This window comes from Actinoplanes flavus, from assembly GCF_017592555.1.
In the GTDB taxonomy this organism is placed as follows: domain Bacteria; phylum Actinomycetota; class Actinomycetes; order Mycobacteriales; family Micromonosporaceae; genus Actinoplanes; species Actinoplanes flavus.
The window spans coordinates 1-57,671 of sequence record NZ_JAGFNS010000002.1; the positions used below are offsets into that span (position 1 = coordinate 1).

Annotated in this window: 44 protein-coding genes, 2 tRNA genes and 1 pseudogene (1 of these 47 running past the window's edge); 24 read left to right on the forward strand and 23 right to left on the reverse strand. The window is 70.8% G+C overall.

Annotated features, from left to right (window positions below; translation table 11 throughout):
* Positions 1–186: 186 nt before the first annotated feature.
* Positions 187–3,402, reverse strand: a complete 3,216-nt coding sequence (locus J5X75_RS03060) for a DUF4132 domain-containing protein (protein WP_208465713.1) — start codon at positions 3,400–3,402, stop codon at positions 187–189.
* A gap of 129 nt (positions 3,403–3,531) precedes the next feature.
* On the opposite strand from J5X75_RS03060, the gene J5X75_RS03065 reads away from it, so the two are divergent.
* Together J5X75_RS03065 and J5X75_RS03070 are read left to right on the forward strand one after the other, a co-directional pair.
* Positions 3,532–3,660, forward strand: a tRNA-OTHER gene (locus J5X75_RS03065).
* Between the two features lie 84 nt (positions 3,661–3,744).
* Positions 3,745–5,904 carry a TerD family protein gene (locus tag J5X75_RS03070; protein ID WP_208465714.1) on the forward strand — a complete coding sequence of 720 codons (2,160 nt, stop codon included), beginning with the start codon at positions 3,745–3,747 and terminating at the stop codon, positions 5,902–5,904.
* Positions 5,905–6,150: 246 nt separating this feature from the next.
* Here J5X75_RS03070 and J5X75_RS03075 read toward each other — a convergent pair whose 3' ends face one another.
* On the reverse strand, positions 6,151–7,539 hold the full coding sequence (locus tag J5X75_RS03075; protein WP_208465715.1) for an MFS transporter: 1,389 nt from the start codon (positions 7,537–7,539) through the stop codon (positions 6,151–6,153).
* A gap of 133 nt (positions 7,540–7,672) precedes the next feature.
* A complete protein-coding gene (locus tag J5X75_RS03080) occupies positions 7,673–8,761 on the reverse strand; it encodes a hypothetical protein (RefSeq protein WP_208465717.1) in 1,089 nt (362 codons plus the stop codon).
* 135 nt (positions 8,762–8,896) lie between these two features.
* Between J5X75_RS03080 and J5X75_RS03085 the strand changes: the two genes are divergently transcribed.
* Positions 8,897–9,202, forward strand: coding sequence for a hypothetical protein (locus J5X75_RS03085; protein WP_183218201.1), 306 nt, complete (start codon positions 8,897–8,899; stop codon positions 9,200–9,202).
* A gap of 39 nt (positions 9,203–9,241) precedes the next feature.
* Here J5X75_RS03085 and J5X75_RS03090 read toward each other — a convergent pair whose 3' ends face one another.
* The gene (locus J5X75_RS03090) at positions 9,242–10,354 is read right to left on the reverse strand and encodes a glycoside hydrolase family 12 protein (protein ID WP_208465718.1); all 1,113 of its coding nucleotides are present in this window, start codon (positions 10,352–10,354) and stop codon (positions 9,242–9,244) included.
* A 173-nt stretch (positions 10,355–10,527) separates the two neighbouring features.
* Here J5X75_RS03090 and J5X75_RS03095 point away from each other — a divergent pair, with 173 nt between their 5' ends.
* Both J5X75_RS03095 and J5X75_RS03100 read left to right on the forward strand, forming a co-directional pair.
* Positions 10,528–12,852: a glycoside hydrolase family 9 protein gene (locus J5X75_RS03095; RefSeq protein WP_208465719.1), complete on the forward strand. Its 2,325-nt coding sequence runs from the start codon at positions 10,528–10,530 to the stop codon at positions 12,850–12,852.
* Between the two features lie 161 nt (positions 12,853–13,013).
* A complete protein-coding gene (locus J5X75_RS03100) occupies positions 13,014–14,231 on the forward strand; it encodes a pectate lyase (RefSeq protein WP_208465720.1) in 1,218 nt (405 codons plus the stop codon).
* Between the two features lie 42 nt (positions 14,232–14,273).
* Here the strand turns inward: J5X75_RS03100 and J5X75_RS03105 are convergent, their stop codons facing one another.
* Positions 14,274–15,794 (reverse strand): alpha-N-arabinofuranosidase, encoded by a 1,521-nt coding sequence (locus J5X75_RS03105; RefSeq protein ID WP_208465721.1) that lies wholly within the window; start codon positions 15,792–15,794, stop codon positions 14,274–14,276.
* 240 nt (positions 15,795–16,034) lie between these two features.
* Between J5X75_RS03105 and J5X75_RS03110 the strand changes: the two genes are divergently transcribed.
* From J5X75_RS03110 to J5X75_RS03130, 5 genes are all read left to right on the forward strand, one after another.
* Positions 16,035–17,324, forward strand: coding sequence for an ABC transporter substrate-binding protein (locus J5X75_RS03110; protein WP_208465722.1), 1,290 nt, complete (start codon positions 16,035–16,037; stop codon positions 17,322–17,324).
* 98 nt (positions 17,325–17,422) lie between these two features.
* Positions 17,423–18,310: a carbohydrate ABC transporter permease gene (locus tag J5X75_RS03115; RefSeq protein WP_238487278.1), complete on the forward strand. Its 888-nt coding sequence runs from the start codon at positions 17,423–17,425 to the stop codon at positions 18,308–18,310.
* A gap of 2 nt (positions 18,311–18,312) precedes the next feature.
* Positions 18,313–19,137, forward strand: coding sequence for a carbohydrate ABC transporter permease (locus tag J5X75_RS03120; RefSeq protein WP_208465725.1), 825 nt, complete (start codon positions 18,313–18,315; stop codon positions 19,135–19,137).
* Positions 19,138–19,174: 37 nt separating this feature from the next.
* Positions 19,175–21,139, forward strand: coding sequence for a right-handed parallel beta-helix repeat-containing protein (locus J5X75_RS03125; protein ID WP_208465726.1), 1,965 nt, complete (start codon positions 19,175–19,177; stop codon positions 21,137–21,139).
* Positions 21,140–21,730: 591 nt separating this feature from the next.
* Positions 21,731–23,218 carry a non-reducing end alpha-L-arabinofuranosidase family hydrolase gene (locus J5X75_RS03130; RefSeq protein WP_208465727.1) on the forward strand — a complete coding sequence of 496 codons (1,488 nt, stop codon included), beginning with the start codon at positions 21,731–21,733 and terminating at the stop codon, positions 23,216–23,218.
* A 61-nt stretch (positions 23,219–23,279) separates the two neighbouring features.
* Here J5X75_RS03130 and J5X75_RS03135 read toward each other — a convergent pair whose 3' ends face one another.
* Positions 23,280–24,698 carry a sigma-70 family RNA polymerase sigma factor gene (locus J5X75_RS03135; RefSeq protein ID WP_208465728.1) on the reverse strand — a complete coding sequence of 473 codons (1,419 nt, stop codon included), beginning with the start codon at positions 24,696–24,698 and terminating at the stop codon, positions 23,280–23,282.
* A 410-nt stretch (positions 24,699–25,108) separates the two neighbouring features.
* Here J5X75_RS03135 and J5X75_RS03140 point away from each other — a divergent pair, with 410 nt between their 5' ends.
* The gene (locus tag J5X75_RS03140; protein ID WP_208465729.1) at positions 25,109–26,800 is read left to right on the forward strand and encodes a cellulose binding domain-containing protein; all 1,692 of its coding nucleotides are present in this window, start codon (positions 25,109–25,111) and stop codon (positions 26,798–26,800) included.
* A 24-nt stretch (positions 26,801–26,824) separates the two neighbouring features.
* On the opposite strand, the gene J5X75_RS03145 is transcribed toward J5X75_RS03140, so the two are convergent.
* Positions 26,825–28,249 (reverse strand): WGR domain-containing protein, encoded by a 1,425-nt coding sequence (locus tag J5X75_RS03145; protein WP_208465730.1) that lies wholly within the window; start codon positions 28,247–28,249, stop codon positions 26,825–26,827.
* Positions 28,250–28,338: 89 nt separating this feature from the next.
* On the opposite strand from J5X75_RS03145, the gene J5X75_RS03150 reads away from it, so the two are divergent.
* The gene (locus J5X75_RS03150; RefSeq protein WP_208465731.1) at positions 28,339–28,941 is read left to right on the forward strand and encodes a PH domain-containing protein; all 603 of its coding nucleotides are present in this window, start codon (positions 28,339–28,341) and stop codon (positions 28,939–28,941) included.
* Positions 28,942–29,015: 74 nt separating this feature from the next.
* On the opposite strand, the gene J5X75_RS03155 is transcribed toward J5X75_RS03150, so the two are convergent.
* Entirely contained in the window at positions 29,016–30,647 is a 1,632-nt protein-coding gene (locus tag J5X75_RS03155) for a methyl-accepting chemotaxis protein (protein ID WP_238487279.1), read from the reverse strand.
* A 958-nt stretch (positions 30,648–31,605) separates the two neighbouring features.
* On the opposite strand from J5X75_RS03155, the pseudogene J5X75_RS43880 reads away from it, so the two are divergent.
* Positions 31,606–32,718 (forward strand): annotated as a pseudogene (locus J5X75_RS43880) (two-component system sensor histidine kinase NtrB); the annotation flags it as partial.
* A gap of 1 nt (position 32,719) precedes the next feature.
* Here the strand turns inward: J5X75_RS43880 and J5X75_RS03160 are convergent.
* The 8 genes from J5X75_RS03160 to J5X75_RS03195 all read right to left on the reverse strand — a co-directional run bounded on the left by J5X75_RS03160 (position 32,720) and on the right by J5X75_RS03195 (position 43,871).
* Entirely contained in the window at positions 32,720–35,746 is a 3,027-nt protein-coding gene (locus J5X75_RS03160; protein WP_208465732.1) for a hypothetical protein, read from the reverse strand.
* Positions 35,747–35,783: 37 nt separating this feature from the next.
* Complete coding sequence (locus tag J5X75_RS03165; protein ID WP_208465733.1) at positions 35,784–36,437, reverse strand: response regulator; 654 nt, start codon at positions 36,435–36,437, stop codon at positions 35,784–35,786.
* Entirely contained in the window at positions 36,434–37,519 is a 1,086-nt protein-coding gene (locus J5X75_RS03170; RefSeq protein WP_208465734.1) for a sensor histidine kinase, read from the reverse strand. The genes J5X75_RS03165 and J5X75_RS03170 overlap by 4 nt, the downstream gene beginning before the upstream one ends.
* Before the next feature lie 12 nt (positions 37,520–37,531).
* A complete protein-coding gene (locus J5X75_RS03175; RefSeq protein ID WP_208465735.1) occupies positions 37,532–38,278 on the reverse strand; it encodes a hypothetical protein in 747 nt (248 codons plus the stop codon).
* Between the two features lie 76 nt (positions 38,279–38,354).
* The gene (locus J5X75_RS03180; protein ID WP_208465736.1) at positions 38,355–40,850 is read right to left on the reverse strand and encodes a glycoside hydrolase family 5 protein; all 2,496 of its coding nucleotides are present in this window, start codon (positions 40,848–40,850) and stop codon (positions 38,355–38,357) included.
* A gap of 55 nt (positions 40,851–40,905) precedes the next feature.
* Positions 40,906–42,201, reverse strand: a complete 1,296-nt coding sequence (locus J5X75_RS03185) for a type I glutamate--ammonia ligase (protein WP_208465737.1) — start codon at positions 42,199–42,201, stop codon at positions 40,906–40,908.
* Positions 42,202–42,214: 13 nt separating this feature from the next.
* Positions 42,215–43,297: an amidohydrolase family protein gene (locus J5X75_RS03190; protein ID WP_307797902.1), complete on the reverse strand. Its 1,083-nt coding sequence runs from the start codon at positions 43,295–43,297 to the stop codon at positions 42,215–42,217.
* Between the two features lie 40 nt (positions 43,298–43,337).
* A complete protein-coding gene (locus J5X75_RS03195; RefSeq protein WP_208465738.1) occupies positions 43,338–43,871 on the reverse strand; it encodes a hypothetical protein in 534 nt (177 codons plus the stop codon).
* A 216-nt stretch (positions 43,872–44,087) separates the two neighbouring features.
* Between J5X75_RS03195 and J5X75_RS03200 the strand changes: the two genes are divergently transcribed.
* The 11 genes from J5X75_RS03200 (at position 44,088) to J5X75_RS03250 (ending at position 53,078) form a co-directional block, all read left to right on the forward strand.
* Positions 44,088–45,140, forward strand: coding sequence for an ATP-binding protein (locus J5X75_RS03200; protein WP_208465739.1), 1,053 nt, complete (start codon positions 44,088–44,090; stop codon positions 45,138–45,140).
* The gene (locus J5X75_RS03205; RefSeq protein WP_208465741.1) at positions 45,133–45,612 is read left to right on the forward strand and encodes a roadblock/LC7 domain-containing protein; all 480 of its coding nucleotides are present in this window, start codon (positions 45,133–45,135) and stop codon (positions 45,610–45,612) included. Before J5X75_RS03200 ends, J5X75_RS03205 begins: the two co-directional genes overlap by 8 nt.
* Positions 45,613–45,666: 54 nt before the next feature.
* On the forward strand, positions 45,667–45,975 hold the full coding sequence (locus J5X75_RS03210; protein WP_208465742.1) for a DUF742 domain-containing protein: 309 nt from the start codon (positions 45,667–45,669) through the stop codon (positions 45,973–45,975).
* On the forward strand, positions 45,950–46,567 hold the full coding sequence (locus J5X75_RS03215; RefSeq protein ID WP_307797903.1) for a GTP-binding protein: 618 nt from the start codon (positions 45,950–45,952) through the stop codon (positions 46,565–46,567). Before J5X75_RS03210 ends, J5X75_RS03215 begins: the two co-directional genes overlap by 26 nt.
* Positions 46,552–47,802 carry a styrene monooxygenase/indole monooxygenase family protein gene (locus J5X75_RS03220; protein ID WP_208465743.1) on the forward strand — a complete coding sequence of 417 codons (1,251 nt, stop codon included), beginning with the start codon at positions 46,552–46,554 and terminating at the stop codon, positions 47,800–47,802. Before J5X75_RS03215 ends, J5X75_RS03220 begins: the two co-directional genes overlap by 16 nt.
* A gap of 103 nt (positions 47,803–47,905) precedes the next feature.
* Positions 47,906–48,001, forward strand: a tRNA-Sec gene (locus J5X75_RS03225).
* A gap of 27 nt (positions 48,002–48,028) precedes the next feature.
* Entirely contained in the window at positions 48,029–49,042 is a 1,014-nt protein-coding gene (gene selD / locus J5X75_RS03230; protein ID WP_208465744.1) for a selenide, water dikinase SelD, read from the forward strand.
* Positions 49,039–50,334 (forward strand): L-seryl-tRNA(Sec) selenium transferase, encoded by a 1,296-nt coding sequence (selA, locus tag J5X75_RS03235; RefSeq protein WP_208465745.1) that lies wholly within the window; start codon positions 49,039–49,041, stop codon positions 50,332–50,334. Before selD ends, selA begins: the two co-directional genes overlap by 4 nt.
* Entirely contained in the window at positions 50,325–52,106 is a 1,782-nt protein-coding gene (gene selB / locus J5X75_RS03240; protein WP_208465746.1) for a selenocysteine-specific translation elongation factor, read from the forward strand. The genes selA and selB overlap by 10 nt, the downstream gene beginning before the upstream one ends.
* Complete coding sequence (locus J5X75_RS03245) at positions 52,103–52,516, forward strand: rhodanese-like domain-containing protein (RefSeq protein WP_208465747.1); 414 nt, start codon at positions 52,103–52,105, stop codon at positions 52,514–52,516. The genes selB and J5X75_RS03245 overlap by 4 nt, the downstream gene beginning before the upstream one ends.
* 25 nt (positions 52,517–52,541) lie before the next feature.
* On the forward strand, positions 52,542–53,078 hold the full coding sequence (locus J5X75_RS03250; RefSeq protein ID WP_208465748.1) for a MauE/DoxX family redox-associated membrane protein: 537 nt from the start codon (positions 52,542–52,544) through the stop codon (positions 53,076–53,078).
* 1 nt (position 53,079) lies between these two features.
* On the opposite strand, the gene J5X75_RS03255 is transcribed toward J5X75_RS03250, so the two are convergent.
* From J5X75_RS03255 to J5X75_RS03285, 7 genes are all read right to left on the reverse strand, one after another.
* The gene (locus J5X75_RS03255; protein WP_208465749.1) at positions 53,080–53,775 is read right to left on the reverse strand and encodes a hypothetical protein; all 696 of its coding nucleotides are present in this window, start codon (positions 53,773–53,775) and stop codon (positions 53,080–53,082) included.
* Positions 53,772–54,290 (reverse strand): SigE family RNA polymerase sigma factor, encoded by a 519-nt coding sequence (locus J5X75_RS03260; RefSeq protein ID WP_208465750.1) that lies wholly within the window; start codon positions 54,288–54,290, stop codon positions 53,772–53,774. The genes J5X75_RS03255 and J5X75_RS03260 overlap by 4 nt, the downstream gene beginning before the upstream one ends.
* A gap of 70 nt (positions 54,291–54,360) precedes the next feature.
* A complete protein-coding gene (locus J5X75_RS03265) occupies positions 54,361–54,903 on the reverse strand; it encodes a hypothetical protein (protein WP_208465752.1) in 543 nt (180 codons plus the stop codon).
* A 291-nt stretch (positions 54,904–55,194) separates the two neighbouring features.
* Positions 55,195–55,755, reverse strand: coding sequence for a hypothetical protein (locus J5X75_RS03270; protein WP_208465753.1), 561 nt, complete (start codon positions 55,753–55,755; stop codon positions 55,195–55,197).
* The gene (locus tag J5X75_RS03275) at positions 55,745–56,263 is read right to left on the reverse strand and encodes a hypothetical protein (protein ID WP_208465754.1); all 519 of its coding nucleotides are present in this window, start codon (positions 56,261–56,263) and stop codon (positions 55,745–55,747) included. Before J5X75_RS03275 ends, J5X75_RS03270 begins: the two co-directional genes overlap by 11 nt.
* A gap of 4 nt (positions 56,264–56,267) precedes the next feature.
* Positions 56,268–56,966, reverse strand: a complete 699-nt coding sequence (locus tag J5X75_RS03280; protein WP_238487280.1) for a hypothetical protein — start codon at positions 56,964–56,966, stop codon at positions 56,268–56,270.
* A gap of 585 nt (positions 56,967–57,551) precedes the next feature.
* On the reverse strand, positions 57,552–57,671 hold the 3' end of the coding sequence (locus tag J5X75_RS03285) for a cysteine desulfurase family protein (RefSeq protein ID WP_238487281.1). It continues 1,101 nt past the right edge of the window; 120 of the gene's 1,221 nt are visible here — the last part of the coding sequence; its start codon lies beyond the right edge, outside the window — the gene reads right to left on this strand; its stop codon occupies positions 57,552–57,554.

The following is a 57,671-nucleotide window of genomic DNA, read 5'->3' on the forward strand; positions in this document are numbered from 1 at the left end:
CGCCCCGGCTCCCGCCGGGGCGCGGCCGCTTCGATGCCTCCCGCCTTGCGTCGACGGCCCAGCGCGTGCCGGCGTGCAGCCGTCGTACCCGTTGCCGGTCACCGGACCGACCAGCGTCGGCCCGGTCAGCGCGTCGCGTTGCTGCCGCGGCCGGCCGATCGGCTCCCTGCCGGGTTCGAAGGGATCTCAGGTCAGGAGTGTGTGGACGTCACGCACCACCTCCGAGACGCCGACCGGATCGAGAGCGGTCAGGTCGCCGCTGACGGCGGTCAGGCTCTGTGGCAGGTCCGGCTCCTGCCAGTGGTAGCCCGGCCCGAACACCAGCTCGACCGTGACGTCGCCTGGCCAGTCACGCAGCAGCGAGCCGTGGCCGTCGCCGAACCGCCAGCCGCGGGCGGTCAGCGCGTAGATCCGGCGGCTCTCGACCGTGCTGCCGACGGCGGCGTCCACATCGAGGTCGCCGAGCCTGAACAACTCCCGGCCGACCTGCGGAAACGGCTGGATGATCGCGTAGTCGGCGAAGACCTCCGCCCAGCCCGCCCCGTCGGCGCCGAAGTGCCACGGATGCGCCACCCCGACGGTCGCCGCCGGATCGAGGGTCCACGTCTTGTCATCGATGTCGGCGAAGGTGCGGTCCTCGGCCGCACGGAAGGTGGCCGCCACCCGGCCCTGCCCGTCGAAGGCCACCCACAGCAGGCGGCGGGTGAGCTGCCAGTGCAGCGGATGGTCGACGAAGAGCCGGCGGAAGTCGGCGCCGGTCCAGCGACGGCCCATCGCCATCGCCTCCTCGAGGGCACGGGCGCGCTCGCCGGCGATGGTTCTCACGTCCTTCCGCAGCTCGGTGAACCGCCGCTGGGCGACGGCGGCGAGTGCCGCATCGTCGGTGGCCGCCGGTCGTGGCAGCCGGGTCAGCCGCCTGCCCTGGGCGTCGGTGACCGACGGCTGGAACTGCTCGTCGAAGCTGACGGTGAACCGGCGCGGCCCGTAGTCGAGGACGGCGCGGCCGTCCGCGTCGAGACCCAGGCCCGGCACGATCCGGTCGGCCAACTCCTCGGGCCGCAGCCCACGGGCAGCGGCCACCTCGTCGAGGTGCTCCGCGGCGAACTTGCGGAAACCCTTGCTCTTCGCCTTGCGCGCCAGCCGGCCGAGGTGGGTGAGTGCCGTGTCGGTGCCGATCGCGGCGATCACCGCCATGCCGGTGCGGACCCGCATGGTGGCGCCCGTCCACTCCGCGAAGTGCGCCACCAGCGGCGCCACGATGTCGTCGTCGCCGAGCACGGCGAGCGCCACCATCGCCATGGCGCTCCGTGACGGGTAGTGCGCGGCCTTCCACTGCTCGAAGATCGCCCACGCGAACGCCGCCAGGGTGGCGCGTTCGCACGCCAAGCGGACCTCGGCGATCCCCGGATGCGCCGCGGCGATCTTCGACGCGGTGAGCAGCCCGCACAGATTGCGCACCGCCTCGGGGGAGAGCGCCCCACCACCGTCGCGCAGCGCAACGATGGGCAGGGTCGGCAGAACCAGCCACTCCGGAAGGCTCGGCACCCGCATCGGCCTGCCGTCAGCGCGGCGCGGCGGCCCCACCAGCACGTGCGGTGTGGCGGTCGACCCCGCTCCCAGCGCCGCGCTGCTCGATGCTGGTCCGCCCGGCGCTGGGCCGTTCGATGCCGCTCGGCCGGTCGACGCCGGGTTGCTCGACGTCGCCGGGCCGTTTGAGGAGGCTGGACCGCCTGCCGCCGGGCCGGTCGCGGGGGTGATCGTGGCGGCCGCCGGCAGCCCTACCGGGCCGGAGATCGCCTCCACCCGGGCGCGGGCCTCGTCGTCGAGGCCGGGAAGTGCCTCCGCGACCGCCTCCGGATAGGCGAGCACATGGTTGAGCAGCAGTTCGGCGACGGTCTCGTCGGCTGCCTTGGCCGCCAGCACCCGCAGCGCCAACCGCGGATCCCGCTTGGCGGCGGTGAGCAGCGCCGGCCGGAAGTGTCTCCGCTCGACGCGATCCACGATCCGGCCCAGGGCCTCTTCGGTCGGGATCGTGGCCAGCGTGCTGATGGTCTTCTTCAGCTCGTCGGAGCTGTCGAGGCTGGGCCGGTCCCACCGCTCGTGGTCGTCGAGCACCTCCGCCCAGGCCGCTCCGATGCCCGCGCCGCCGGTGGCCACGATCTCTTCGGCGCGGGCCCGTGCCGTGGCCGGAAGGGAACCGGCGACGGCCGGCAGCAACCGCGGCTCGGTGAGCAGGTGGAACCCGAGGATGCCGGTGAACACCGGGTGGGTGGCCTCCCCGGCCTCCAACTCGGCGAGGACCCGCAGCGACCGGACGGGGAATCGGGTCAGCACCCTGGTCTTCAGCGCCAGGCCCGGACGTAGCTTCATGGTCACGGCTTCCCGGAAGACCATGCGGATCGCCTCATCGGACGGCACCTCGGCGAGCAGCCGGACCGCGTCCGGGTGGAGCCGCTCCCGATTGATCCACCCGTCGTCGTGGAGACGCAGCAGTTTGCGATAGAACGGATCGCCGAGCAGGACGACGGCGGCGGCGGGCCCGACCGCTTCCAGCACCGTGCCGACCACACCGTGGTCGTTGTAGCCGTGGAAGCGGCCGGGCAGGGCGCCGCTGAGCAGGACCAGCTGGTCGAGGGTGCCGACGGCCAGGAGCAGGAGGTCGGACAGGTACCGATGATCGCCCCAGCTGAACTCCTCGCCGCGGTCCGGTGCGCCGGGCCAGCCCGCGGCGGTCGCCGCGCAGTCCTCCTCCACCCAGGCCGTCTGCGTGGGCACCAGGTAGGACGCCACGATCCGCCCGACCGGAGTGGTGCGGAACCCGGAGAGGAGGCGGCAGGCCTCCTCGTAGTCGCTGTCGGGCGCGGTCGCCAGCTGCGCCCGCAGGACACGTGCCACCCGTGCGAGGTCATGCAGATCGTCGCCGCGCCACAGCCGCTCGTAGTTCTTCTCCGGGGCCGGGTCGATCGTCCACAGCGCGCCGTCGGCGACCAGCCGTGTCATCTCCCCGACGGCCCGAACCGCGAACCCGAGCCCGAACCGGGACGCCCACGCGTGCACGAGCCGCTCGCCCATCTCGTAGATGGTCGGGCGAGTGAGCAGGGCGGCCGCCGCGGCCGCGCGGGGGTCCGGCTCGCCACCGGGACCGCCTGAGGCGCGCCAGCCGTCCAGATGTGCCTCGCCCGCCGCGAGCAGCTCCGGATCGTAGATCACCGTCCGGTCCCGGACCCGGCGCATCGCCTGCACCACGTCGGGGCTGGTCAGCGAGGCGCCCAACCGCTCGACCGCGTCGCCGGGAATCTCGTGACCGGGAACGGCCAGCCCGCCCCGGCGCGGGCGCAGCTCCCGGCGCCACGCCTCGGGCAGCACCCAGGCGTCCTCATCGGGCAGTACGAACCTACGCATCGCGAATCCTCCCCAGATCCGTCTCCGGTGCCGCGAAGATTAGCCACCCGGTACGACAGAAATCGGCGTTGTCCACAGGCGGCAAAACGGTTGGCCGCGGCGACTCGGGCCGTGCAATGATCGGCGCCTGGGTCGCTAGCTCAACGGGCTAGAGCATTCGGCTTTGTAGCATGCCGGCTTTCCGCTCTGTGCGGTCATGGGCACGCTTCCTTCTCTTTCGGGACCGAAGGGTTCGGGGTTCGAGTCCCCGGCGACCCACTGTCACGCAGTTGTAGGCCGCCGGTCTCCGGCGTCCGGTCTGCTGCCCTGTCGAGGGCCACCACCAGCGGAACGGAGGGCCGCATGCTCGAGAAGCTGATCATCCAGAAGACCCTGCGCGTGCCGGCGAGCACCGGCACGGCAGGCGACGGTTCGGGCGTCGCCCGGCAGCTGGACGCGGCACTGCTGGATGTCGGGTTCGCCGCGTCGCGCGACCTGCTCGACCACCTCACCGCCCTGGCGCCCGGCCCAGCGATGGACCTCGCCGCCACGGTCGTGTCCGCGGTCCGTGAGCTGGTCGGTGACCACGTGCGCCACAACCCCTACTTCATCGCCTTCCCGGAGGGCGTGCCGGACACGATCGAGTTCTGGGCCGAGCGACTGCGGGCCGCCGTCCTGACCGGCGGTGGCACGGCGACCGACGAGCAGCTGCGCGACGCGGTCCGCACCGGCGGGGTCAACCTGCTCGATCTCCCCGGCTACGGCACCTACCAGCACACGTGGGCGGACATGCTCGCCGTTCACGACGAGCTGATCGCCGGCGCCCGCGACCGGGTCACGCTGCTGCGGCTCGGCGACACCGTCGACGTCGAGGCGGAGCGGCTCTATCTGGCACTGGCCGGCAGCACGACCCCGCTCGGCGAGGCCGACCTGGCGATTCTCGGTGAGCTGGCATCCGCCTGCGCGGACGCCGCCCAGCCGGACGAGATCCCGGTGCGGGAGAACCGTGCGGTGCTCAACGGGGTTCGGCTCGCCCTCGGCCGGCCACTGGTCGGCGTGGACAGCACGACCGACGTGCTGCGCCTGGCCTGTCACGTGTCCGGCGGGGACGTGTCGCTCGCGACCGTCACCCGGTTCCGGTCGTTCCGGCGCCCGGAGCGGCGGGTCCTGCTGGCCGCGCTCGACCAGGTCGTCGCCGCGAGCCCGGCCAAGCTGGGTGACATCGCCCGCTACGCCGAGCGGTGGAAGCGGCTGGGCGAGCGACTGCACCCACACGAGTACGAGCAGTGGCCGCACGCCGGTGAGGTGTTCGCCGTCGCGCGCGGCGAGCGCAAGGTGCGCAACCTCGCCGGGCGTGCCGAGTCGGCGATCCAGGCCGGGGCCGTCGGTTCCGCGGCGTCGGTGCTGTCGTCCGCGCCGGGTCTGCTGCTGCGTTCCGCCGACCGGCTGCTGCGCCTGGCGCCGCGGGCCGAGCGTGCCGCCGTGGTCGAGGCTGTCACCGGTGCGTTCGGTTCGGCGTCGGCCCGGGTGCTGTGCTCGCTGCGCGAGCACGTCGGCAACCGGCTGTCGCCGGCGTCGGCCCGGATGTATGCGAGCCGGTCGCGCAGCGGGTGGGTCGGGCCGGACCGGCGGCCACCGCTGCCGGCCGACCTGGTGGCGGAGCTGTCGGCGCTGCTCGACGCGGAGATCGGTGCTCGGCTGCCGGTGTGGGAGCGGCCGCTCCTGGTGGACCCGGAGGTGCTCGACGTCGCGCTGCCACTGTCCGGCAAGGCGTCCGAGGGCGGCTTCGCGGTGCTGCCCCGGGGCTCGCGGGCGACGGTCTCCGGTGAGCTGCTGCGGTTCTTCATGTACTGGCGGCAGGACAGCCGGCGCACCGACTACGACCTGTCGGTGCAGTTGCTCGACGACGACTTCCAGGCCGCGGGCCAGGTCTCCTGGACGAACTACCGCCACGACGGGGTGGTCCACTCCGGCGACCTCACCGAGGCGGCGAACGGTGCCACCGAGTTCATCGACGTGCCGCTGAGCATCGCCGGGCGGTATGTGGTTCCCCAGGTCAACATCTACGCGGGGGAGTCGTTCGACGAGGTCGCCGAGTCGATGTTCGGCTACCAGAGCCGGTCGCCGGAGCAGCAGGGCGCCCCGTTCGACGCGCGGACCGTGCGATCGCGCTCGCAGATGCGCGGCAAGGGCCGGATCGCGCTGCCGGTGGTGTTCGCCAAGACCGAGCAGGGGTGGCAGGCGGTGTGGCTGCATCTCTACCTGCGGGGCTGGCCGTCGTTCAACCGCGTGGAGGAGAACACGTTCACCACGGCTCACCGGGTGCGGGCCCTCATGGAGCGGCGTTACCTCACCATGTCCTACCTCGTCGACCGGTGGCGCGAGCGGACCGAGGTGACCCTGTGGGACGGCTCGCCACCGGACGAGCCGGTCACCTTCATCGGCATCCACGCGCCCGACGGTTTGCCGGCGGGCTCGGAGGTGTACACCCTGGATCGGCTAGCCGAGCTGATCCCCGCCTGACGACAGCCGAGGCCATGCGAGCGCTTCCTCCCAGTTCCGTTCGATTCGGGGCCCCCGCGCAAGCGGGGATCCAGGCAGATAGCGCCCGCGCCCTCCTCGGTCCAGCCGTAGGGGTGCACACGCTGCCCGCAGCGTGTGCACCCCTTCTGAGCGGGAGAGGGGGTGAGGGTGAGTGGGCAGGCAGGCCGTTCTCCCCGGGAGGGGCGCAGGGTGACCAGGCAGCCAGATGGGCAAAGAGGTTGATCCTTATTGGCCGGTCAGGGCGGCGGCCGCGTCTCGAGGGTAGGTTCGCTGGCCGCGGAGGACGATCAGGCTGCCGATGACGAGGGGGAGCAGGACGACGGTGTAGGCCCAGCGCAGCGAGCCGCTGGCGTCGGAGGCCAGGCCGATCAGCCACGGGCCGAGGGCGCCGCCGAGGGTGACCAGCATCTGGAGTACGGCGAAGCCGAGGCCGCGACGGTGTGCGGCTACGACGTCGGCGTTGGCGGCGGTCAGGTTGGCGATGGCGGCGGCGAAGCCGATGTTGGCGAGGGTGAAGCAGACGACTTGCGGTGCGAGGACCGGTACGGTGACGGCGCCGGCCAGGAAGGCCGTGCCGAACAGCAGCGACCAGCCGCCGATGGCGACCCGGTGCCCGTGGTGGCGGTCGCCGAGCCGGCTCCCGGTGAGGATGCCGGCGACGATGCCGACCAGCCCGGCGCCGCCGCCGATGGCCGCCGCGGAGGCTTCGGGCAGGGCGAATTCGCGGGCGTAGAACGACGGCATCCAGAAGAAGAGGCCGCCCAGGCCGAAGAAGAGGATGCTCAAGCCGGTGATCACCGACCGCAGCGTGCGGATGCGGAGCAGGGTGGCCAGTTGGGCCCGCATCGGGGCGTCCGGAGCGGAGGAAGTTGGACTGGTCGGGTCGGGTGTGGGGTGCTTGGTGGTGCTGTCGGTGTACCAGCGGGCGAGATGGTCGCCGAGGCCGCGGACCGGCTCGCGGACGGTGAGGACGAGGGCGGCGATGAGGATGCCGGGGACGGCGATCAGGAAGAAGCCGGTGCGCCAGCCGACCGTCTGGGCGAGTGCGCCGCCGGCGATGACGCCGATGGGCAGGCCGGCGAAGTAGGCCATGCGTTCGTAGCCGTAGGCGCGGGCCCGGCCAGGTCCGGGATAGAGGTCGCCGAGCAGGCTCGACGACGGCGGGTTGTAGAGCTGGCCGGCCGCGCCGAGCAGTACCCGGACCGCGAAGAGGGTGGCGTAGGAGCCGGCCAGGCCGGTGCCGATGGTGAGCAGCGCCCAGACGGCGACGATCGCGGAGACGGTCCAGGTCCGTTTGCCGGTGTCGGCGAGTTTTCCGGCGGGCAGCAGCAGGATGATCGCGGCGATCGCGCCGGCGGTGGCGATCGCGCCGCCCGCGCTGTCGCTGAAGCCGAATTCCTTCTGGATCGTCGGGAGTGCGCCGGCCAGCAGGTTGTATTCGACGCGGTCGATGGCGGCGACGAGGGCGATGCAGACGGCGGGCCACCAGCCGAAGGGCGCCCCGGTGCCGCGGCGCACGCTGACCGGCGGTCGCCCGGGATAGGCCGTCACCTGTCTGATCTGCTCGGATTCGTCGTTGAGGCTGGCGTTCGTCCGCCTGGCTCGGCCGATCATGCGGGCACCATACCGTTGGGAAACGGCGTTCCGCTAGAGGACACAAGCCGGGTCAGGGGCCGCAGCTGATGGCAAGGGGCACAGCTGGAGCCGGAGGGCACGGGTGCCGCCGGAGCGGGCTGGTGAAAGCTGATCAGGGGACACGGGTGGGTGTGGCGGCGAAGCGCATCTCGTAGATCGGCCGGTAGCGGTCGTCGAGCAGCGTGAGCAGGCTGAGCAGCAGGACGAAGAAGAGCGCCGCGGACGAGTCGAACGGCCGCCCGTCAGCGCTGAGCAGCCGTTCGGCGACGACCATGAAACCGGCGTTCATCAGTACGCGTACGCCGAACGCCAGCAGCGTACGCTCCACGCCGCGCGCGGACCGGGCGACGAGGAGGCTGACGGCGACGTTGGCGAGGACGAACACGCTGGTGCCGAGGAACAGCTCGATCGGTGTGGCGGTGGTGCCGGGGAGCACCTGGGCGTAGATCACCCACAGCAGGCCGATGAGGGTGACCTTCTCCAGGGTCGCGGCGGACAGGAACCGGCCGTGCTCGGCGACCCACCGGTTGCGGTCGGCGACGGTGACGGTCCCGGCGGGCAGCGGGTCGGCGGCGACGTGCCACTGCCAGTCCGGTCGGGGTTGGCGGGGGCGTACCGCGTACCAGTAGATGAGGCCGAGCAGGATCAGGGCCGCGACCACCGCCGGGCCGAACCAGGGCACCTCGGCGACCGTCTCGGTGAAGTCGAGTTGGGCGATGTGGATCCACCACTCCTGCGGCAGCTTCACGAAGATCCAGATCGCGGCCGCCGTGATGATCCAGCGGCGCAGCGTGACCCGCGCCGGGTTCCAGAAGAGGCGATAGGTCTCGTACGCGATGAAGAAGTACTCGAACGTGTTGGGGAAGATCAGCAGCAGCGGCCGCCATGCGGTCAGCTCGAAGGCGACGACCCCGATCAGCCGGTAGAAGTAGAGGAAGCACGCCACCCGCACGGCCGGCGCGCTCGCCCAGTTCCGCAGCGTCGACAGGTAGGCGATCGCCAGGTAGTAGACGTCCATCGCCTTGTCGTAGCCCTGGTAGCCGGGCGGGTCGAACCCGAACGTCTGGAAGATGGTCTGGTCGATGCCGTCCAGGATCAGCGCCGCGACGATCGCCGGCAGCGGAAAGCGCGGGATCAGCAGGGGTACGAGGAAGCGCGCACCCACCACCAGCAGGAAGACCGTCGTCGCAGAGGCTGTCACAGGTCCATGACATCGGCCCGGCCCGATGCGCGGATCATCCGGACGGGGTGAACGTGTCCGGTTCTCATCCGCCGCGAATGAGGCGGGCCACCCGGCGCCGCCGCAGTCTGGGCTCCCTGAGGAAACGGAGTTCAGATGGGTTGCCTGTTCGCCATCTTCGCGGGGATCTTCCCGCGGTTGGCTCTGTTCATCATCTGGCTGGTGCGGCCGAGACTGGTCGACGCCGCCTTCGAGGGGTGGATCTGGCCGCTGCTGGGCCTGATCTTCTTCCCGTTCGCGACGCTGCTCTACGTCATCTTCTACACGCCGGGCGTGGGCCTGGTCGGCTGGGAGTGGTTCTGGGTGGTGTTCGCCGGCCTGCTCGACCTGACGCATCTGGTGGCCAGCGCCTATTCGCGGACGCGGGGAGCCCGCGGCATGGGTGCGCCGCGGGCCTACTGATCCGCCGGGTCAGGTGAAGCTGGGTCAGGTGAAGCTGGGTCAGCTGAAACCGAGGTTGTAGCTGTTGGTGGTGAAGGCGGCCTGTCCGGCGGTGCCGGAGATCTCGTAGCCGAACTGGAACTGGCCCAGGGTCACGTCGCCCCACCAGTTGTTGGTGCGCAGCCAGTTCAGCATGGCGAGCACGTTGAGCGTGCCGGAGTTGCTGTTGGACGTGCGCACGAACGAGTAGACCGTGTTGACGCCGTTCGACCCGCGGTAGATGTTCCAGGTCGCGCCGCCGACGTTGACGTCCCGGGCGGACGGCACCGCGCCGTTGGCGTCGTACTGTTCGGCGATCGGGCCGACGGCGCCCAGCTTGTTGGTCCAGATCATGATCTCGTACGCGTTGTTGTTCGCCCAGATGTCGTACGAGGTCACGAAGTCCCCGGCGGACGGCACCGTCACGTTGTACGAGCTGCTCAGCGTGCTCAGCGAACTCAGCGTCCGGTTGAGCGTGTAGCTCACGTTCGGGTAGGACTTGATGCCGCTGGTGCGCGGGTGGTTGGCGATCACACCCCAGTTGCTGGGCGTCCGGGCCCAGGCCGTCTGCGTGCCGGCGCCGGATCCCCAGATGTTGTTGTAGACGGTGTAGCCGTTGCTGGTCCAGTTGTCCCACTGCCCGGAGCCGGACCAGACCGCGTCGGACGGGACACCGGTGGACGGCGTGGACGTGGACGGCGTGGGGCTGCTGGTCGGGTTGGTGACGCCGCCGGTGCAGGCGACGCCGTTGAGGGTGAACGCGGTCGGCGCCGGGTTGCTGCCGCCCGCCGAGCCGTTGAACCCGAACGACGCCGTCGCGTTGGTGCCGATGGAGCCGTTGTAGCCGGCGTTCTTGGCGGTGACAGTCGATCCGCTCTGGGTGAGGCTGGTGTTCCAGGCCTGGGTGACGGTCTGCCCGGCCGTGTAGTTCCAGACCAGCGTCCACGAGGTGAGCGGGTCGCCGAGGTTCTTGATGGTGACGTTGGCGCCGAAGCCGCCGGGCCACGAGCTGCTCACCGTGTAGGTGACGCTGCAACCCGCGGCGGCGGAGGCGGGCAGAGCGGTGAGGATGCCCGCTCCGGTGACGAGGGATGCCGCGGCGGTCACCGCGAGCGCGATCTTTCGCCTTCTCATGGTGCGTCCAATCTCTGGGGGAGGGGACTCGTCGAAGCGCTTCGACGACTGCGCCGCGCGATCCACCGACGTCTATGCGGGCAGTGCGCAGATGCTAACACCGCGGACACAATCTTGTAATTGGGAGCGCTCCCATGCAACGATGACAGTCACTGTCTTTCGAGGTGGGGCCCATGTTGAGAAAACTCGCCACCGTCCTGACGGCCGCCGCGATGAGCGCCGGTCTGCTCTGGACAGCCGTGCCGTCCGACGCCGCCGCCGCGCCTTACCGCTATGGCGAGGTGCTCCAGAAATCACTGCTGTTCTACGAGGCCCAGGTGTCCGGGAAGAAGCCGGCCTGGAACCGGGTGTCCTGGCGCGGCGACTCGGCGATGACCGACGGCGCCGGCACCGGGCTCGACCTGACCGGTGGCTGGTACGACGCCGGCGACCACGTCAAGTTCGGTCTCCCGATGGCCTTCACCACCACCATGCTGGCCTGGGGCGCCGTGGAGAACCGGGATGCCTACGCCGGCTCCGGGCAGCTCACCCACCTGCTGAACAACCTGCGGGTGCCCAACGACTACTTCATCAAGGCGCACCCGTCGGCCGACGTCCTGTACGGGCAGGTCGGCAAGGGCGACGACGACCACAAGTGGTGGGGGCCGGCCGAGGTGCTCCCGATGGCGCGCCCGGCGTACAAGATCGATGCGACCTGTGGTGGCAGCGAGCTGGCGGCGGAGACGGCGGCCGCGATGGCAGCGAGCTCGATGGTCTTCCGCCCGACCGACCCGGCCTACGCGGACACCCTGCTCACGCACGCCAAGCAGCTCTACTCGTTCGCCGACCGGGTGCGTAGGAGCTACCACGAGTGCATCACCGACGCGACGTCGTTCTACCGGTCCTGGAGCGGCTACGCCGACGAGCTGGTGTGGGGCGCGATCTGGCTGCACCGGGCCACCGGCGACGCGACCTACCTGGCCAAAGCCGAGGCGGGGTACGACGCGCAGGGCAACGAGAACCAGACCAGCGTCAAGATGTACAAGTGGACGATCAGCTGGGACAACAAGCAATACGGCAACTATGTACTGCTTGCACAGTTGACCGGCAAGCAGAAGTATCTCGACGACGCGAACCGCTGGCTCGACTGGTTCACCGTCGGCGTCAACGGTGAGAAGGTCCGCACGTCACCGGGTGGCATGGTGGTCGTCGACTCGTGGGGCGCGCTGCGCTACGCCGCCAACACCGCGTTCGTCGCGCTCGTGCACAGCGACCACCTCAGCGACGCCACCCGCAAACAGCGCTACCACGACTTCGCGGTGCGGCAGATCAACTACGCCCTCGGCGACAACCCGCGCAACTCCAGCTACGTGATCGGGTTCGGCGCGAATTCCCCGAAGAACCCCCATCACCGTACGGCGCACGGCTCCTGGTGGGACAGCCAGCAGGTGCCGGTCGAGACCAGACATGTCCTGTACGGGGCACTGGTCGGCGGCCCGTCGTCGCCGGACGACGCCTACACCGACAGTCGTGGCGACTACGTGATGAACGAGGTGGCGACCGACTACAACGCCGGGTTCACCTCGGCCGTGGCCCGGCTGTACGGCGAGTACGGCGGTGCGGCGCTGACCGGCTTCCCCGTCGCGGAGAAGCCGGACATCCCGGAACTGTCGGTCGAGACGACGATCATGCAGAACGAGACCCGGTCCACCGGGGTGAAGGTGATCGTCTACAACAAGTCGGCGTTCCCGGCCCGGGCGCTGACCGCCGGGAAGTTCCGCTACTACTTCACCCGCGACGACGCGTCGGCGTTGCAGATCAGCTCGCCCTACACCCAGGGATGTCCGGGACCGACCACGGCGAAGCAGCACTCCGGGGACGTCTGGTACGTCGAGGTCGACTGCACCGGCTACACCATCGCGCCGGCCGGGCAGTCCGCGCACCGGATGGAGGTCCAGCTCAAGATCGGTGTCGCCGAGGGCGGCGTGTGGGACCCGGCCGACGACCCGTCCTACCGGGCGGCCGCCGGGCCGAACACCGGTGTGCCGCTGTTCGACGGGTCGGCGCTGGTGTGGGGCGCGGTGCCGGACGGCACGAACCCGTCGCCCTCGCCGTCGGTCTCGGTCTCGGTCTCCCCGTCGGTTTCGGTCTCCCCGTCCGTCTCGGTGTCCCCGTCGGCATCCGTTTCCCCGTCCGTGCCCGCCGCCGGTTGCCGGGTCGGGTACACCACCAACGACTGGGGCAGCGGATTCACCGCGACGGTGACGATCACCAACGGGTCCACCGCGGTCAACGGGTGGACGCTGACCTTCCCGTACACCGCCGGGCAGAAGGTCTCGCAGGCCTGGTCGGCGACGGTCACCCAGTCCGGTACGCAGGTGACCGCCACGAACACCTCCTGGAACGGGAGCCTGCCGGCGGGCGGCACCGTCAGCTTCGGCTTCAACGCCACCCACACCGGCTCGAACCCGCCGCCCACCGCGTTCACCCTCAACGGCACGGCCTGCACCACGACCTGACGCCTTCTCAGTCTGAAACTGATCAGCCCGGCGGTGGGGGCCCTTCTCGGCCCGCACCGCCGGGCTTGTCTTTGTATCGATCAGCCTCTATCGTGCCGAGGAAAGCGCTTTCCCCCCGCTTGAAGGCGCGGACCGAATCCCCAGATGAAGGTGGGCAACTGATGAAACGTCCAGTCGTCGTACGGTGGATAGCCGTCGGAGCGACCGCGGCCGCGAGCGCCGCGATCGCCCTGGCGCTGCCGTCGGTTCAGGCGTTCGCCGCGGACAACCTCAGCCTCGGCGCGGGCGCGGACGGCTCCAGCAAGGCCAGCGGCACCAGCTACGGCAACGTCCGGGACGGCAACACCGGCACCTACTGGTCACCGGCCAGCGCGACCGGCTACGTCTCGGTCAAGTGGAGCAGCGCCACGACGGTGTCCTCGGCCGTCATCCGGCAGGCCTCCGGCGGCGGTTCGATCAGCGCCTGGCGCGTGCTCAACGCCGACACCGGAGCCTCCCTGGCCAGCGGCAGCGGGAGCCCGAGCACCATCACGTTCTCCTCGACGTCGCTGAAGAAGCTGACCTTCGAGATCACCAGCGCGTCCGCCGCTCCGCGGATCGCCGAGTTCGAGACGTACGGCAGCGGCGGCTCGAACCCGACCAGCAGCCCGACCGCGGGCCCGACCACCAGCCCCACCACGAGCCCGACCAGCAACCCGGGCACCCCGACCGGTGCGTGGCCGTCCTCGGCCGGCACGGTGTCGATCTCCAGCACGGTCAACGTCTCCGGCACCTTCGACGGCGGCATGAAGACCTACTGCTGCATCGGTGACGGGTCGCAGAGCGAGTCCCAGGACCCGATGTTCAAGATCGCCAACGGTGGCACCCTCCAGAACGTCATCATCGGCTCGCCCGCCGGCGACGGCGTGCACTGCGAGGGCACCTGCACGATCAGGAACGTGTGGTGGAACGACATCGGCGAGGACGCCGCGACCTTCAAGGGCACCGGCGGCGGCACCAGCTACGTCATCGGTGGCGGCGCGAAGTCGGGTAGCGACAAGACCTTCCAGCACAACGGCAACGGCACGGTCAGCATCTCCGGCTTCTACCTCAGCGGCTCCGGCAAGCTGTACCGCGGATGCGGCAACTGCACCAACTCGTACCAGCGTCACGTCAAGATCGACAACGTGCTGCTGAACAACATCGACATGGTTGCCGGCATCAACAGCAACTGGGGCGACACCGCCACCATCACCCGCGTCACGCTGACCAACAGCTCCAGCGCGGTGGTGTGCGGCAAGTACCAGGGCGTGGCCAAGGGCAGCGAGCCGAAGTACCTCGGCGAGGGCTGGAACGACAGCAACTGCAAGGTCACCCAGAGCGACATCACCCGCAAGTAGGGCAGGGTGAGACGGGCGCCCACCCGGCGGTGGGCGCCCGTTTCACAGGGCGCCGCTCACGGTGACGAACGAGTGCGGCGGCAGGTGCACCCGCAGCCGGCCGCCGGTCAGGGACACCCCGTCGTACGGCCGCGGCGCCACCACCGACGGCGACGCCGGCGTGTTGTGGTCCTGCAACGCCGCCGACGTCAGGATCAGGGCGGCGGCGTCGCGCACCGTGCCACCGCGCAGGTCGATCTCCACGTCGGCGGGGGCGTCCGCGTCGAGGTTCGACAGCGAGATCAGCAGCCGGCCGTCCTTGCGGCTGGCCGACAGCGAGACGGTCGTCAGCGTGGCGTCGCCGACCGGGCGGGACGGTGGCGGTCGGCGGAGGTCCACCCGCAGCGACGTGGCGTCCTGGTGGCCCCGGTTCATGTGGAAGACGTGGTAGGTCGGGGTGAGGACCAGCGACTGCGTCTCCGGGTCGGTGAGGATCATGGCCTGGAGGACGTTGACGGTCTGCGCGATGTTCGCCATCACGAGGCGATCGGCGAACCGGTGGAAGACGTCGAAGTGGACGCCGGCCACGAGCGCGTCGCGCAGCGTGTTCTGCTGGTGGAGAAAGCCGGGATCGGTGCCGGGCTCGACGTCGAACCAGGTGCCCCACTCGTCCAGGACCAGGCCCACGTTCCGGCCGGGGTCGTAGCAGTCCATCACGGCCGCGTGGCCGGCGAGCAGCTCCTCGACGCGGGCCGCCGACACCATGGTCCGGTAGTACTCCTCGGTGTCGAAGTCCGTGGCCGAGCCCTTCTCGTCCCAGCTGGGGCCGGTGATCGTGTAGTAGTGGACGGAGAGCGCGTGGAAGGCGGTACTGGTCACGCGGCGGCAGCCGAGATGCCCGACCTGCTTCATCAGCGTCTCGGTCCAGGCGTAGTCGTCGCCGTTGGCCCCCGCGGCGATCTTGTAGAGCCGGTTGCCGCCGTGGTCGCGGCAGTAGGTGCCGTAGCGGCGCGCCTCGTACGCGTACTGTTCGGCGCTCATGGCGCCGCCGCAGCCCCAAGCCTCGTTGCCCAGGCCCCAGAATCGCACCCGCCACGGCTCGTCGCGGCCGTTGGCCCGGCGCAGGCGTGCCATCGGGGAGTCACCGTCGCGGGTCAGGTACTCCACCCACTCGCTCATCTCCCGGACGGTCCCGGAGCCGACGTTGCCGCTGATGTAGGGCTCCGCGCCGAGCAGCTCGCACAGGGCCATGAATTCGTGGGTGCCGAAGTGGTTGTTCTCCTCGACCCCACCCCAGTGCGTGTTGACCATCGTGGGGCGGGCGGCGCGCGGCCCGATGCCGTCCCGCCAGTGGTATTCGTCGGCGAAGCAGCCGCCCGGCCAGCGCAGGTTCGGAATCCCCAGCTCCCGTAACGCCGCGACGACGTCGAGCCGGATGCCGCCCTCGTTCGGGATGCCGGAGTCCTCGCCGACGTAGAACCCGCCGTAGACGCAGCGGCCCAGGTGCTCGGCGAAGTGCCCGTACACATGCCGGCTGATGCGTGGGCCGTCGAGGTCCACGTTGATGACTGCTTCGACCGTCATCCGGTGCCTTTCCCGAGAGTGGCTCTCAGTTTAAGGCGGTCCCTCCGAAAGTCCAGCGAAAGTTTCGCGAACCTTCTATTTTCCGTACGGAGGGCTCGGCGTGGCAATTGGGCGATTGACGTTACGCACGTGTGACATCGAGTCACGCTGCACGCCTTGACAGGGGCCCCCGCTCTTCCTAGCTTTGGCGGCATCTTCCGGAATCACTCCGAAACTTTCGATATCCGAGATGAGGCTTAGATGACGCATAAGAGGACTCTCGCGGTCGCGGCCGCGGTGGCGCTGGCCGCGATGGGGATGACCGCCTGCACCGGCGACGACGACGGCGGCTCGAACTCGGGCGGCTCCGTCACGATGGACTTCTGGCACAACGCCACGACCGGCCCCGGCAAGGCCTTCTGGGACAAGACGGTGGCCGACTTCCAGACCGCCCACCCGAACGTCAAGATCAAGATCCAGCAGGTGCAGAACGAGGACCTGGACGGCAAACTCCAGACCGCGCTGAACTCCGGCTCCGCGCCCGACATCTTCCTGCAGCGCGGCGGCGGCAAGATGGCCGCCATGGTCGAGGCGGGCCAGCTCAAGGACATCACCGGCGACATCACCGCCGAGACCAAGCAGGCGGTCGGCGAGGCCGCCCTGAAGACCGGGCAGGTCGACGGCAAGGCGTACGCCGTACCGGTCTCGATCCTTCCGGGGGGTCTCTGGTACAGCAAGGACGTCTTCCAGAAGGCCGGCGTCACCACCCCGCCGACCACGCTGGACGAGCTCAACCAGGCGGTCACCAAGCTGAAGGCCAACGGCACGCCGATCGCGCTCGGCGCCAAGGACGCCTGGCCGGCCGCCCACTGGTACTACTTCTTCGCGCTGCGGGCCTGCGCGCCGGCCGCGCTCGACGCCGCCGCCAAGGACAAGAACTTCGGCGACCCGTGCTGGACCACCGCCGGCGAGAACCTCAAGGCGTTCGCCGACACCAAGCCGTTCAACGAGGGCTTCCTGACCACCTCCGCCCAGCAGGGCGCGGGCAGCTCGGCCGGTCTGGTCGCCAACTACAAGGCCAGCATGGAGCTGATGGGCGCCTGGGACCCGGGCGTGATCGCCTCCCTCACCAAGGACGCCAAGCCGCTGCCCGACCTGGGCTACTTCCCCTTCCCGGCGGTGCCCGGCGGCCAGGGTGACCCGGCCGCGATCATGGGTGGCGCGGACGGCTACTCGTGCGCGGCCGACGCGCCGAAGGAGTGCTCCGACTTCCTCAACTACATCCTGACCAAGGACGTGCAGGAGGGCTACTACAAGGCCTTCAACGCGCTGCCGGTCAGCAAGGAGGCCCAGGGCGCGGTCACCGAGGACTACCTCAAGGCGGTTCTCGACGCCTACAACAAGGCGCCGTACGTCTCGCAGTGGCTGGACACGATCTACGGCCAGAACGTGGGCAACGCCCTGAACGTCGGCGTCGTGAACCTGCTCGCCGGCAAGGGCGACGTCGCCGGGATCATCCAGGCCGTGAACGACGCGGCCAAGAAGGGCTAATGGTGGCCGGCAGCTTCACGGTCGCCGACCGGGTCCGTGACGGGGGTGCGGTACAGCCGCCCCCGGCACGGCCCCGCCGGCGCGGAAACGGTTGGGGCATGCGCCTGGAGATCGCGGTGCTGTCCGGCCCCGCGGTCCTGATGTTCGTCGGCTTCGTCATCTTCCCGGTGCTGATGGCCGCCTACTACGGCTTCTACCGGTGGAAGGGGTTCGGCCCGCCGACCGACTTCGTCGGCCTCGACAACTACCGGACCATCCTGCAGGACAGCGCGTTCCACGAGGCGCTGTGGCACAACGGCCAGATCGTCGTGCTGTCGCTCCTGCTCCAGGGCCCGATCGCCGTCGGGCTGGCCCTGCTGCTCAACCACCGGATGCGCGGCCAGTCGATCATCCGGATCCTGATCTTCGTCCCGTACGTGATCTCCGAGGTCATCGTCGGGACGGCCTGGAGTCTCATGCTCCAGAGCAACGGCGCGGTCAACGACGTCCTGCGGTCGCTCGGTCTCGGCTGGCTGGCCGAGGACTGGCTGGCCAACCCGAACCTCGCCCTGTGGACCCTGATGGTGATCCTCACCTGGAAGTACATCGGGTTCGCGGTGATCCTGTTCCTGGCCGGCATGCAGAACATCCCGGAGGAACTGTCCGAGGCGGCCGCGGTCGACGGCGCCACCTACTGGCAGACCCAGTGGCGGGTCACCCTGCCGCTGCTCGGGCCGACCATCCGGATCTGGGCCTTCCTGTCGATCATCGGCGCGCTCCAGCTGTTCGACCTCGTCTACATCATCTGGGGCCAGTACGTCGCGTCGACCGCCGGCACCTCCACGATGGCGACCTACATGGTCACCGAGGGCCGTAACGCGGGCAACTACGGGTACGGCAACGCCGTGGCCGTGGTGCTCTTCCTCATCTCGATGCTCATCGCCCTCGTCTACCAGCGTTTCGTCCTGCGCCGGGACACCGAGGGCGCACTCACCGGAGGGCGGTAACGATGGCCAACTCCCGGCGGGGCGATCCGGTCGTCTACGTAGGCGCACTGATGCTCATCGGGCTCATGCTCGGGCCCGTCCTGTACATCATCGTCGGCGGCTTCCGCACCAACTCGCAGATCACCACCGATCCGGCGGGCCTGCCGGACCCGTGGGTGTTCAGCAACTACACCGACGTGCTGACCGGCGATACGTTCTGGCGCCAGGTCGGCAACTCGACGATCGCCGCCGTCATCACCACCATCGGCGTCGTCGGGCTGGGGGTGATGGCCAGCTACGTCCTGGCCCGCTACCGGTTCCGCGGCCGGGGTGCGCTGTACGCGCTGTTCGCGGCCGGTCTCATGTTCCCCGCCACGGTGGCCATCACGCCGCTCTACATCCTGGTGAAGAACCTGGGCCTGGTGAACACGCTGCCCGGCGTCATCCTTCCGCAGATCGCCTTCGGGCTGCCCACCACCATCATCATCCTGGTCCCGTTCCTGCGGGCGATCCCCCGCGAGATCGAGGAGGCCGCCGCCATCGACCAGTGCAGCCGGCTCGGCTTCTTCTGGCGGATGGTCCTCCCGCTGTCGGTGCCGGGCCTGATCACCACCGGCATCCTCGCGTTCGTGAACAGCTGGAACAGCTACCTGCTGCCGCTGTTCATCCTGAACGATCAGGAGACCTTCACCCTGCCTCTGGGCGTGCAGGCGTTCGCGTCGGAATATTCGGTCGACACCGCCAAGGTGCTCGCGTTCACCTCGTTGTCGATGATTCCGGCGCTGGTGTTCTTCAGCCTCTTCGAACGCCGCATCGTCGGTGGCCTCACCGGCGCGGTCAAGGGATGAGGCGGCTCGACGTGACGACGACAGAAAGGCATCCGATATGACATCGCTGCATGTGGCGACCACCGGATCCGACGACGGCGACGGCTCCCCGGAGCGGCCGTTCCGGACCATCAACCGGGCCGCCGGCCTGGCCCGGCCCGGCGACACGGTGATCGTGCACGCCGGTGAGTACCGCGAGTGGGTCACCCCCCGGCGCGGCGGGCTCAGCGACCACCGCCGCATCACCTACCAGGCCGCCGACGGCGAGCACGTCGTCATCAAGGGATCCGAGCGGATCACCGGCTGGGAGAACGACGGCGGGACGGTCTGGCGGGCGAGCGTGCCCAACACGCTCTTCGGCGACTTCAATCCGTACGCCGAGGAGCTCGCCGGCGACTGGGTCGTGCACGACGGCAAGGAGCCCCGCAAGCACCTGGGCGACGTCTACCTCAACGGCCTCAGCTTCTACGAGGCCGGCTCACGCGCCGAGGTGTCCGCCCCGGAGAAGCGCATCGACATGATCGACAACTGGACCGGGGTCACCGACCGGGTCCGCAACCCGGAGCAGACCCTGCTGGTCTGGTACGCGGAGGTGGGCGCCGAGGCCACCACGATCTGGGCCAACTTCCAGGGCGCCGACCCGAACACCGAACTCGTCGAGATCAACGTACGCCGGTCGGTGTTCTACCCGCTCGTGCCGCACCTGGACTACATCACCGTGCGCGGCTTCGAACTCGCCCAGGCGGCCACCCCGTGGACGCCGCCCACCGCCGACCAGCCGGGGCTCATCGGCCCGAACTGGGCCAAGGGCTGGATCATCGAGGACAACGTCATCCACGACGCGAAATGCTCGGCGATCTCGATCGGCAAGGAGGCCTCCACCGGCCACAACTGGGCCACCGAACGCGGCGACAAGCCCGGCTACCAGTACCAGCTGGAGGCGGTCTTCTCGGCCCGGCAGATCGGCTGGGACCGGGAGCACATCGGATCGCACGTGATCCGCCGCAACCACATCTACGACTGCGGGCAGAACGGCATCGTCGGTCACCTCGGCTGCGTCTTCTCCACCATCGAGGACAACCACATCCACCACATCGCGATCAAACGCGAGTTCTACGGATACGAGATCGGCGGTATCAAACTGCACGCCGCCATCGACGTGGAGATCCGCCACAACCGGATCCACGACTGTTCGCTCGGCACCTGGCTGGACTGGCAGACCCAGGGCACCCGGGTCTCCCGCAACGTCTACCACGACAACAACCGGGACCTGTTCATCGAGGTCAGCCACGGGCCGTACCTGGTCGAGCACAACATCCTCGCGTCGCCCGCGTCGCTGGAGCTGTGGAGCCAGGGCGGGGCGTTCGTCAACAACCTGTTCTGCGGCACGGTGTGGGTGGAGCCGGTGATGGACCGGGCCACGCCGTACCACCGGCCGCACAGCACGCAGGTGGCCGGCTACGCGTTCATCGTCGGCGGCGACGACCGGTGGATCGGCAACCTGTTCGTCGGCGGCGACCGGGACACGGCGTACGCGGCCATGCCCGAGGGAATGTCGCCGGCCTTCGCCGGCACCGCGGGCTACGACGCCTACCCGGCCTCGTTCGAGGAGTACCTCCAGCGCATCGACGACCAGCCGCAAGGCGACCACCAGAGATTCCTCACCATCAAACAGGCCGTGTACGCCCGGAGCAACGTCTACGCCGCCGGCGCCCGCCCGTTCGCCGGGGAGCGCGACCCGGTGACCCTGGACGGCGCGTCCGCCACGATCGTCACCGAGGGCGACGAGGCCTACCTGGTGACCGACCTTCCGGCCGGTTTCGACGACGCCGGCCTCGCCCCGATCGGCGGCCGCGACCTGCCCCGGGTCCGGTTCGCCGACGCCGAGTTCGAGGAGCGCGACGGCAGCCCCGCCGTCATCGACACCGACCTGACCGGCCTCCGCAAAGAGCCGGGCCGGACGTACGCGGCCGGCCCGCTCGCCGGACTCACCGCGGGAAGCGGCCGCCTGCGCGTCTGGTGACCGTCACGCACCACCCATGCGACTGGGCCGGCACGGGCAGCTCCTCGAGCGCCTCGATGCCGGCCCAGCTCGTACCTGATCGATCACCACAAGCCGGCTCCACTGTGCATCCTCCTCCGCTGGGGTGCCGCAAGGTGCTCGCGCTCCTGGTGGTGGCGGGCGGCCCGTGTCGACCGGCCGGCTGGTCCGGTCGATCTGGGGTGACAGCCGCCCGTCCCACGCGCCATAGATGGTGCGCTCGCACATCCAGTTCCGGGCCGCGAATGTGCGTGCTCCGCATCCGTGTTAGCGATATCAGCATGATGCGAAGAATCGGTTTCCGGAAATCTGTTATGTGAACCACGCCTATCTGGTCGCAGCCTGAATGGATGCCCTATGAGCTGGCTAATCGTGCGATAGGTGAGCATCCTTTGCTGTCCATGATGGGGTCTGGAAATATCGCTCCAACAATTGGTAGCGTTCCCGGAGACGGCTTTCACTGTGGTCCTGGATGCGGCCTCACCACCCCTTTGAGGCGTGATCCCGCACGCTCTCGTGCCAGTGGCGGCCGCGCTTTCCCCGTACATCCCCGAGGTTTTTGGAGAACCGCTCATGACATCCACCCGGGCTCGCCGCGGCAGATGGCGTGCCGCCCTGGCCGCGATGGTCCTGCTCGCCGGCGGCGGCGCCGTCGCGGTGACCGCGTCCGCCGCGTCCGCCGCGACGATCGACACCAGCGCCTCCTACGTGCTGGTCAATCGCAACAGCGGCAAGGCTCTCGACGTCTACAACCTGTCCACGGCCGACGGTGGCCGGATCACCCAGTGGGCGCGTAACGATCAGGCGCAGCAGCAGTGGCAGTTCGTCGACTCCGGTGGTGGTTTCTACCGGCTCCGGTCGAGGCACTCCGGCAAGGTTCTGGACGTCTACAACCTGTCGACGGCCGATGGTGGCGCGATCGTGCAGTGGACGGACAACAACACGACGAATCAACAGTTCAAGATTGAGGATGTCGACGGCTACATCCAGTTGATCAACCGCAACAGCGGCAAGGCGGTCGAGGTGCAGGGCGCGTCGACGGCTGACGGCGCGAACGTCGTGCAGTACTCCGACTGGAACGGCGCCAACCAGCAATGGCAGCTCGTCCGGATCGGCGGCTCCACGCCCACGACGACCCCGACCGGCGGCACGTGCACGCTGCCGTCGACCTACCGCTGGTCCTCGACCGGCTCGCTGGCCAACCCCAAGTCCGGATGGGTGTCGCTCAAGGACTTCACGCACGCGCCCTACAACGGCCGCCAGCTGGTCTACGCGACCACGCACGACAACGGCAGCTCGTGGGGGTCGATGAACTTCGGCCTGTTCACCAACTGGAGCGACATGGCGTCGGCCAGTCAGAACACGATGACGTCGTTCTCCGCCGTGGCGCCGTCGCTGTTCTACTTCGCGCCGAAGAACATCTGGGTCCTCGCCTACCAGTGGGGCGGGCCGGCCTTCTCCTACCGCACCTCCAGCGACCCCACCAACCCGAACGGCTGGTCGTCGGCGCAGACGCTGTTCTCCGGCAGCATCAGCGGCTCCGGCACCGGGCCGATCGACCAGACGCTGATCGGCGACGGCACGAACATGTACCTGTTCTTCGCCGGTGACAACGGCAAGATCTACCGGGCGAGCATGCCGATCGGGAACTTCCCCGGCAGCTTCGGCAGCACCTCGACGGTGATCATGAGCGACAGCACCAACAACCTGTTCGAGGCGCCCCAGGTCTACAAAGTCCAGGGCCAGAACCAGTACCTCATGATCGTCGAGGCGATCGGCGCCAACGGCCGCTACTTCCGGTCCTTCACGGCCACCAGCCTGGGCGGCACGTGGACACCGCAGGCCGCCTCCGAGAGCAACCCGTTCGCGGGCAAGGCCAACAGCGGCGCCACCTGGACCAACGACATCAGCCACGGTGAGCTGATCCGGACCGGCGCCGATCAGACCATGACCGTCGACCCCTGCAACCTGCGGCTGCTCTACCAGGGCCGCTCGCCCAGCTCCGGCGGCGACTACGGGCTCCTGCCGTACCGGCCGGGCCTGCTGACGCTCCAGCGCTGACAGTCGCACGGCGAGGGGCAGGCCCGCCCCTCGCCGTGTTCCGCGCCGCCTTGCGGTGTTCTCAGCGCTGTGCTGCCGGGCGGATCAGGAAGGAGCCGTCGGCGCGGAAGGCGGCGCTGTCGTCGGACTGGTCGACCCACAGCTCGTTGCCGCGGTGCCGCAGGAACCAGCCGGGGTAGTTCGACGACTCCAGTGCCACCGAACCCGGGATCGACCCGGCCCGGACGCAGAACGTGGCGTCCCCGTGGAACAGGTTCGTTCCCACGTCCTCGTGGACCCGCAACCGCCAGGACTCGTGCCGCAGGTAGCGCCCGTCCGCCGTGCGGAGGGAGAGGCAGTCCGGATCGGCCAGCCCGGCGACCGCCTGGAAGGTGGCCTGGTCCCGGGCCGTGGCCAGCACGCCGGCCCCGTTGGAGACGGTGACGTATCTTCCCGCGGTGTTCGCCGACTCCAGCGCGACGGGACCGGTCGGCACCGCCGGCACGGCCGGCGCCGGCGCCGGCGCCGTCGCCTCCGGCTCGTCGGGGGCGGTGAGCACGGCCACCGCCGCGCCGATGGCCAGGGCTCCCGCGACGACGGCGACGACCGCCGGGCGTATTCGTGCGCCGAGCCACCGGGCCCGGTCCGCCGCCGCGCCGGAAGCGGAGACCGCCGGCCGGGCGAGGCCGGCCACCACGTTCTCCGGGGTCCAGTTGGCGAGAACCGCCGCGGTCACCGTGGCCGGCACCGGGATCAGGACGAGACCGGCCAGCAGGCGGTCGGCCGGCAGCAGATCCTCCGCCTCACGGCGGCAGGACCGGCACGACTGCAGGTGCCGGGCCAGCCGCTTGCGCCACAGCGGCCCCGGGGTCCCGTCCCAGCCCGCGGTCTCACCGGCCAGACCGGGGCAGACCGGCCGGGCGCCGACCGCGGCCTCGATGCCCCGGGCCAGATCCAGTTGACCGCGCATCCGCTGGATCCGCACCCCGGCATGGCTCACCGTCACGCCCAGCGCCTCCGCCAGCTCCGACCGCGACAGCCGGCCGGCGACCTCCAGCCACCACAGCGCCAGCAGCGCCCGGTCACCGGCGTCGAGCCAGCGCGCCGCCTGTCGTACCTGACGGCGTTGATCGGACAGCTCCAGGCGCAGATGGGTGAGCCCCTCGAAGCCCGCGCCCGGCAGCCGTTCCGCCTCCTCGACCGCGGCCGTGCGCTGGGCGGCCTGCCTCATCCGCAACTGGTGGGTGCTGATCTGGCGTAACGCGATGGCGGTCAGCCACGGCCGGAAACTCTCCGGGGACCGCAGCGACGGCAGTTGCCGGAGAGCGCGCACCATGACGTCCTGGACCACGTCGTCGACGTCCGGGTGCCCGTCGAGCGCCTGCGCGGTGAGCGCGTAGACCATCGGCAGGTGCGCCGCCACGAGCTCCTCGAGCGCGTCCCGGTCCCCGGCTCGCGCGGCGCGGACCAGCGTGGTGCCGTCCGTACGCGTGGCTGGCATGTGTCGTCACCGCCCGTGGGTGCGTGGCCCGGCGGCGTGTGGACGCTTCCGGGCGGGACTCTGACTTTGGACGACCCTGGTCACGGAGTCAATGTCAGGGCGCGGTCATCGGGAACCGCTTGACCGTGACCGAGCCGCCCGGCGTCCGGGATGGTCGGTTTCGGGTCGGCGGCGCCCCCGTCGTCCATCCGGGTGGAGGCCACAACCCATTCATGAAAATAGATGTTCGAAAAAGTGTTATGGCGGAGGCGCTCCTCTGGTCGGAGGCGTGCTGAGCTGGGCATATTGCCTGTTCAGCGATTCCTTGAATGAGTGGGAGCGCTCCCGTAGCATGCGGGAATCGGCTGCGAGAAATCCGTGACGACCGATCCCCGCGATCGTCGAGCCGTCATCCCCGTCAGGAGGGAAACATGCGCGGAGTCGAAGGTGCCCGGTGGGGCGCCGGGCTGGGTGGCATCCTGCTGGCCGGCACGGCGGCGACCGTGGTGGCGCTCCCCGCCGCGGCGGCGGCCGGCTGCTCGGTGAACTATGCGGTGTCATCGCAATGGCAGGGCGGATTCGGCGCCGCCGTGACCGTGACCAACCTCGGCGACGCGATCAACGGATGGACCGTGACCTGGTCCTACAGCGCGGGCCAGCAGGTGACCCAGGCCTGGAACACGACGCTCACCCAGACCGGCGCCGCGGTCACCGCCAGGAACGTCGGCTACAACGGCACGATCGCCACCAACGGGAGCGTCTCGTTCGGCTTCAACGGCACCTGGACCACCGGCAACCCGGCGCCGGTGGATTTCGCCGTCAACGGGGTGGCCTGCACCGGTGGCACCACGCCGACCTCCGCACCGGCCACGTCGCCGAGCACCCCGCCCAGCGCCACGCCGGACATCACCGTGAACACCGCCACCAGATACCAGACGGTCGACGGTTTCGGGGCCGCGGTGTCGATCTGGGGCAGCGCCTGGTCGACGGCCGAGACACAGACCCTGGTCGGCCTGGGCGCCAACCAGTTCGGCCTGTCGATCGTGCGGACCGGCGTCTCACCGGTGTCCAGCGAGTGGGGCACGCAGGTCAACGCCCTGAAGACCGCGAAACAGTACGGCTCGGGCGTCAAGATCCTCGCATCGCCCTGGACCGCCCCCGCCGCGTGGAAGACCAACAACAGTCGCGTCAACGGCGGCAAACTCAAGACCGACTACTACGACGACTACGCCAACCACCTCAACAGCTACGTCCAGTACATGCGCGGCCAGGGCGTCACCGTCGACGTCACCTCGGTGCAGAACGAACCGGACTGGCACCCCGACTACGACTCGATGGACTGGAGCGGCACCGAACTGCGCGACTTCGTCCGTGACCAGGGCGCCAAGGTCCAGAACACCCGGCTGATGGTCGCCGAGGCGGTCAACCTCAACTACGGCTACACCGACCCGACCCTCAACGACGCGGCCGCCCGCGACAACATCGGTTACATCGGCGGCCACCTCTACGGCACCGAGGCGTCCGGCCGCCTGAAGGACTACCCGCTCGCCGCGCAGAACGGCAAGCCGGTGTGGATGACCGAATGGAACCTCCACGCGGCCGACGGCAGTGGCTCCGGCATTTGGGGGGACCCCGCCAACCCGACCGTCTGGAACGAGACCCTCGACGACATCATGCGTACGGTCCACAGGTCTATGGAAGCCAACTGGAGCGCCTACATCTGGTGGTACGGCAAGCGCTTCTACTCGTTCATCGGTGACGGTGAGGCCGCCTACGGCACCACCGCCGGCGCCCCGCTCAAACGCGGTTACGCGTTCTCCCAGTTCGCCAAATACGTCCGCCCCGGCTACCAGCGTGTCGGCCTGGCCAAGAGCACCAAGGCGTCACCGCTGGAGGTCACCGCCTACCAGGGCGGCGGCAAGATCACCCTGGTCGTCCTCAACCGCTCGGCCGGCACCGTGAACAACGCCGTGGTGCAGGCCCCGCAGAACATCAGCCGTGCCGACTACTACGTGACCTCGCTCAACGCGAACGCGGCGAGCGAGCCGGCCACCGTCGACGGGGGACAGGTCACCGTCACCGTCCCCGCCCGGAGCATCTCGACCATCGTTCTGACCCCCTGACGACGGCCGGCCGGATCACCTCGGTCAGCCGAGACGGCGGATGTCGCCGTAGGCGCGGTAGAAGCCGCCGCGGGAGGCCTCCCGGATCCCGGTCACCACGTAGCGGGTGCCGCTCTCCCGGATGCCCTTGGGGAACTGGACCTGCCAGTCGTGGTGGTAACCGGCGGACACCACCCGGATGCGGAGGCGGCCGGACTCCTCCACGCATTCGACGACGACGCCGTCGGCCGGGTCGTGGACGATCTCGACGGTGGTGGAGGGCGCCACCTCGGTCATGCGCGGCGGGGCCTTGACGTCCACGGCCACCGGGACCGTGCCGCCGACGGCCGACCGGATGGCCTGCTCGCTGGCGTCGATGCAGGCCAGCGAGCCGTCGGTGGTGACGATGTAGAGGCGCTCGTCGTGGTACTGCATGGAGTAGGCGGAGCCGCAGCCGGTGGCGAGTTTCCACAGGCGGGTGCCGGCGGCGTCGAAGCAGTAGACCGAGGACGCGCTGTCACCGGCGAAGACGTAGCGGCCGTCCTCGGCGGCGGCGCAGGAGAACACGGCGGCGTCGCATTGGTACGTCTGGCGGTGCGTGCCGTTCTTGCCGAGCTCGGTGACCTGACGGGCGGACGTGCCGGCGTAGACGGTGTCGCGCTCCTGCCAGCCGAAGAGGACGGCGCCGCGGGTGCCGGTGTGCCACAGCTCCTGGCCGGTGCGCCAGTCGTAGCTGGTGACGCCGGTGCTGTGCCCGTGGTGGACGGCGTCGTCGTCGCAGCGGACCATCCAGGCGGACGAGCCGCGGCCGGGCCGCTGCCACAGGAACTCGTCCTCGTGGTCGATGGCCGCGATGCCGCCGTTGGCGTCCGAGACGCCGAGAACACCGTCGTGGATGTCCAGCCAGTAGATGTCGATCTCGGGTGCGATGCGGTACGCCAGGCGGGGCACCTTGCCGGACAGGTCGTACACGTTGCCGTCGTCGCAGCCGGCGTAGATCCAGCGGTCGTCGGCGACGATGCACTTGACGCCGTCGGGAAGCCGGAACTGCCGCTGCACCTCGGCCTGGTGGTTCAGTGTGGTGATGAGGCCGGCCTCGTTGCCGACCATGCAGACGTCGTCGTCGACGAAGACACCGAACGCGGGGCTGCCGGTCCGGTAGCGCCACAGGACGGGGGCGCTCTTGGCGGTGGAGCGGGTGCTGACGATCTGCCGGCGGGTGACGGAGCGAGGTGGCCGCTGACCGATGACGGCCGGTGCGTACCCCTTACGGACCTTCTCGCCGATCTTCTTGGACGCCTCGGCCCGGGCCTTGTCCTCGGTGGCGAACGACGACTGCTTGACCTGGCCCCGGTCACCGATCCGCCCGAAGCGGACGGTGAGATCCGCGCCGTCGACGGTCACCTCGTAGAACTTGTGGGAACTCCCGTTGTCCTCGGAGAGCTCGAGGTACGTCGTTTCGGCCGGCATCCGGACCACCTTTCGGCAGGAGGGGGAACGCGGACGAAGATACTCAGGGGGTACGACATTCTCGGGAGGAAGAGGAAACCATGGCGGGGATGACCGAAATGCATCCGGAGAGCGTCAACGTGCTGTGGTCGGGGTCCTCTCAGGACCTCACCGCGATCGCCACCGGTGGCCGCCTGCAGACCGGCTCCTACACGGTGACCGAGGACGCGATCCGGTTCGCCTCCGGCGTCGTCTCCACCCGGGAGGAGATCATCCCGATCTGGCTGGTCATGGACGCCGACATCACCCAGCACATCACCCAGCGGGTGCGCGGCGTCGGCGACCTCACCCTCCGCCTGGACCCGGCCCACGCCGACAGGTTCGGACAGCGCGTGCTCAAGCTCGTCTCCATCGAGAACCCCGCCGGCGTACGCGATCTGATCCTCCGGCAGGCGAACGCGGTTCGGCAGTACTGGTCTCAGCACTACTACCAGCGTGATGTCGAACTGCGCCGGGCCGGCGCGGTCTCGACCAACGTCGTCGTCCCGGCCGTGGTCGCCGAGCCGGTCACCGCGGCGGCGCCGGCGCCGGTGCCGGCGCTGGAGGCCGGAGGCGACCTGATGGCACAGCTCGTCCGGCTGGGGGAGATGAAGACCGCCGGCCTCCTCACGGACGAGGAGTTCACCGCCGCGAAGGCGAAACTGCTTGCGTAGGTGAAGTGTTCCGTCGAGGAGACGAACCGGTGGCCGGACCCGCTTCGGTCCGGCCACCGGTGTGAGTTCGGCCGCTATGTCTGATAGGTGGAGACCAGCTGCTGCAGGCCGGTCGCCATCGCGGCCAGGCTGTTCGCCGTCGCCTGTGTCTCCGACGCGCCCGACGCCGCCGAATCCGCCGCCGTCGCCACCCCCGCGATGTTTCCGGCGATCTCCCCGGTGCCCGTTGCCGCCTGGGCCACGTTCCGTACCATCTCGCTGGTCGTCGCGGTCTGCTCCTCCACCGCCGCCGCGATCGTCGACGCGTAGTCGTTGATCCGGCCGGTCACCTCCGCGATCTCCCCGATCGCCGCGATCGCCTGCGTGGTCTCGTCCTGGATCGCCGAGATCCGCGACGCGATGTCACCGGTGGCCCGCGCCGTCTCCTGCGCCAGGTCCTTCACCTCGGTCGCCACCACCGCGAAGCCCTTGCCGTGCTCACCGGCCCGCGCCGCCTCGATGGTCGCGTTCAGCGCCAGCAGATTCGTCTGCTCCGCGATCGACGTGATCAGCTGCACCACGCCGGAGATCTGCGCCGAGGACTGCCCCAGCTGCGTCACGATCTTGTTCGTCCGGGTGGCCGCCTGCGCCGCCTCGGTGGCCACCCGCGCCGCCTCACCCGCGTTGCCCGCGATCTCGCCGATGGAGGCCGACATCTGCTCCGCGCCGGCCGCGACCGTCTGCACGTTCCACGACACCCGGTCGGCGGCCGACGAGACCGTCCCCGCCTGTGCCGACGTCTCCTCCGACGCCGCCGACAACTGCGTCGACACCGCTGACAGCTCTTCCGCGGCCGCCGCCACCTGCGTGGCGTTGTCGGTCACCTCACGCACCATCGTCGCCGTCGACCCGGTCGACGCGTCCAGTGCCACGGCCAGCCGCGCCACCTCGTCGCGGCCGGTGATCCCGGTCCGCTGGGTCAGATCCCCGCCCTGGACCCGGGTGAGCACCTCCACGCACCGCGCCAGCCGGCCGGTGATCCCGCGGGCGATGAGCCAGCTCGCGGCGGCGGCCAGCAGCACGCCGAGGACGACGAACACGGTCACCGTGGTGCGGGCGTGGTCGGCGGTGGCCCGCGACTCGTCGTTGCGGGCGCGGGCGGCGGCGGACTCCGTCGCGATGAGGTCCTCCAGGCCACCGTTGAGGGCGGTCAGGATCGGCTTGGCCTCTTTGTCGCGGATGCGGGCGAACTCCTCTCGATCGTCGCTTTCGGCGGCCGGGGCGAGCTTGGTGTCACGCAGCTTCTGCACGGCGGCGACGGCCTTCTCGACCTGGGCGACCGCCTTCTCCCGGCCGGTCATGTCCGTGCTGGTGTAGGCCGCGAAGGCCGCCTGGAAGAGCGCGTCCTGGTCCCGGCTGGCCTGCAGGAACGTGCGCACCTGGGCGGGGTCGGTGGATATCGCGGCGTTGAGCAGGCGGTTCTGCATGAGGTCGGTGGCGTGCTGCACGCGTGTCAGGTCGGTGATCGGTACGAGCGTCTGGCCGTACATGTAGTCGGACTGGTTCTGCATCGTGCTCATGTTGGTCAGCGCGATGGTGGCCACCCCGGCGGCCGCCAGTCCCATCGCCCCCACCGCCATCCCGATCTTGGTGCCGACCTTCAGGTCGCTCACCAACCGCGCCCACCGGTGGCCGTGGAACCCACGCATCTCGTCCGACCTGCTCATAACACCCCCATGCTCGTCACCGGCTCAGCCGGGTGTGGCCCCCGCCACGTTGCGATACAGATCGGACGGGCGGCGGAAACGCTGAACACTTCGGCAAGGGAAATGTTTCACCGGAAGGCGACGTCCACCCGGGTCGCGACGGAGTCCACAGTGTGCGGTGCGCACGTACCTTCCGGGCCTCTTCCCGGGGTCCGGCCCGGAGGCGGTCACCCACCGGCAGCGCGGTTGATCCGCCCTTTTCCCGGACGATCTGCCGCTAATGTGAGGTAAACAGCCGGAGACGCGCCTCGCGATGTCGCGGAATCGCGAAATCGACGTGAACTGGCCTTATGTGTGACACCTCCCCAGGAGTGGAGACATGCAGCGGTTGCGTCGCGTTCGTGTCGGCGCGCGACTCAGCGCCACCTTCGGATCGGTCACGCTACTGCTGGTCGTCATGATCGGCGCTGCCGTCTCGAACATCGTCGCGCAGCGCAACGCGGACCAACGCGTGGCGGCGTCCGCGGGGCTGCAACGGGACGCGCTGATCGCCAAGTTCCGCGCCGCCGACCTCAACGGCTGGCAGACCGCGTACGCGTTCGACGCGATCCGGGGCGTGCCGGACGCCACCACCGACACCGTGGGTCTGCGCGCGAAGTTCCTGGCCTCCGCGGAGGCTCTGCGGCAGGACCTCGCCCGGATCGGAGCCCATGACCTCAGTACGGAGGAACGGCGGCAACTGGCCACCGCCGAGAGCGCCTTCGACCGGTTCATGGAAGTCGACGCGCGGATCGTGGCCGGGTACCGGGACGGCACGCCGGCCATGATCGCGGCGTCCAACGATCTGGTCGCGGGTGAGGCGCTGGCCTGGTTCGACCAGGTCGCCGCCGCGGTCGATCAGCTTGCCGTGGAGGCGCAGGCGGACACCGAGACGGACGCCGCCGCGGCACGAACGACCAGCACCCGGGGGCTGACCCTGATGGTCGTGGTCGGTGTCGCCTGCCTCGTGATCGCCACGGTGCTCACCTGGACGGCGGCGCGCAACCTGGTGAACAAGGCAAGGAACAAGGCGATCCTGGCCGCGATCGTCGAACAGTCCGCCGACGCCACCCTGACACTCGCTCTCGACGGAACCATCACCACCTGGAACAGCGGCGCGGAGCGTCTCTACGGCTACACCGCCGACGAGGCCATCGGCCGCCGGGTGGCGATGCTCCTGCAACCCGACAGCGATGTCCGGCACGCCGAAGTGCTCCGGGGCCTGTCCGAGGGCATCGAGTTCCGGTTCGAGGAGACGCCACGACGGCGCAAGGACGGCAGCGAGATCTTCGTGTCGACCAACGTCTGGCCGCTGCGTGACGACGACGGGGAGCTCATCGGTGGCGCGGCCACCGAACGCGACGTCACCGCCCGCCGAGAACGGGAGGCCGAGCAGCGGATCGCCGACGAACGCGCGGCGCGGGCCGCCCGGCTGGAGAGTCTCGGCCAGCTCGCCAGCGGCGTGGCACACGACTTCAACAACCTGCTCGCCATCATCCTCAACTGCGTCGACTTCATCGCCGAGGACACCGGCGACGCGGTGGCGGACGACCTGACCCGGATCCGCAACGCCGCCCACCAGGCCCGGGAACTGACCAGCCAGCTGCTGCTGTTCGCCAAACGGGAACCGACCCACGTCGAGATCGTCGATCTGAACACGGTCGTCACGGACGCCGCCGACCTGTTGAGCCGGGCCATCGGCGCCGGCATCACCCTGCGGTGCCACACCTGCTCCAGCGCCCTGCCGGTGTACGCCAACCGCAGCCGCCTCGACCAGATCCTGCTCAACCTCGTCATCAACGCCCGCGACGCGATGCCCGGCGGTGGATTCGTGGCCATCGCGACCAGAACCGTCGAGGTTCCCGACGATCCGGCCCAGCCCCTGCCGGCCGGGTGCTACGCCCAGTTGACGGTCAGCGACAACGGCACCGGCATGAGCGCGGAGGTCAAGGACCGCCTCTTCGAGCCCTTCTTCACGACCAAGCCGGCCGACCAGGGCACCGGCCTGGGCCTCGCCACCGTCTACGGCATCGTCGGCGACGCCGGCGGCACCATCACCGTGGACTCCACGCCCGGCGCCGGCACCACCTTCCGGATCCTGCTGCCGCTGTCGTCGCTCGTCCGTCCGGGGCGTCCGCCGGAGCACCGCACCCGCTCGAACATCTCCTCGTCCTCCGGGCTGCCCGGATAGCCGGTCCGGCTACGGCGCCGCGGGCCGTGGCCGCCAGGCCGACGACCGACAGGACGGCGCCGGTGACGATGATCCCGATCGGCAGCGCGGGCGGGATGCCGAGGAACGTCACGATGCCCAGGATCCGGTGCAGGCCCCACGGCAGCAGCGCCATCTGGTCGTTCCAGGCACTGAGCGCGCGTTCCAGGCCGGCCGCCCGGATCAGGACGCCGACCGCCAGCACCGGAACGCCCGCCGCGAGCATGACGCCGCCGGTGACCCGCCGCCGCGACCAGCCGTAACGGCTGCGCAGCACCGAGCCGGTGGCCACGAACAGCCAGGCGAAGGCCGCGAAGGCGACGGTGACGTACGCCGTCCGGGCGACTGGATCGGTCCAGAACTGGAACCAGTAGAGGCCCGGCCCGCGGACCGCCAGCACGGCCAGCAGCAGAACCGTGCGGAGCAGCGCCACACCGCCGATCACCGTCCACAGGGCGTACGGGTCCCGGCCGCGGACCAGCAGCCGGGCCACCAGCGCGAACAGGACCCAGGCGCCGAGCGTCACCAGCAGGTGGGCCGGGGCCGCGAACCAGGTGTAGATCGCGCGGCTGAGCACCAGGGCGGCCGCCGGGAACAGGATCGCGACCCACCGTCCCGCCCGTGCCGGGTGCTCCGGCGCCTTCCACGGCATGATCGCCGCCCGCCAGAGGGACCGGACCGGCCGCCACGGCATCAGCATCGAGACGAGCAGCAGGCCGAGCAGGACGCGCGCCAGGATCGCCATCGCCGGATCCCGGTCGGACCGTTCGGTGCCGAGGTCGGCCGCGGTGAAGTTGTAGGCGGGCCGGTCGACGTCGCCGCTGTACTCGCGCACGTAGACGTCGCGGGCCTCCCGGTACGCGATCTCCGCGGCCGTCCACTGCGCGCGCGCCGTCGCCGAGCCGGTGTCCAGCCACTGCGCCCGCCGTAGGAACATCGTGCGGTAGGCGCCGAGCGTGCCGTACAGGTCCTTCTGGTACGCGAGCGAGTCCAGCAGGTGCTCCCGCAGGGCCGGGTCACGCCACGTCGCCGGGTCGGTGGCGGCCACGCCCGCGTACTGTTCGGCGGCGATCGTGACGGCCTGCTCGCCCTCGGCGATCGTTTCGTCGACGTGGCCGCGGCTGATCGCGTAGACGCTGCTCAGCACGGCCGAGTCGCCGGTGGCGATGTCCCACTCGAAGATCCACATCATCGGCGGCGGTTCGAGGCCGAGGGCCTTCACCGCGTTGTCCGCGTACGGGGTCAGGTACAGCCCCTTGGTCACGGCCGCCCGCGAGTTCGCGAACATCCGGCAGATCGCGGCCACCGTCTCCGGGTCGGTGGAGAACGTCTGGCGCACCCAGTCGGCGGTGATCTCGCCCGGGTCGGCGTCCGGTTGCCGGGCCAGCCGGCCCATCGCGTACACGTTCAGGTCGTAGAGCTGCCAGAACCCGGCGCGCAGATACAGCGTCATCGGCCCGGCACGCAGCGGGCCGCCCTCCTGCGTCCACAGCCAGACACCCTCGATGTGCCCGTTTCCGGCCAGCGCCTGCTTCAGGGCGGAGGCGTGCAGGGCGGTCAGGTCGTTGGGCAGCGAGCCGAAACCCTCGAACTCGCGCCGGCCCTGGAACTCGACGATGCGCCGGTGGTCACCCACGGCCAGCGTGGTGTTGAGTGGCAGGTGGCTGTAGAAGTCGCCGAGCGTGAACTTCGTCGAGACGATCAGGTGCGGGTCGTCGAGACCGCCGAGCACCTCCTCGTACGAAAGAGGGTTGGTGTGCAGGTCGCCGACGGCGCCGACGCCGACCGTCCAGGTCCGGAAGATGATGTCCCGGTCGCTTTCGGCGGCCACCGCGAGGAAGGCTTTCAGCATCGCCCGCACCTTCTCGGGCGTGGTGACGGCGATGCGGGAGAAGTAGTCCCAGCCCGGCGCGGCGTAGGCCGAGCCGCCCTCGCCGATGCGGATCATCAGGCCGGACGCGAACGGCATGCTCGCGAACAGCTCACGCAGTCCGGCCTGGTAGACCGCCCACTGGTCGGACTGCTCGGCCAGATACTCCTCGAGCGGCCCGGAGAGCGCCAGCATGTCGGTCATGAAGTAGACCCGCATGCCCATGTCCGCCGCGTACCGGAAGACCGGCTCGAACGCGGTGACCATGGCTTGCGCGCGGGCGATGTGCGGGTCCCCGGCCGGGTAGACGGCGTGGCCGTCGCCGACGTTGGCGAAGGTCACGTACTCCAGGAAGCCGGGCACGACGACGCCGTTGTAGCCCTGCGCGGCCGAGTGGTCGATGAACTGCCGGAACTGGGCGGCGACCCGCTCCACCGCGGCCTGGTCGACCCACGGCGCCCGCGGCAGCAGCGTGCCGGTGACGATGTCGGAGTTGAGCGAGTAGTCGGTGCCCCTGCTCCAGCGCGCCGCGTCGGGTTCACGGCCGACCGAGCCCACGTCGGTCAGGCGCAGGCCCAGCTTCGGCGTCACCGGCCCGGTGGTGACCGGCCTGCCGGACCGGATCTCGTCGGCCACCGAGTACAGGCCGTTGGCGGCGCCCGCCTCACTCGCCGCGGTCAGCGTGAGGCCGGTGGCGGTCCGGTCGATCCGGTAGTCCTCGCCGGCGCCGCCCTCGCCCACGACCACCGTGAGGACGCCGTCGGCGTCCTGCCCCGCGACGGCGTCGGTGACGGCCCGGGCCGCGACGTCCAGCCGGTGCGTGTGGCGGTCCATCGTCACCGACCCGATCGGCGACGCCACGGGGGTCCGCCGCGGCGCCGTGCCGGACGGCTCGGCCATCACCGTGGCCGGGGTCCAGGACAGCCGCAGGGCACCGCTCAGCCCGAACGCCGTTCCGGCGCCGAGGGCGAGCAGCACGATGATGATCATGAGGCGGCGCATGCCTATTTGTAGAGCAAGAGGCCGCTGTTTACCAGAGCTAACCGAGCAGACCCGACTGGTACGCGAACACCACCAGCTGGGCACGGTCCCGGGCGCCGAGCTTGAGCATGGCCCGGCTGACGTGGGTCCGGGCGGTGGCCGTGCTGATCGCCAGCCGCGCGGCGATCTCGTCGTTGCTCAGCCCCTCGGCGGCGAGCACCATGATCTCGCGTTCCCGGGCGGTCAGCGTGGCGAGAAGCGGGTGCGGCGACGGGGTACGCCGGTGGAGCGCCACGAACTCGCGAACCAGGGTCCGGGTGACCGACGGCGACATCAGCGCACCGCCCTCGGCGACCACCCCGATCGCGCGGACCAGTTCGGCCGGAGTGGTGTCCTTGAGCAGGAAACCGCTGGCCCCGAACCGCAGCGCGTCGAAGACGTACTGATCGTGCTCGAAGGTGGTCAGCACGATGATCCGGGTCGCGGCCAGGGCGGGATCCGCGGCGATCCGGCGGGTCGCCTCCAACCCGTCGATGCCGGGCATGCGGATGTCCATCAGGACGATGTCCGGACGGGTACGGGCGGCCTCGGCCACCGCCGTCAGACCGTCCGCCGCCTCACCGGCGCAGGTCAGGCCGTCCTCGTTGTCGATCAGGGTGCGCAGACCGAACCGGATCAGATCCTGGTCGTCCGCGATCAGGATGCGGATCATGCCGCGACCTCGCACGGAAGCCGGGCCCGGACCTCGAAACGCCGCTCCACCGGACCCGCGGTGACCTGCCCGCCGAGCGCCTCCACCCGGGCCCGCATGCCGGTGATGCCGGAGCCCGTCCCGGGACGGGAGGTGCCGGTCAGCGGGTTGACGACGGTGATCGTGACGCTGTCCGGCCGGTACCGGATGGTCAGGTCGGCCGGCCCGCCGTCGCCGTGGCGCAGGACGTTGGTCAGCGACTCCTGCACGACGCGGTACGCGGCCAGATCCACCGCGGGCGGCAGCGTCGCGTCCCGTTCGCCGTCGGTGTGCAGGCGCACGTCCACCCCCGCGTCGGCCATCCGCCGCAGCAACCGGTCGAGCCCGCCGAGCCCGGCCGGCGGGGTGCCCACGTCGGTGCCGCGGGTGGTCGCCAGCGTCGAGCGCAACTCGTCCAGGGCCTGCTGGCTGCTGCGGCTGATCGCCTCCAGCGCCGGCCGGGCATGCCCGGGACTGCGGGCCATCACGTGCAGCGCGACGTCCGCCTGCATCTTGATGGCGGCCAGGCCGTGCCCGACGATGTCGTGCACCTCCTGCGCGATCCGCAGCCGCTCGTCGTCCACACTCCGGCGGATCGCCTCGGCCCGCGCCTGCCGTGCCGCGGCGGAACGCAACCGCAGCCCGTACCCGACGGTGGCCGGCACCACCACCCAGGCGGCCACCGGGACCACACCCAGCCAGCCCAGCCGGCCCTCCGCGGTGAACAGGTGGACCAGCAGCGGCGGCACCATCGCGACGGCACACCACAGCGCGGCCGGCAGCGGGGCGTGCCGGGCCGCGCTGTAGACCGCGACCATCAGCAGGACCAGGATCGGGCCGTACGGGTTGCCCGCGGCCAGGTAACCGGCCGTGCACAGGGCCGCCACCACCAGGCTCACCAGCGGTTTCCGGCGCCGCAGCGCGAGGGCCAGGGCCGCCGTGACCACCAGGGCGTAACCGGCCGCATCCAGTGGCACGGCCGGGTGGCTCACCTCGGCGGCGCCCCTGCTGCCCACGGCGGCCGCCACCGCGAGCACCACGGCCAGCACCAGGTCAGCCCGCACCGCCCCATCCTCTCAGACCAGCGAGTACGCCGCGGCTGCCGCGACGGCGGCGCCGTAGACGGCCACGGCCACGGCGACGGTACGCGTACGCCGGGTCTCGTCCCAGCCGGTCCGGGACAGCAGCCAGGCCAGGGCGGGCAACACCAGGACACCGTGCAGGCCGAGCGCGTGTACCGGCTTCAGGAAACCGGCTACCTCGTACCCCCGCTGTTGATCGCCGCCGTTGACCGTGACCACGCCCCGGGCGATCATCGCGGCACCGGAGATCAGCCCGATCAGCAGCGACACGAAGCCGGCCCGCAACGCCAGGCGCATGCTCGGCGCCACCCGTGCCCGGAACGCCGCCCGGACGAGCAGCCCCAGCACCACCACCAGGACGCCGCCGCCGACCGCGAGCACCGTCGACACCGCCGAGTCGAAGCCGGTCTCGCGGTTCAGGTGGGACGGCACATGCCGCCACGCCTGCACGGTGATCCCGGCGACCTCGGCGCAGCAGTCCACCGCGAAGATCCCCAGCAGCCATCCGCGCCTCCGGCGGGACAACGGCAGGTACGCCGACAGCCACACCACGGTCAGCAGGGTCATCCCGAACGACAGCCCGAACGTGATCGGCTTCCGCCACGACACCGGCCCCTGCCAGGGCCCGCCATCGACGGCGAACACCGCGAGGTGGAACAACCCGGCGCCGATCAGCACCAGACCGATGACCCGGCAGACCCGCTCGACGCCGTCCACCCGCTGCTTCGTTGTCAACCACACCGGGCCATCGTCCGGCGGCAGGGCCCTCGGGTCGTCCGTCGTGCGGCGGCTCTCCGCGTACGCAGATCCGCGTACGCTACGACGTCACGGAGTAGGCGCCGCGGGCACAGCCGCCGATCCGCCACCCGCCGGTGACCCGCGTCGACGACAGGCCGGTGATCCCCGTCGTGGTCAGGCGGGGCACCGCGTCCCCGGGTACCCAGATGTCGATCTGGCAGTTCGCCGGTTCGCCGTCGGCGGTGGCGGTGATCCGCAGCCCACCGTCGGGGTCCGAGACGAGCGAGTCCAGACGGCCCGGCAGCGCGCGCGGGAAAGCCCTCGACAGCGGTCGCGCGAAACCCGCCGGCGGCGGAATCGATGCACCGGTACGGCAGTCGACCGCGACCAGGTTCCCGGACGTCGTGGCGTCGGCGCCGGTCTCCGGCGAGCCGCATCCCTGCCGCCACACCCAGAACGCGCCACCGGCGCCGAGCCGGTCCTGCGCCGCCGCGAAGCGCCGCACCTTGGCGCCGTCCACCGTGGGATCGCCGAACCAGCCCCATTCGCCGAACCACAGCGCGGCCCGGTACGCCCGGGCGGCCCGCGCCGAGGTGGCGAGATTCCGCTCGATGGACGCGATCGTCAGACCCAGGCCCTGGTCCATGCTGATGGACTCGCTGTACGGATGCGGCGCGAACACCAGCTGCCGGTCGCCGGTGAAACCGGGCGCCGGGGCCGCGTCGAACCCGAGGCCGGACCACAGCACGCTCGGCTCGAAGAAGACGAGGTGGGTGTGCCCTCCGGCGGCCCGCTCGGCCTGGCGGACAGCCGTGATCGCGGCGTCGTAGTACCGGCCGAGCAGCAGCCCCGAGCTGATCGGCGGGTTCGCTCCGATCCCGGGCTCGTTGAGCAGGTCGTAACCGGCGACGGCCGGCTCACCGGCGAAGGCCTGAGCGACCCACGCCCACGTGCGCACGAGTTCACTCTGGATGCCGTCGCGGTCGGTGTAGAAGTTCCCGAACGCCGTCGCCACCGCCGGCGCCAGATCGCGGGCCAGGAACTGGCAGTGCGCCGTCCCGTCGGTGACGGTCGCCCACCCGGGCGCCCCGTCCCAGCCGGTGGCCGGCGTCGTCCCGCCACCGCACTGCTCGGAGGGGCGGGCGATCGCGTTGCCCCACGCGTCCTCGTGCATGTCCAGGACCGTGTAGATCCCGTGGGCCTTCGCCCCGGCCACCGCCGCTTTCACCTGCTGGAGGTACGACTCGTCGAAGGTGCCGCGCTCGGGCTCCAGCCGCGACCACGACATGCCGAGACGGATGACGTTGAAGCCCATCGCCGCCATCTGTTCGAAGTCGCCGTCGGTCAGCGGCCGGGTCGCCGGAACGGCCGGATCACGCAGGTGGTAGTCGATCAGCTGGTTCACGTTGACCCCGCGGAGGATCACCTGCCGGCCGGTGACGTCACCGATCGTGGCGAGCCCGTCCCCGGCACTCGCCGGGAGCACCCGGAGGAACTCCATGCCGCCGGACGCCGCGACCGGCCCGGGCGCCGGCGGTCCCGCGGGAGCCGGCGCTCCGATCAACGGCACGAGAACCAGCACGAGTACGCCGGTCGCCGCGACCGGCAGCACCCGCGACCGCAGCCGCCATCCCACGGCGACCAGGGCGGCGCCGAGGAGACCGGCCACCGCTCCGTAACCGGCGCCGGTCGCGACGCTGATCAGCGAGGTGGCGATCCACCACCGGTCCGGGCCGGCGCCGGCCGGCCGTGGCGTCGCGGCGAGAACGGCATCGACCACGCCGAGGCCGAGGCCCGCCACCACCGACGCGAGGCCCACGGTCGTCGACACCGCCAGCGGGCCCGTGTGCGTCAGCCGCCGCCCCGCCGACCGCGCGGCCCCGGCGAACATCGCCAGGAACAGCACCGTGCCCGCGAGGAAGCCGGGTACGCCGGCGGCCGCGCCGGGCGCGGCCAGGAATCCGTCGAACGCGTAGCCGACCGGCCCGCCACGCCACCAGTGAGCCGCCGGCCCGATCGCCGCCAGCCCGGTCACCAGCACCATGACCGCGACGGGGAAGACGATCGGCGACGACCCGGCCCCGGTGGGCGCGGGCCGCGGCCCGAACCGGGCGGCGAGCGCCGCGCCGGCCGCGACCAGCCAGCCGGCCAGGAGGAACTTGAGCGCCGCGAAGCCGCTCGTGCTGAGCGCGTACGTCAGGGCCTGGCCGGCCGACAGGTGCGGCCCCACCATCGGAAGCGCCGACGCGAACCCGCTCGCGGCGGTCGCCCAGGCGCCGGCGCCGATCACCGCGATCCAGGTGGCGGCGAACACCCACCGGGCCGCCGCATACCTCGCCACCACGTAGGTGGGGACGGCGGTGCCGGCGAGCAGGACCGGGAGACCGATCACGAGGGGCGCCCAGCGGTAGACGCCGCCCGAACCCAGCACCGGCAGCCCCCGGCCGCCGATCGGCGCGAGCAGGCCCGACGGATCCGACACGGCGGCAACGGCCAGGACGGCGACGAGGACGACGACCGCGGTCACGGCGGCACGGATCTGCGGCGCCCGGGTGGCGGATGTGATGCTGATCATGGTGGACGCGAAGCATACTCGCGTTCCGCGTTTTGTCAGCCCGTCCGAGGGCCTCTCAGTAGACCCACCGCAGAGCGGCGGCCACATCCTCCGGCCCGGAGTCGCGGAACCGGGCCGCCTCGGCCCGGCGGACCGCCACGACGGCGTCGAACAGCGTCCCCCCGAAGGCCTCCCGCAACACCGCGTCCGCCGCGAACGCGTCCACCGCCGCGTCCAGAGTCGTCGGCAACCGCGGCACACCCGGCAGATTCACCGGATCACCGGCGACCGGCTCCGGCAACGGCCGCCGCCCGGCGAGCCCGTCCAGCGCCGCCGCCACCAGCGCGCCCAGCAGCAGGTACGGGTTCGCGGTCAGGTCGAAGCACTTCACCTCCAGGTTCGCCGCCCCGGCCAGACCCGCGGTCCCCGGCACGAACCGCAGGGCCGTCTCCCGGCTCTCCACACCCCAGCAGGCGAAAACCCCCGCCCAGCGCGACGGCACCAGCCGCAGATAGCTTCCCGGGGTGGGCGCGCCCACCGCGAGCAGCGCCGGCAGGTGATCCAGGATCCCGGCCGCCGCGAACCCGCCGTCACCGGACGGGAACCCGTCGAACAGGTCGACCCCGTCCCGCCACGCCGACAGATGCACGTGCCCGCCGTTGCCGACCCGATCCGCGACCACCACCGGCGCGAACGACGCCCGCAACCCGTGCCGGTGCGACACCGCCCGGATGGTCTGGCGCACCAGGACACTGTCGTCGGCCGCGCCGACCGGATCGCTCGCGGCGACGGACACCTCGAACTGCCCGGCCGCATACTCCGGATGCAACTGTTCGACCTGGACACCCTGGTCCTCCAGGGCGATCAGCACGTCCCGGGCGTAGTCGCTCAACTCGACCAGGCGCGTCATCCCGTACGCCGGACCCCGGCACGCCGCGACGAAATCGTCACCGTCGCGCCCGACCGCCCACTCCACCTCGATCGCCATCCGGAACGACACACCCTCGGCCGCCGCCAGGCCCGCCATCCGTCGGGCGAAACCGCGCTGATCGGCGACCCACGGCTCGCCCCGCTGAGTGAACCGGTCGGCCGGCGCCCACGCCCAGCCCGGCTGCCCGGCCAGCACCACGAGCCGGCCGAGATCCGGGCGCAGGCGCAGATCCCCGTCGGGGCCGCCGAGCTGGTCGGTGCTGGTGATCGAGTCGTCGGCGAGGAAGACGTCGAACACCGGCGACATACCCACACCCCATTGGACGGCGTGCTCCAGCCGGGACAGTGGCACGGTCTTGACGCGGTTGATGCCGGCCGTGTCCACGTACGAAAGAACGACGCCGCGCACGCCCCGCTCGCGCAACTCATGCACCCCGGGCATAGCCATCCTTCTTTCATAGCCGGTACACCCGCTCAGCGTTAGCGGATCCGACCAGGTCTCCCACCCGGGTGGCGCCGGACGCCGACCACCGTCCCTCGCGCACCCACGCGCCGGTCACCGTCCCGAACGCCCGCCGGAACGCCAGCGCGCCCAGATGATGCAGCTCGGCGAGCCCGAACGCGTCGGAGGAATAGAGCACCTTGTGAAAGGGGGCCAGCTCCAGCGACTCGGCGACCACCGCCTCGGCACGGGCGCCCACATGGTTGACGGCCAGCCCGACGTCGGCGTACACGTGCGGAAACGCGTGGGCGAGGTAACCGGCCTGCCGGTGGAACGGATAGCAGTGCAACAGCATGACGCTGACCCGCCGATCGCGGGTCGCCCGCAGGAAGCCGGTCAACAGCAGCGGATCGCAGCGCGCCAGATCGAGATCCGGGTCGCCGAAGCCGACGTGGAACTGCAGGGGCAGGCCGCGTTCCACACCGGCCCAGATCAGATGGCGCAGCAGCACCGGGTCGTCCAGCCGTGGCCGGCCGCGGCGCAGCCACCTCCCCGCGGCCCGGGCCACCTCCCGCCGGCTCGGCGGCAACGGATCGAAATCCAGGCCGTACCGGTAGGCGACGACCGACTTGACGCCGGCCGCGCCCGCCACCGCCCGGTCGAGGGCCACCGCGAAAGCGCCTTCGAAACCCGCCGCGGTTGCCTCCGGCAGCGCTTCGGCAACCGCCTCCAGACGTACGATCTCGCGCACTTCCGCCCCGGCGGCCGCCCCCATCTCCGGCCCGTCCGACAGCTCACCGGGCCGGTACCCGGAGTCGACCAGGAACACGTCGACGCCGGCCGCCCGCAGCAGCCGCCGGTTCACCTCGTCCGCGCCCAGTTCGCGGCGCCGGGCCAGGTAGACATCCGGCTCGGCGTGCGGATCCAGGCCCAGCACCGGCGCACACCAGCGCCGTACGGCGAAACCCAGCTGCGAGTCGAACATCGAGCAGCCCGGAGGCGCCGGGCGGTCCGACTCCGTCAGCAGCGACTCGAACCCGGCCCGGTCGAGCGGCTCGGTCACCACGCCGTGACAGTGATGGTCGATCAGGCGCACCGGTCCAGTATCGCGGCCGGCCCGCACCCGGCGGCCGGGTTCAGATCCCCCCGTCGAGCAGGGCGTCGGGATCGAACAGGTCGATCTCCATCCGGGCCGTCAGATCGGCCTCGATCAGCTGCGCCACCGGCCCCGTCTGCGTCGAGTCCATCAGGTCCCGCAGGTCCTCGACGGCGGTCAGCATGATCAGCGGCAGCCCGGGCACCGGCGCCAGGTCCGGTCCGTGCAGCACCGCGTGCGGGGCGACGACCTTGATGACACCGGCGAACGGCGGGTACACGTACCACCGGTAGCCCGACGGCACGGCGACCACGACCGCCGACTCCGGCTCCAGCACGCGGATGTCGATGCCCGTACGCCCGCCGAGCACCCGCTCCACGGACCGGTGCAGGGCATCGATCGGCGCCGTGGCGGTGGCCACCCTCTCGGCCACCACCGAGCGGGCGCTTCCCGCACACTCGGAACAGGAGAAGATCAGGTCGGAGGCGTCGACTGCCGGCTCGACGACGATGCCCGCGCCACAGCTGATACAGCGCTCCTGCCGGGGTGCTCCGGGGGTGTTGGCAGCCGACATCGGCACCTCCTGCAACTGGTCTCAGGTCGGTTTCGTCTGGTGACGCACGCTCCGCGCCGGCCTCACCAACGGCCGCCATCGGCCGAACCTGAACCATCCGCGGGTGTGAGATACCGCGAATAGCCATCCGGACATTCGGGCGGGTACGGTACAGACTCCGTAGCCGGTGATCTTCTTCCGCCGCGGTGAGACAGAAGGCTGATTGGGGAGTAATCGATGCCCGCAGCAGGTCGCTGGTGGAGCTGGTCACGCCGGCGGCGGCCCGAGCCTCCCGTCGTGCCGGCCTCGCCACCGGCGCCCGCGGTGGAGAGGCTGGACCCCTGGCGCCCGATCGCCGGCGAGTTCGCGCTCCGCCTCCTCACCCTCACCTGGGAGGCCGTTCACCACATCGGCGAAGCCGAGTTCCGCGAGCAGGACGCCGAGCGGCGCCAGGTCCTGTTCCGGATTGATCACTCCGTCACCCGCGTCCGCCGCCTCGCCGAGAACCTGCGGGTGCTCACCGGCGAGCCGCTCGACGACCCGGATCAGCAGATCACCTCGCTGCACGACCTCACGCACGCGGCCGGCGCGGCCGTCGAGCACTACGAGCGCCTGCACTTCGGCCCGATCGCCGACCTCGCGGTGGCGGCGGTCGCGGCCGACGACGTGATCCGGATCCTGACCGAACTGATCGACAACGCCGACCGCTACTCTCCGCCGACCGAGCCGGTCACCATCGCCGCGCACCTGACCGGCGACGGTGACGTGGTGATCCGCGTCGAGGACGTCGGGATCGGGCTCAACCCGGCGCACGTGCCGTGGATCGAGCGGCTGCTGTCGGACCCGGCCGAGCCCGCCGCCGGTGAGCTGCATCCGGGGCACCTGGGCCTCACCGTGGCCGCCGTGCTCACCCATCGCCACGCGTCGCTGCGGGTGCGCCTGGTGCCCCGGCAGCCGCGGGGCACGACCGCGATGCTGCTGATCGGCGCGGACCTGCTCTGCGAGGCGCCGCGGCACGACCCGATGCCCGCGCCCGCGCCTCCGCCGGTGGGCAACCATCAGAACGACGTGACGATGGTGCTTCCGGCGCTGCAGAAGCCGATGCCCCGCCGCGTTCCGGCCAGTGTCCGTGGCGCCGGTGCGCCGCCGCCCCCGGTCGCGGCCCAGCGGCACCAGACCGCCTGGCACGACGACGCCGCCGACTTCAACGCCGGCGTGGACGCGGCCCGGGCCAGAGCCCCCCAGCAGAGTGCCGCCCCCCAGGAAGAACCGAAGGACCGCGATGACTGACTACCGTTTCCCCGCCGGTGCCAGCGAAGGGACCGACGGCGGCCAACCGGACGTCTCCTGGCTGATCGGCCAGCTCGTCCGTGAGGTGCCGACGATCACCGCGGTCGTCCTGGTCTCCGCCGACGGCCTGCAACTCGCCTCCTCCGGCCACCTGAGCCGCGAGCACACCGAGAGCGTCGCCGCGCTCGCCGCCGGATTCCTCGGGATCACCGGCCAACTCGGTGGCCTCCTGCGACTCGGCGCCCCGGAGAACCTGAGCATCCGCTACCCGCACGGCCATCTGGCCTTCCTGCGCATCGATGACCCGGCCGGCGAGTTCGTCGCGGCGCTGCTGGTCTCCGCCCAGCCGCAGACCCAGATCGGCCAACTGGGATACGCCATGACCACATTCAGTCAAGCCGTCGGTCACGCGCTCACCCCGGAGACCCGCCACGCGCTGCACCAGAACACCCTGCCCGCGCCGGCTCGCTGATCGGAGGCACCGATGGCCCGAAGGCCGGGGCTGCACTGGAAGGTGCGCCCGTACATGACCGCCCGGGGTCGCACCAGCAGCCGCGACCCGCTGTTGATGCACACCCTGGTCTCCACCGGCGACCGGTACGACCCGGCCCTCGCCGCCAGCCTGGCCCCGGCCTCCCGGTCGCTCTACGAGCAGGCCCGCCGGATGTGTTCGGTCGCCGAGCTGTCGGCCACCTGCGGCCTGCCGCTCGGCCTGACCCGCCTGCTGATCAACGATCTGCTCAGAATCGGTCAGCTGGTCGTGCATGACACCCGTTCCTCGCAAGACCTAGCGCTCCTGGAGAGACTTCGTGCCGGCCTTCTCCGACTCACGTGAGGCGAACCTGACCAGGCGGCTGACCTCGGCGAAGATCGTCATCGCCGGCGGCTTCGGCGTCGGCAAGACCACCGCCGTCGAGGCGATCTCGGAGATCCCGGCGATCCGCACCGAGTCCTGGATGACCGCGGCGGCGGCCCAGATCGACCGGCTCGACCCGGGCATCGACAAGGTCACCACCACGGTCGCGATGGACTTCGGCCGGGTGACCATCGACGACTCCCTCGTGCTGTACCTGTTCGGCACACCGGGCCAGCCCCGGTTCTGGCCGATGTGGGACGACCTGGTCCGCGGTGCGGTCGGCGCGGTGGTCCTGGTCGACACCAACAACCTGGAGAACTCGTTCGCCGCGGTCAACTACTTCGAGAACGACGCGACAGTGCCCTGGATCGTCTGTGTCAACCCGTTCCACGGGGTGCAGACCCACGAGCTCTCCGCGGTACGGGAGGCGCTCACCCTGCCCCCGCACATCCCACTGATCGCCGCGGACGTCCGCGACCCGCGCAACGTCGCGCGCGCGTTGCTGACCGTGGTGGACCACGCAACCGAGCGCCGGTTAGTACAGGAGACAACAACATGCGCAAGATCCTGATTGTCGGGGCCGGTCAGGCCGGCCTCCAGCTCGCTCTCGGGCTGCGGGCCGAGGGGTACGAGGTCACCCTCATGTCGGCGCGCACGCCGGAGGAGATCCGGACCGGCTGGCCCACCTCCACCCAGGCGATGTTCGACCTGTCGCTGAACACCGAGCGGGCGTACGGGCTCAACCACTGGGAGGACCAGGCGCCGCCGATCCACGGCCTGCGCCCCCAGCTCTCCGTCGAGAAAGGCCGGTTGGCGCTGGCCTTCAACGCGCCGCTGGAACGCCCGGCCCAGTCCACCGACCAGCGGATCAAGATGGCCCACTGGCTGGAGGACGCCGAGGAGCGCGGCATCGAGGTGATCTACAACGCGGTCACCACCCAGGACCTCGACGCGATCACCCAGCTCGGAAGGTACGACCTGACGGTGGTCGCGGCGGGCAAGGGCGACCTGGTCGCGATGTTCGACCGGGACCCGGCCCGCTCGCCGTACACCGAGCCGCAGCGGGGTCTCGCCGTCGCGTACGTCCACGGTCTGGAACCGGACCCGGAGTGGCCGGAGCCGCACGTCGGCTTCCACGCCCTGCCCGGCCTCGGCGAACTGTTCGTGATCCCCGCCCTGACCCACACCGGTCCGTGCGACATCCTCTTCTGGGAGGCGATCCCGGGCGGACCGCTGGACCGCTGGGCCGGTCACACCGGCCGGATGGTGCCCGAGGAACACCTGGAGATCACCCTCGACCTGATCCGCGAGCACCTGCCGTGGGTCGCCGCGCGGGCCGCGAACGTGCGGCTCACCGACGACAAGGCCACCCTGCACGGCCGCTACACGCCGACCGTCCGGCACCCAGTCGGCCACCTGCCCGGCGGCGGCCGGGTGCTCGGCCTCGCCGACGTGGTCATCGCCAACGACCCGATCACCGGCCAGGGCAGCAACACGGCGGCCAAGGCCGCGAACCACTACCTGCGGGCCGTCCTGGCCCGTGGCGACCAGCCGTTCGACGAGCAGTGGATGACCGACACGTTCGAGGCGTTCTGGACCGCGCACGGCCAGGCGGTGACCGGCTGGACCAACGCCATGCTCCAGCCGCTCCCGCCGCACGTGCAGCAGCTGCTCGGCGCGTCCACACAGAACGAGGCGATCGCCCGCCGCTTCGCGGCCGGCTTCAACGACCCGAACGACCTGCTCAACTGGTTCGTCGACCCGGAGAAGGCCGCCGCCTACCTGGCCGAGGTCAACGGCGCCTGAAACCCGATCCCCGGTACGACGGTGGGCCCGCCGCGCAGGCGGGCCCACCGTCGACCATGTCGAGTTCATGAAGAAGGTCGTGGTCTAGGATCCATCCATGTATGGAGGCGTTTGAGTTCCTGGTGGTCTCCCCCGCCTTCAAAGCGGGTGGGCCTGGCTCAGCCTGGCCGGCGGGTTCGATTCCTGTCCGCCTCCGCCATAAGACGTCTACGGGGGGAAACGTCGGATGGATCTGGTCGAGGACTCGTTGCGCCTGACCCAGTTCGCTCGCGGCGGCGGCTGTGCCTGCAAGATTCCGCCGGGTGAGCTGGAGTCCGCGCTCGCCGGGGTCTTCGACGGCGGCCCGGCGCCGTCGCCGTGGGAACTGCTCGTCGGCCTGGAGTCCGGCGACGACGCGGCGGCCGTCCGGCTCGACGGTGACACCGCGATCATCGCGACCACCGACTTCTTCACACCGGTGGTCGACGACCCGTACGACTGGGGCCGCATCGCCGCCGCGAACGCCCTGTCCGACGTGTACGCGATGGGCGGCGACCCGGTCCTCGCGGTGAACCTGCTGGCCTGGCCACGTGACCTGCTGCCGATGACGGTCGCCTCCGAGGTGCTGCGCGGCGGATACGCCATCGCCCGCGAGGCCGGCTGCCATCTGGCCGGCGGGCACAGTGTCGACGACGCCGAGCCGAAGTACGGGCTGGCGGTCACCGGGATCGGCGACGCCCGCCGTCTGTTGCGAAACGACGCGGGCCGGCCCGGTGTCCCGCTGAGCCTGACCAAGCCGTTGGGTGTCGGCGTGCTCAACTCCCGCCACAAGGCGACCGGTGAGGTGTTCCCGCAGGCCGTCGCCGCGATGACCACCTTGAACCGGGCGGCGTCCAAGGCCGCCCTGGCGGCGGGCGTGGTCTGCGCAACCGACGTGACCGGCTTCGGTCTGCTCGGGCACCTGCACAAACTCGCCCGTGCGAGCGGGGTGACGGCGGTCGTCGACGCGGCCGCGGTGCCCTGTCTCGACGGTGCCCGCGAGGCGGCGCGCGACGGTTTCGTCAGCGGCGGGTCGCGCCGCAACCTCGACTGGGTGCGGCCCCACACCAGCTTCGGCCCGCACGTCACCGAACTGGAGCGGCTGCTGCTCGCCGACGCGCAGACCTCCGGCGGCCTGCTGGTCGCCGGCGAGATCCCGGGCGGCACGGTGATCGGTGAGCTGATCGCCTTCGACGGCGAGCACACGCTGGTGGTGCGATGAGCGGCGATCCGCGCCGCGCCATCGCCCGCACCGACACCCTGCTCGCCGACCCGCTGCTCGCTGACGCCCACCGGCAGGTCGGCCCGGTCCTGGTGAAACAGGCCGTCCGTGACGCCCAGCAACTGGCCCGGGACGGCCGCATCGAACCCGCCGCGGTCCTGTACACCGCGCTCGCCGCGCTTCCGGTCACCCCGGCCCGACTGCGACGGGTCATCAACGCGACCGGCGTGGTGCTGCACACCAACCTCGGCCGGGCCCCGCTGTCGGCGGCGGCCGTCGAGGCGGTCACCGCCGCCGCCGGCTATGTCGACGTCGAGTTCGACGTGGCCACCGGCGCCCGCGCCCGGCGCGGTCGCAGCACCCTGGAGGCGTTGCGCGCGGCCGTACCGGACGCCGGTGACGTGCATGTGGTCAACAACGGGGCGGCCGCGCTCGTGCTGGCGGCCACCGCCCTGGCGGCCGGCCGGGAGATCGTCGTGGCCCGGTCCGAGATGGTGGAGATCGGTGACGGCTTCCGCCTGCACGAGCTGCTGGCCGGCGCCGGTGCCCGGCTGCGTGAGGTCGGCGCCGCCAACCGCGTCCACCTGCGCGACTACGCCGACGCGGTCGGCCCGGACACCGGTTTCATCCTCAAGGTCCACCCGTCGAACTATCGGATCGAAGGCTTCACCTCCAGCGTCGGCGTCGCCGAACTGGCCGGGCTGGGTGTGCCGGTCGTCGCCGACATCGGCTCCGGCCTGCTGCGGCCCGAACCCCTGCTGCCCGGCGAGCCCGACGCCGCGACCTGGCTGCGGAACGGCGCCACGATCGTCACCGCCAGCGGCGACAAGCTGCTCGGCGGCCCGCAGGCCGGACTGCTGCTCGGTGACCGCGACATGATCGAGACGCTGCGCCGCCACCCGATCGCCCGGGCCCTGCGCGTCGACAAGCTGACCCTCGCCGCGCTGGAGGCGACCCTGCGCCGGCCGGTCACTCCCACCGCCACGGCCCTGCACGCCGACCCGGTCGAGCTGCGCGAACGCGCCGGGAAACTGGCCGCCCGGCTGGTGGCATCCGGCATCGCGGCGACGGTGACGGCCAGCGACGGTGTGGTCGGCGGCGGCTCGGCGCCGGGCCTGACGTTGCCCGGATGGGCCGTGCGGCTCCCGGCCGACCTGGCCGCGCCGCTGCGGCGCGGCATGCCGTGCGTGGTCGGCCGGGTCCACGACGGCCACCTGCTGCTGGACCTGCGCTGCGTCCCGCCGGCCGACGACGACACCCTCCTCGAGGCCGTGGAGCGCGCGTGTTCGTGATCGCGACCGCCGGGCACGTCGACCACGGCAAGTCGACGCTGGTGCGCGCCCTCACCGGGATGGAACCCGACCGGTGGGCAGAGGAACGCCGCCGTGGCATGACCATCGACCTCGGCTTCGCGTGGACGAGCCTCGCCGACGACGAGATGACCGCGTTCGTCGACGTGCCGGGCCATCAGCGGTTCGTGACGAACATGCTCGCCGGGGTCGGCCCGGTCACCGCCGTGATGTTCGTCGTCGCCGCCGATGAGGGCTGGCGGCAGCAGTCGGCGGAGCACCTGGCAGCGTTGCACGCGCTCGACGTACGCCACGGGGTTCTCGCCGTCACCCGCAGCGACCTGGCCGATCCCGGCCCGGCGATCGCGCAGGCCCGCGAGCAGTTAGACGGCACCGGCCTGGCCGGGATTCCGGCGGTCGCGGTCTCCGCCGTGACCGGTCAGGGCCTGGCGACGCTGCGACACACTCTGCGGGACCTCACCCGCGCCCTTCCCACACCGGCGCCGGGACCGGCGCGTCTGTGGGTGGACCGGTCGTTCAGCGTACGGGGCAGCGGCACCGTGGTGACCGGGACGCTGACGTCCGGGACCGTGGCGGTCGGCGACGACCTGCTGCTCCACCCGTCCGGCCGTGCCGTGCGGGTCCGCGGCCTGCAAAGCCTGAAAACGGACGTCGACCGGGCGGGCGCGGTCTCCCGGCTCGCGGTCAACCTGCGCGGGCTGAGCACCGACGACGTACGCCGGGGCCACGCCCTGGTCCAGCCGGGCGCCTTCGCCCCGGTCACGTCCATGGACGTGCGCCTGGTCCGGGCCGCCGACCGGCTGCCCGCCCAGCTGACCCTGCACCTGGGGTCGGCGGCGGTGGCCGTACGCGTGCGGATGCTCGGCCCGTCCGCCGCCCGCCTCACCTTGGCGACGCCGTTGCCGCTGCACGTCGGCGAGCGGGGCCTGCTCCGTGATCCGGGCGCCCGGCACGTCGTCGCCGGGTTCGTCGTCCTCGACACCATGCCGCCGGGACTGCACGCCCGCGGCGACGCCCGGCGGCGGGCCACCGCTCTGGCCGGGATGCGTGATCGTCCGACGGCCGCCGAGGAGGTAGGCCGCCGCGGCGCGGTTCGGCGCGAGGCGCTGGTCACGGCCGGTGTCCTCACCCCGGACGACGCCGATCTGGACGGGGTGGTCGCCGCCGGCGGGTGGCTGGTCGACCCGGTCGTGTGGAAGCAATGGGCGGCCGCACTGCACCGGGTCGCCGACGAGTGGGCGGCGGCGAACCCGTTGTCTCCCGGCATCGCCCCCGACGCCGCGGCTCGCCGGGCCGGGATCACCGATGCGCGGTTGGTCGGAGCCCTGGCCGCCGAGGCGGGGCTGGTGCTGGACGGCAGCGGAGTACACGGCCGGGACACCGGCATCCGCTTCCCGGAGCCGGTGCGCCGCGCGCTGGACGAGATCTGTGCCGGGTTGCATGACGCCCCGTTCGCCGCGCCCGGCGCCGAGGATCTCGCCCGGCTGGGCCTGTCCCGGCAGCACCTGGCCGCCGCCGTCACCGCGGGCGTTCTGATCCGGGTCACCGACGGCGTCTATCTGCTGCCCAGCGCGCCCGCCGAGGCGCTGCGGCGGGTCGCCGCGCTACCGCAGCCGTTCACGGTCAGTCAGGCCCGCGCGGCATGGGACACCAGCCGACGGGTGGCGGTGCCGCTGCTGGAGTACCTCGACCGGCAGGGCGCCACCCGCCGGCTCGACACCGCCCGCCGCATTCTGACGAAGGAATCTCGATGACCAGCACCCCGGCTCGCGGCGTTCAGGCGCTTCTCGATGAGGCCCGCATGGGCGTACGACGGTTGCTGCCGCACGAGGTGCTCGCGGCGGCCGAAGCGGGCGCGTTGCTGATCGACACCCGCACCGATGTCCAACGGCGGGAGCAGGGCGACCTTCCCGGCGCCCTGGTGATCGACCGCACCGTCCTGGAGTGGCGGCTCGACCCGGCGTCCCCGCACCGGATTCCCGAGGCCACCGGCTACGACGTTGCGGTGATCGTGGTCTGCCGGCACGGTTACAGCTCCAGCCTGGCGGCGGCGAGTCTGCGCGCGATGGGCCTGCACCGGGCCACCGACATGGTCGGCGGGGTGCAGGCGTGGCGGGAGGCCGGCCTTCCGATGTGGACCGGCGCCGCCGACGTGCGCCGCTGACACCGTCCGGGAGAGAGAAGGTCGGATGCGTCAGCAGATCGCCACGGCGATAGCGGTGGGTGGCGCGCTGCTGCTGGTGGCCGCCGGCGTCGGGCATCTACGCCGGCGGGTGCATCTCGCGGCGGTACTGGCGGCGCAGCGCATGGTTCCGCGGTGGACGCACCGGCCGTTGGCCGCGGTGGTCGCCGTCGTCGAGATCGGCGCCGGTGCCGGCGCCGTCGCCGGGTGGCTGACGGCAACCTGGCCGTTGATGATCCCGGCGTCGGCGGTGTACGCGGCATTCGGTGTCTACACCACGGTGCTGCGCATCCGGCGACCCGGAACACCCTGTGGCTGCTTCGACGGCGACAGCGCCGTCTCCTGGAGCGTGGTGGTGCGGGCCTGGATGTTCTGTGGCGCCGTGATCGTGGCGGCGTCAGCGCCGGATGCGGACGCCGCCGTGACGGATCGGATGGTCGTCGGATGCGCGGCGATACTGGTCGCCCTGATCGGTTGGCTCGCGCCTCAGCTTGCCGGGGTGGGCAGGCCGGTCCGGACCGGAGGCGCCGGCCCGCGCCGGTGATTCAGCGCCCCGGGGCCGTCGCGACGGCTACCACCTCGATGAGGGCGAGCCGAGCGGTGGCGTCGGCGCCGGTCGCTGCCAGGTACCAGCGTCGGCCCGCCGGGGTGTTCATCGTCAGATAGGTCGTCTGTGCGCTGTCGTCGACCGTCAGCAGCGCCTGTGCGCCGCCGAGGGCACCGAACCAGTCCTGAGGTGCGGGGTCCCCGGGCAGGCCCGGACGCTCCTGGGAGTCGACCACGACGGTGAGCCGGGTCTCGGCGTCCTGCTTGCCCGGCACCGAGAGCAAGGCCCGGTCGCCGGTGCTGGGCAGCACGACGGCCGGCGGCTGGGCGGCGGCTCCCGCCGTGTTCAGCAACTCGGCCTCGGCGGGAAGGCCGCGCACCACGGCCTCACCGATCTGCACGCTGTCCGCCCGGATCCGCAGTGGCACCGGTGCCGGCGTTGCCGGTGCGGATGAGATCGACAGTGCGGGGCCGGCCGGCTGGAGATCCGCGGGTCCCGGACCGGAGGCGTTGAGCATGCTGAATCCCGTGGTGGCACCCAGCGCTACCGCGCAGACGGCTGCCGCGGCGGTGCCGGCGGCCCGGCGTGACCGGCGCCGACGCGCTGTCATGGTGAGCCGGCCGGCGTCGACCGGCAGGTCGTAGGGGCCGTCGCGGAACTCGGCGGCCAGCAGTTCTTCCAGTTTCTCCGTCATGGCGTCTCCTGAAGGTCCGCTGCCCGGTCGAGCGACCGCAGCTCATCGATCCGAAGGTTGCGGCGCAGACTCTGCAGAGCGCGATGCCGCAGGGAACGGATGGTGGCGGGCCGGCGGTGCAGCAGACTGGCGATCTCCTCGTCCTCGGCCTCATCGAGGAAACCGAGAACCAGAACCGTCCGTTGCAGGGGCGGCAGCGTGGCCAGCGCCCGGCGCAGCTCATCACGATGTTCCACCCCGGCCAGGGCCCCGTCCGTGGCGGCCAGCGTTTCACTGACCGCCACGGACGGGCGCCGCCGGCGCCACCAGCTGACATTCGTCCGGGCCATGATGGTCTTGACGTAGCCGACCGGGTTGCCGTCCCGCCTGATTCGCGACCATGCGCCCATGGCTTTCACCAGGGAGTCCTGCAGCAGGTCCTCGGCTGCGTGCCGATCGCCGGCGAGCACGTAGGCGTAGCGAGCCAGACCGGGCAGCGCCTGCCGCACGAACTCGTCGAACGTCGTGTCCGTCATGTCACCTCCGTTTTCCTCCAACTAGTACGCCGGAGCCGGAGCACCTGTTGCAGGCGCCGGAGGAAAATTCTCAGATCACCGCGGCGAAGAACCCCCCGGCGAACGCCATGACCAGAATGGCCTTGATCCACCGCTCGTAGAGGGAGAACTCCAGGTCCCACGAGTTGTCGTCGCTGAACCGCAGGTTGGACGTCGTCATGAGGGAACGGCCCAGCCCGAAGCCCAGGCCCGCGACCAGTGCGGCGCCCGGTGACGCGAGCAGCGCTACGGCCGGCAGCAAAACGTACGGCAAGCCACTGGTGACGTAGGTGCGCAGGCCGGTGCCCATCTCAAGGCCGAACTGCAACGGACCGAAGAACCGTCCATGACGGAACACCGTCACGGGCACCAGACGGGCATTCTGCGGCAGCCCGAACGACAGCAGCCCGAACTCCCGCACGGTGATGACGGCGAACCAGCACACCAGCAGCACGACCCACACGCCCGACGGTGCCGCCAGACGCAGAAGGGAGCCGACCACGAGGGCACCGAGCGCGGTGACCAGCGCACCGAGCACCTGCCCCAGACAGAAGGAGAATTGTGGATGACCTCGCCCGACCGGCGAGTTCAGCACGAAGGCCGAGTTGCGGCTTCAAGTGGAGCCGCTGACGGCGAAGCCGCCTGCCGCACCCGCGACCAGCCACCCGATGAGCGCGGCCACGGAAACGGCACCGATGTGCAGCAGAACACCACCGGTCGCCGCGGCCCCCCCCAGGGGCCCCGGGGCCCCCCGGGGGGCCCCCCCCCCCCCGGGGGGTGCGACCGCCACCGTGGTCCCCACCACCCCCCCGGGGCCCCGGGCCACCGACCTGGCCCGCGGCGACAAGCGGGTGCCACAGCACGCGCCGTGGCGTAACGACCGTCATCAGGCCCGAGCGCGGCAGATCGTCAGGTACGTGCGCGTCGATCCGCCGCCGGACACGCGGGTGTTGCCGTCCGAGCAACGCCACACCTTGGTGCCGGTCTTCCACTTCCACGCGTTCTTGGTGGTGCTCGAGCCGCACGCGGTGGAGATCGGCGTGTACGTGTAGAGGATCGGGGCGTCGCGCTCGGTGCCCTTCTTGTGCCACCCCGACGAGCAGTACATGCTGCCCATGAAGTCACCGCCGAAGCAGGCCGCCGGCTCGTTCACGTACGAGCCGCCGGTGTCCTTCTCCTCGCTGTAACCGCGGGGGTAGGCATCGCTGCAGTCGGTCCGGTCCCAGCCCTTGAGCCCGTTGGGGCCGTTCTCCGCCCGGGCCGCACGCTGACCCGCCAGCGGCGACCAGCTCAGCGCGGTGGCGCCCAGGGTCAGGCTGGAGAAGGCGACACCGCGCAGGACCGTACGGCGCCGGCTGGACGCCTTGCCCAGTCCGGCCAGAGCCAGGGTCGGCTCGGTGACAGCCGAGGTCTCGGCGTCGGGGATCTGTTCCATGTCAAGCGGCATTGGCCCGCCCATTCTTCTCGGATTGACTCAACAGGCCCCACGACTGGAGGACCGGAGTGACGTCACGTTCGTTGGCCGGCAGGTGCAGACGCCGTACCCGGCCCTGCCCGTCCACCTGCAGTAGGATCGGCGTGCTCAGATGAGCGATCGCCGACCACGCGCGGTCGTCCCGTACGACCGGGAGACCACCGGTGAGTCCGTTCCACTGCTCCTCGGGCTCGAAGGTCAGCAGGACCGCTGCCGCACTGTCCGGTCCGGACATCACGGACCCGACCCGCTGAACCACGGCGATGCACAACGGGCAGCCACTGTCGACGGCCAGGACCAGGCCTCCCCGGCCACCGGCCACGCTGGCGGGCAGCTCGATGTCGACCCGCTCGCCGGTAGCCGCCGCGGCATCGATCTGAGCCCGCAGCATCCGGACCTCGCGCAGCACCGCGCCGAGGCCGAGGAACAGAATGATCATCGCGGCCCAGGTCAGAAGCAACAGGGCCCACAACGGACTCACCGAACTACCGTCCGGACCACTCGACGTTGATGCCGTCGAGCCAGCCGAGCAGTTCCGAGTCCGGCACGTCCTCCAGCGCATCGAGATGAACCTCGGCCACGGCCTTGGAGAAGCCCATGGTGAAGGCGAAGTTCTCCACGCCGGTGGCCGTCGCCTCGACGCCCGGCAGCCGGGACCGCCAGACCTCTCCGGACGCGGTCTTGGCGCCGCGTGCCTTCGGCAGCAGGTCACGACCCCGGTCGGGGGACGGCACGTTGACCGAACCCCGGTTCTCGATCGTGGCGAGCACATGCTCGCTCGCGACGCCCAGCAGCGTCGACTTCTTCGGGACGACGCGCATGCCCTCCGGCTGGTCGTCGATGTCGAGCACGGAGAACAGACCGGTCAGATTGACGTCGGTGGGCGCGGGCCCGGAGAAGACCGTCATCAGCTCGTGGTGCTTGCCCAGCAGCGACACGATGGTGGAGCTACCGTCGTCGGCCTCCGAGATGACCACCTCCCGGTTGCCGACCACGAGCCGCTTCTTCACCGAAGCGGCCACGAAGTACGTGGTGGCGAACTCGTGGTTGCCCCGCGTGCCGATCTGGAAGCCGCGCCCGTAGTTGCCGCCGACGAACCGCACTCCGGCGATCCGATCGGCCAGACTGGACCCGTCGGCCCACTGCACACGGACCCAGGCGCCGCTCGGCGCTCGGGTGTCCAAAGTTGTTAACGCCATTAATAAACCCCCCGGTTTTGATGGCACGGGGGCATGCCGAGCCAATGTGGAATCGACAAGCGGACCCCCCGTGACTCCGCAGCCTGCCACACTTGATCAATGGCTCGCTACCCGGCGGTACGGGGAGATGACTGTCTGGGGGAGAGCCGGGTCATCAATGTGGAGCCGGTGCTGCGTGAAACGGCACACAGTGGAAAGGCCCGGATCGAGGGGGATGCCGTGCCATTCGCACACGAGTGAACAGGGTGAAACACGGGTGCCCACGGCCGCCCTGTCTGTGTTCGACATAGGCCTATTGGCCCTAGTTGAGGATGGTATGAGCAGGGCGGTTGCGCACCTTGCGGCCCCGCGGCCCCTCCCGTGGCAGATGGCGGCCGCCTGCCGGCGCGAGGTTGAAGCGGGATCAGATGCGATGCCTGGTGGCGCGAAGTCGGCTACAGCAATGTAGTACATCAATGGATTTCCCGGATCTCCTCGCAATCTTGTACGTCGTTTAAAATGAGCTGCGTGATTGTTCGGACGGGATAATGTGGTCCATTTCCCGGCTCATTCTTGCAGGTCAATCAAGAACTAAACCGTGGAATTCCTGCGGCCGGTGCCGTTCGCCTGGCGGAAGCGGTCTACCGCGTCCAGGAGCGCAACGGCCGCGATGTCGATGTCCTCGTGAGTGCTCCAGCGCCCGAGCGACAG

Excerpts from the sequence above, each read along its gene's own strand:
- J5X75_RS03165 (WP_208465733.1), bottom strand. The coding sequence starts at position 36,437 with ATGATCCGCATCCTGATCGCGGACGACCAGGATCTGATCCGGTTCGGT.
- J5X75_RS03250 (WP_208465748.1), top strand. The coding sequence starts at position 52,542 with ATGCGTCAGCAGATCGCCACGGCGATAGCGGTGGGTGGCGCGCTGCTG.
- J5X75_RS03180 (WP_208465736.1), bottom strand. The coding sequence starts at position 40,850 with ATGATCAGCATCACATCCGCCACCCGGGCGCCGCAGATCCGTGCCGCC.
- J5X75_RS03140 (WP_208465729.1), top strand. The coding sequence starts at position 25,109 with ATGCGCGGAGTCGAAGGTGCCCGGTGGGGCGCCGGGCTGGGTGGCATC.
- J5X75_RS03245 (WP_208465747.1), top strand. The coding sequence starts at position 52,103 with ATGACCAGCACCCCGGCTCGCGGCGTTCAGGCGCTTCTCGATGAGGCC.
- J5X75_RS03155 (WP_238487279.1), bottom strand. The coding sequence starts at position 30,647 with ATGAGCAGGTCGGACGAGATGCGTGGGTTCCACGGCCACCGGTGGGCG.
- J5X75_RS03070 (WP_208465714.1), top strand. The coding sequence starts at position 3,745 with ATGCTCGAGAAGCTGATCATCCAGAAGACCCTGCGCGTGCCGGCGAGC.
- selD (WP_208465744.1), top strand. The coding sequence starts at position 48,029 with ATGGATCTGGTCGAGGACTCGTTGCGCCTGACCCAGTTCGCTCGCGGC.
- J5X75_RS03195 (WP_208465738.1), bottom strand. The coding sequence starts at position 43,871 with ATGTCGGCTGCCAACACCCCCGGAGCACCCCGGCAGGAGCGCTGTATC.
- J5X75_RS03130 (WP_208465727.1), top strand. The coding sequence starts at position 21,731 with ATGACATCCACCCGGGCTCGCCGCGGCAGATGGCGTGCCGCCCTGGCC.
- J5X75_RS03095 (WP_208465719.1), top strand. The coding sequence starts at position 10,528 with ATGTTGAGAAAACTCGCCACCGTCCTGACGGCCGCCGCGATGAGCGCC.
- J5X75_RS03160 (WP_208465732.1), bottom strand. The coding sequence starts at position 35,746 with ATGCGCCGCCTCATGATCATCATCGTGCTGCTCGCCCTCGGCGCCGGA.
- J5X75_RS03260 (WP_208465750.1), bottom strand. The coding sequence starts at position 54,290 with ATGACGGACACGACGTTCGACGAGTTCGTGCGGCAGGCGCTGCCCGGT.
- J5X75_RS03270 (WP_208465753.1), bottom strand. The coding sequence starts at position 55,755 with ATGCCGCTTGACATGGAACAGATCCCCGACGCCGAGACCTCGGCTGTC.
- J5X75_RS03060 (WP_208465713.1), bottom strand. The coding sequence starts at position 3,402 with ATGCGTAGGTTCGTACTGCCCGATGAGGACGCCTGGGTGCTGCCCGAG.
- J5X75_RS03090 (WP_208465718.1), bottom strand. The coding sequence starts at position 10,354 with ATGAGAAGGCGAAAGATCGCGCTCGCGGTGACCGCCGCGGCATCCCTC.
- J5X75_RS03145 (WP_208465730.1), bottom strand. The coding sequence starts at position 28,249 with ATGCCGGCCGAAACGACGTACCTCGAGCTCTCCGAGGACAACGGGAGT.
- J5X75_RS03255 (WP_208465749.1), bottom strand. The coding sequence starts at position 53,775 with ATGACGGAGAAACTGGAAGAACTGCTGGCCGCCGAGTTCCGCGACGGC.
- J5X75_RS03200 (WP_208465739.1), top strand. The coding sequence starts at position 44,088 with ATGCCCGCAGCAGGTCGCTGGTGGAGCTGGTCACGCCGGCGGCGGCCC.
- J5X75_RS03150 (WP_208465731.1), top strand. The coding sequence starts at position 28,339 with ATGACCGAAATGCATCCGGAGAGCGTCAACGTGCTGTGGTCGGGGTCC.
- J5X75_RS03085 (WP_183218201.1), top strand. The coding sequence starts at position 8,897 with ATGGGTTGCCTGTTCGCCATCTTCGCGGGGATCTTCCCGCGGTTGGCT.
- selA (WP_208465745.1), top strand. The coding sequence starts at position 49,039 with ATGAGCGGCGATCCGCGCCGCGCCATCGCCCGCACCGACACCCTGCTC.
- J5X75_RS03220 (WP_208465743.1), top strand. The coding sequence starts at position 46,552 with ATGCGCAAGATCCTGATTGTCGGGGCCGGTCAGGCCGGCCTCCAGCTC.
- J5X75_RS03120 (WP_208465725.1), top strand. The coding sequence starts at position 18,313 with ATGGCCAACTCCCGGCGGGGCGATCCGGTCGTCTACGTAGGCGCACTG.
- J5X75_RS03105 (WP_208465721.1), bottom strand. The coding sequence starts at position 15,794 with ATGACGGTCGAAGCAGTCATCAACGTGGACCTCGACGGCCCACGCATC.
- J5X75_RS03135 (WP_208465728.1), bottom strand. The coding sequence starts at position 24,698 with ATGCCAGCCACGCGTACGGACGGCACCACGCTGGTCCGCGCCGCGCGA.
- J5X75_RS03075 (WP_208465715.1), bottom strand. The coding sequence starts at position 7,539 with ATGATCGGCCGAGCCAGGCGGACGAACGCCAGCCTCAACGACGAATCC.
- J5X75_RS03100 (WP_208465720.1), top strand. The coding sequence starts at position 13,014 with ATGAAACGTCCAGTCGTCGTACGGTGGATAGCCGTCGGAGCGACCGCG.
- J5X75_RS03115 (WP_238487278.1), top strand. The coding sequence starts at position 17,423 with ATGCGCCTGGAGATCGCGGTGCTGTCCGGCCCCGCGGTCCTGATGTTC.
- J5X75_RS03110 (WP_208465722.1), top strand. The coding sequence starts at position 16,035 with ATGACGCATAAGAGGACTCTCGCGGTCGCGGCCGCGGTGGCGCTGGCC.
- J5X75_RS03185 (WP_208465737.1), bottom strand. The coding sequence starts at position 42,201 with ATGCCCGGGGTGCATGAGTTGCGCGAGCGGGGCGTGCGCGGCGTCGTT.
- J5X75_RS03210 (WP_208465742.1), top strand. The coding sequence starts at position 45,667 with ATGACCGCCCGGGGTCGCACCAGCAGCCGCGACCCGCTGTTGATGCAC.
- J5X75_RS03125 (WP_208465726.1), top strand. The coding sequence starts at position 19,175 with ATGACATCGCTGCATGTGGCGACCACCGGATCCGACGACGGCGACGGC.
- J5X75_RS03205 (WP_208465741.1), top strand. The coding sequence starts at position 45,133 with ATGACTGACTACCGTTTCCCCGCCGGTGCCAGCGAAGGGACCGACGGC.